Annotated in this window: 52 protein-coding genes and 6 tRNA genes (1 of these 58 cut by a window edge); 53 read left to right on the top strand and 5 right to left on the bottom strand. The window is 56.8% G+C overall.

Translation table 11 applies throughout. From position 1 onward, the window contains the following. Positions 1-1650: the 5' portion of a [protein-PII] uridylyltransferase gene (gene glnD, locus ABMA60_RS11550; RefSeq protein ID WP_392803092.1), read on the bottom strand. Its footprint begins 1032 nt before the window's first position; only the first 1650 of its 2682 coding nucleotides appear in the window; it begins with the start codon at positions 1648-1650; the stop codon falls past the left edge of the window. A gap of 68 nt (positions 1651-1718) precedes the next feature. Further along, positions 1719-2495 carry a type I methionyl aminopeptidase gene (gene map, locus ABMA60_RS11545; RefSeq protein WP_392803089.1) on the bottom strand — a complete coding sequence of 259 codons (777 nt, stop codon included), beginning with the start codon at positions 2493-2495 and terminating at the stop codon, positions 1719-1721. A 317-nt stretch (positions 2496-2812) separates the two neighbouring features. Here map and rpsB point away from each other — a divergent pair, with 317 nt between their 5' ends. The 29 genes from rpsB (at position 2813) to rpoS (ending at position 33406) form a co-directional block, all read left to right on the top strand. Further along, positions 2813-3562 carry a 30S ribosomal protein S2 gene (gene rpsB, locus ABMA60_RS11540; protein ID WP_392803087.1) on the top strand — a complete coding sequence of 250 codons (750 nt, stop codon included), beginning with the start codon at positions 2813-2815 and terminating at the stop codon, positions 3560-3562. A gap of 118 nt (positions 3563-3680) precedes the next feature. Beyond that, positions 3681-4547, top strand: coding sequence for a translation elongation factor Ts (tsf, locus tag ABMA60_RS11535; RefSeq protein WP_392803085.1), 867 nt, complete (start codon positions 3681-3683; stop codon positions 4545-4547). A gap of 155 nt (positions 4548-4702) precedes the next feature. Next, entirely contained in the window at positions 4703-5443 is a 741-nt protein-coding gene (gene pyrH / locus ABMA60_RS11530; protein ID WP_392803082.1) for a UMP kinase, read from the top strand. Beyond that, a complete protein-coding gene (gene frr, locus ABMA60_RS11525) occupies positions 5440-5997 on the top strand; it encodes a ribosome recycling factor (protein ID WP_392803080.1) in 558 nt (185 codons plus the stop codon). The genes pyrH and frr overlap by 4 nt, the downstream gene beginning before the upstream one ends. Positions 5998-6158: 161 nt before the next feature. Further along, positions 6159-6914 carry a polyprenyl diphosphate synthase gene (gene uppS, locus ABMA60_RS11520; RefSeq protein WP_392803077.1) on the top strand — a complete coding sequence of 252 codons (756 nt, stop codon included), beginning with the start codon at positions 6159-6161 and terminating at the stop codon, positions 6912-6914. A gap of 2 nt (positions 6915-6916) precedes the next feature. Then, positions 6917-7741, top strand: a complete 825-nt coding sequence (locus ABMA60_RS11515; RefSeq protein ID WP_392803074.1) for a phosphatidate cytidylyltransferase — start codon at positions 6917-6919, stop codon at positions 7739-7741. Further along, positions 7738-8916 (top strand): 1-deoxy-D-xylulose-5-phosphate reductoisomerase, encoded by a 1179-nt coding sequence (gene ispC / locus ABMA60_RS11510; RefSeq protein ID WP_392803071.1) that lies wholly within the window; start codon positions 7738-7740, stop codon positions 8914-8916. The genes ABMA60_RS11515 and ispC overlap by 4 nt, the downstream gene beginning before the upstream one ends. After that, positions 8913-10265 (top strand): RIP metalloprotease RseP, encoded by a 1353-nt coding sequence (gene rseP / locus ABMA60_RS11505; RefSeq protein ID WP_392803068.1) that lies wholly within the window; start codon positions 8913-8915, stop codon positions 10263-10265. Before ispC ends, rseP begins: the two co-directional genes overlap by 4 nt. A 37-nt stretch (positions 10266-10302) precedes the next feature. Then, on the top strand, positions 10303-12633 hold the full coding sequence (bamA, locus tag ABMA60_RS11500; protein ID WP_392803065.1) for an outer membrane protein assembly factor BamA: 2331 nt from the start codon (positions 10303-10305) through the stop codon (positions 12631-12633). A 47-nt stretch (positions 12634-12680) separates the two neighbouring features. Next, the gene (locus ABMA60_RS11495) at positions 12681-13235 is read left to right on the top strand and encodes an OmpH family outer membrane protein (protein ID WP_392803062.1); all 555 of its coding nucleotides are present in this window, start codon (positions 12681-12683) and stop codon (positions 13233-13235) included. Continuing rightward, positions 13235-14287, top strand: a complete 1053-nt coding sequence (gene lpxD, locus ABMA60_RS11490; RefSeq protein ID WP_392803060.1) for a UDP-3-O-(3-hydroxymyristoyl)glucosamine N-acyltransferase — start codon at positions 13235-13237, stop codon at positions 14285-14287. Before ABMA60_RS11495 ends, lpxD begins: the two co-directional genes overlap by 1 nt. Continuing rightward, a complete protein-coding gene (gene fabZ / locus ABMA60_RS11485; RefSeq protein ID WP_392803057.1) occupies positions 14284-14742 on the top strand; it encodes a 3-hydroxyacyl-ACP dehydratase FabZ in 459 nt (152 codons plus the stop codon). The genes lpxD and fabZ overlap by 4 nt, the downstream gene beginning before the upstream one ends. After that, positions 14739-15509 carry an acyl-ACP--UDP-N-acetylglucosamine O-acyltransferase gene (gene lpxA / locus ABMA60_RS11480; protein ID WP_392803054.1) on the top strand — a complete coding sequence of 257 codons (771 nt, stop codon included), beginning with the start codon at positions 14739-14741 and terminating at the stop codon, positions 15507-15509. Before fabZ ends, lpxA begins: the two co-directional genes overlap by 4 nt. Next, positions 15509-16681, top strand: coding sequence for a lipid-A-disaccharide synthase (gene lpxB, locus ABMA60_RS11475; protein ID WP_392803051.1), 1173 nt, complete (start codon positions 15509-15511; stop codon positions 16679-16681). Before lpxA ends, lpxB begins: the two co-directional genes overlap by 1 nt. Continuing rightward, positions 16678-17292 (top strand): ribonuclease HII, encoded by a 615-nt coding sequence (gene rnhB / locus ABMA60_RS11470; RefSeq protein ID WP_392803048.1) that lies wholly within the window; start codon positions 16678-16680, stop codon positions 17290-17292. The genes lpxB and rnhB overlap by 4 nt, the downstream gene beginning before the upstream one ends. 41 nt (positions 17293-17333) lie before the next feature. After that, positions 17334-20840, top strand: coding sequence for a DNA polymerase III subunit alpha (gene dnaE / locus ABMA60_RS11465; protein ID WP_392803045.1), 3507 nt, complete (start codon positions 17334-17336; stop codon positions 20838-20840). Positions 20841-21077: 237 nt separating this feature from the next. Then, entirely contained in the window at positions 21078-22034 is a 957-nt protein-coding gene (gene accA, locus ABMA60_RS11460; protein ID WP_392803043.1) for an acetyl-CoA carboxylase carboxyl transferase subunit alpha, read from the top strand. A gap of 89 nt (positions 22035-22123) precedes the next feature. Beyond that, entirely contained in the window at positions 22124-22600 is a 477-nt protein-coding gene (locus tag ABMA60_RS11455; RefSeq protein ID WP_392803040.1) for a GNAT family N-acetyltransferase, read from the top strand. Between the two features lie 3 nt (positions 22601-22603). Further along, positions 22604-23914: a tRNA lysidine(34) synthetase TilS gene (tilS, locus tag ABMA60_RS11450; RefSeq protein WP_392803037.1), complete on the top strand. Its 1311-nt coding sequence runs from the start codon at positions 22604-22606 to the stop codon at positions 23912-23914. 161 nt (positions 23915-24075) lie between these two features. Then, the gene (locus ABMA60_RS11445; RefSeq protein WP_392803034.1) at positions 24076-25698 is read left to right on the top strand and encodes a CTP synthase; all 1623 of its coding nucleotides are present in this window, start codon (positions 24076-24078) and stop codon (positions 25696-25698) included. A 137-nt stretch (positions 25699-25835) separates the two neighbouring features. Next, positions 25836-27131: a phosphopyruvate hydratase gene (eno, locus tag ABMA60_RS11440; protein WP_392803031.1), complete on the top strand. Its 1296-nt coding sequence runs from the start codon at positions 25836-25838 to the stop codon at positions 27129-27131. 106 nt (positions 27132-27237) lie between these two features. After that, a complete protein-coding gene (gene ftsB, locus ABMA60_RS11435) occupies positions 27238-27555 on the top strand; it encodes a cell division protein FtsB (protein ID WP_392803028.1) in 318 nt (105 codons plus the stop codon). 10 nt (positions 27556-27565) lie between these two features. Next, on the top strand, positions 27566-28249 hold the full coding sequence (ispD, locus tag ABMA60_RS11430) for a 2-C-methyl-D-erythritol 4-phosphate cytidylyltransferase (protein WP_392803025.1): 684 nt from the start codon (positions 27566-27568) through the stop codon (positions 28247-28249). After that, a complete protein-coding gene (ispF, locus tag ABMA60_RS11425) occupies positions 28246-28731 on the top strand; it encodes a 2-C-methyl-D-erythritol 2,4-cyclodiphosphate synthase (protein WP_392803022.1) in 486 nt (161 codons plus the stop codon). The genes ispD and ispF overlap by 4 nt, the downstream gene beginning before the upstream one ends. Further along, a complete protein-coding gene (gene truD, locus ABMA60_RS11420) occupies positions 28728-29756 on the top strand; it encodes a tRNA pseudouridine(13) synthase TruD (RefSeq protein ID WP_392803020.1) in 1029 nt (342 codons plus the stop codon). The genes ispF and truD overlap by 4 nt, the downstream gene beginning before the upstream one ends. Positions 29757-29786: 30 nt before the next feature. Beyond that, positions 29787-30449 (top strand): protein-L-isoaspartate(D-aspartate) O-methyltransferase, encoded by a 663-nt coding sequence (locus ABMA60_RS11415; protein ID WP_392803017.1) that lies wholly within the window; start codon positions 29787-29789, stop codon positions 30447-30449. Continuing rightward, positions 30446-31312, top strand: a complete 867-nt coding sequence (locus tag ABMA60_RS11410) for a DUF368 domain-containing protein (protein ID WP_392803014.1) — start codon at positions 30446-30448, stop codon at positions 31310-31312. Before ABMA60_RS11415 ends, ABMA60_RS11410 begins: the two co-directional genes overlap by 4 nt. A gap of 202 nt (positions 31313-31514) precedes the next feature. Beyond that, positions 31515-32303: a peptidoglycan DD-metalloendopeptidase family protein gene (locus ABMA60_RS11405; RefSeq protein WP_392803012.1), complete on the top strand. Its 789-nt coding sequence runs from the start codon at positions 31515-31517 to the stop codon at positions 32301-32303. Between the two features lie 62 nt (positions 32304-32365). After that, positions 32366-33406 (top strand): RNA polymerase sigma factor RpoS, encoded by a 1041-nt coding sequence (gene rpoS, locus ABMA60_RS11400; protein WP_392803009.1) that lies wholly within the window; start codon positions 32366-32368, stop codon positions 33404-33406. A 76-nt stretch (positions 33407-33482) separates the two neighbouring features. Here rpoS and fdxA read toward each other — a convergent pair whose 3' ends face one another. After that, the gene (fdxA, locus tag ABMA60_RS11395; RefSeq protein WP_392803007.1) at positions 33483-33806 is read right to left on the bottom strand and encodes a ferredoxin FdxA; all 324 of its coding nucleotides are present in this window, start codon (positions 33804-33806) and stop codon (positions 33483-33485) included. A gap of 149 nt (positions 33807-33955) precedes the next feature. Further along, on the bottom strand, positions 33956-36577 hold the full coding sequence (gene mutS, locus ABMA60_RS11390) for a DNA mismatch repair protein MutS (protein WP_392803004.1): 2622 nt from the start codon (positions 36575-36577) through the stop codon (positions 33956-33958). 60 nt (positions 36578-36637) lie between these two features. Between mutS and ABMA60_RS11385 the strand changes: the two genes are divergently transcribed. From ABMA60_RS11385 to ABMA60_RS11335, 11 genes are all read left to right on the top strand, one after another. Beyond that, the gene (locus ABMA60_RS11385; RefSeq protein ID WP_392803001.1) at positions 36638-37132 is read left to right on the top strand and encodes a CinA family protein; all 495 of its coding nucleotides are present in this window, start codon (positions 36638-36640) and stop codon (positions 37130-37132) included. Between the two features lie 100 nt (positions 37133-37232). Then, a complete protein-coding gene (recA, locus tag ABMA60_RS11380; protein ID WP_392802997.1) occupies positions 37233-38291 on the top strand; it encodes a recombinase RecA in 1059 nt (352 codons plus the stop codon). Between the two features lie 21 nt (positions 38292-38312). Beyond that, complete coding sequence (locus ABMA60_RS11375; RefSeq protein WP_392802994.1) at positions 38313-38819, top strand: regulatory protein RecX; 507 nt, start codon at positions 38313-38315, stop codon at positions 38817-38819. Between the two features lie 181 nt (positions 38820-39000). Next, positions 39001-41604, top strand: a complete 2604-nt coding sequence (gene alaS / locus ABMA60_RS11370; protein WP_392802991.1) for an alanine--tRNA ligase — start codon at positions 39001-39003, stop codon at positions 41602-41604. 48 nt (positions 41605-41652) lie between these two features. Continuing rightward, a complete protein-coding gene (locus ABMA60_RS11365) occupies positions 41653-42885 on the top strand; it encodes an aspartate kinase (protein WP_392802989.1) in 1233 nt (410 codons plus the stop codon). Between the two features lie 200 nt (positions 42886-43085). Beyond that, the gene (gene csrA, locus ABMA60_RS11360; RefSeq protein ID WP_108165838.1) at positions 43086-43280 is read left to right on the top strand and encodes a carbon storage regulator CsrA; all 195 of its coding nucleotides are present in this window, start codon (positions 43086-43088) and stop codon (positions 43278-43280) included. Positions 43281-43393: 113 nt separating this feature from the next. Then, positions 43394-43483 (top strand) — tRNA-Ser (locus tag ABMA60_RS11355). 82 nt (positions 43484-43565) lie between these two features. Then, positions 43566-43642 (top strand) — tRNA-Arg (locus tag ABMA60_RS11350). Positions 43643-43719: 77 nt separating this feature from the next. Further along, positions 43720-43796 (top strand) — tRNA-Arg (locus tag ABMA60_RS11345). 139 nt (positions 43797-43935) lie between these two features. After that, a complete protein-coding gene (locus ABMA60_RS11340; RefSeq protein ID WP_392802985.1) occupies positions 43936-44862 on the top strand; it encodes an AraC family transcriptional regulator in 927 nt (308 codons plus the stop codon). 165 nt (positions 44863-45027) lie between these two features. Continuing rightward, a complete protein-coding gene (locus ABMA60_RS11335) occupies positions 45028-45942 on the top strand; it encodes an SDR family oxidoreductase (protein ID WP_392802982.1) in 915 nt (304 codons plus the stop codon). 22 nt (positions 45943-45964) lie between these two features. Here the strand turns inward: ABMA60_RS11335 and ABMA60_RS11330 are convergent, their stop codons facing one another. Next, positions 45965-46915, bottom strand: a complete 951-nt coding sequence (locus tag ABMA60_RS11330; RefSeq protein WP_392802980.1) for a tRNA dihydrouridine synthase — start codon at positions 46913-46915, stop codon at positions 45965-45967. A gap of 324 nt (positions 46916-47239) precedes the next feature. On the opposite strand from ABMA60_RS11330, the gene ABMA60_RS11325 reads away from it, so the two are divergent. The 13 genes from ABMA60_RS11325 (at position 47240) to ABMA60_RS11265 (ending at position 57524) form a co-directional block, all read left to right on the top strand. Next, complete coding sequence (locus ABMA60_RS11325; protein ID WP_392802978.1) at positions 47240-47467, top strand: OadG family protein; 228 nt, start codon at positions 47240-47242, stop codon at positions 47465-47467. 42 nt (positions 47468-47509) lie between these two features. Further along, complete coding sequence (gene oadA, locus ABMA60_RS11320; RefSeq protein ID WP_392802975.1) at positions 47510-49303, top strand: sodium-extruding oxaloacetate decarboxylase subunit alpha; 1794 nt, start codon at positions 47510-47512, stop codon at positions 49301-49303. 7 nt (positions 49304-49310) lie between these two features. Then, on the top strand, positions 49311-50477 hold the full coding sequence (locus ABMA60_RS11315; RefSeq protein ID WP_392802972.1) for a sodium ion-translocating decarboxylase subunit beta: 1167 nt from the start codon (positions 49311-49313) through the stop codon (positions 50475-50477). Between the two features lie 121 nt (positions 50478-50598). Further along, on the top strand, positions 50599-51843 hold the full coding sequence (locus tag ABMA60_RS11310; RefSeq protein WP_392802970.1) for a hypothetical protein: 1245 nt from the start codon (positions 50599-50601) through the stop codon (positions 51841-51843). Next, positions 51840-52538 (top strand): flagellar motor protein MotB, encoded by a 699-nt coding sequence (locus tag ABMA60_RS11305; RefSeq protein ID WP_392802968.1) that lies wholly within the window; start codon positions 51840-51842, stop codon positions 52536-52538. The genes ABMA60_RS11310 and ABMA60_RS11305 overlap by 4 nt, the downstream gene beginning before the upstream one ends. Further along, positions 52538-53032, top strand: coding sequence for a hypothetical protein (locus ABMA60_RS11300; RefSeq protein WP_392802965.1), 495 nt, complete (start codon positions 52538-52540; stop codon positions 53030-53032). The genes ABMA60_RS11305 and ABMA60_RS11300 overlap by 1 nt, the downstream gene beginning before the upstream one ends. Positions 53033-53107: 75 nt before the next feature. Further along, positions 53108-53953 (top strand): TRAP transporter TatT component family protein, encoded by an 846-nt coding sequence (locus ABMA60_RS11295; RefSeq protein WP_392802962.1) that lies wholly within the window; start codon positions 53108-53110, stop codon positions 53951-53953. A gap of 12 nt (positions 53954-53965) precedes the next feature. Next, positions 53966-54970: a TRAP transporter substrate-binding protein DctP gene (dctP, locus tag ABMA60_RS11290; RefSeq protein WP_392802959.1), complete on the top strand. Its 1005-nt coding sequence runs from the start codon at positions 53966-53968 to the stop codon at positions 54968-54970. Next, entirely contained in the window at positions 54967-55452 is a 486-nt protein-coding gene (locus tag ABMA60_RS11285) for a TRAP transporter small permease (RefSeq protein WP_392802957.1), read from the top strand. The genes dctP and ABMA60_RS11285 overlap by 4 nt, the downstream gene beginning before the upstream one ends. After that, positions 55445-56722, top strand: coding sequence for a TRAP transporter large permease (locus ABMA60_RS11280; RefSeq protein ID WP_392802955.1), 1278 nt, complete (start codon positions 55445-55447; stop codon positions 56720-56722). The genes ABMA60_RS11285 and ABMA60_RS11280 overlap by 8 nt, the downstream gene beginning before the upstream one ends. A gap of 358 nt (positions 56723-57080) precedes the next feature. Beyond that, a tRNA-Val gene (locus tag ABMA60_RS11275) sits at positions 57081-57156 on the top strand. A 6-nt stretch (positions 57157-57162) separates the two neighbouring features. Further along, a tRNA-Asp gene (locus ABMA60_RS11270) sits at positions 57163-57239 on the top strand. Between the two features lie 208 nt (positions 57240-57447). Beyond that, a tRNA-Asp gene (locus tag ABMA60_RS11265) sits at positions 57448-57524 on the top strand.

Here is a 57524-nt window from a genome sequence, read left to right as displayed (position 1 = left end):
GCGCACCAGCCAGACGACCAGGTCGGACTCCCAGCCGGTGAGACGATGACGGCGCGCAAAACGTTGCACTTCGTCGGCGCCTTCGATGGAGTGATCGCTGCCGCGGCCTTTACCGATGTCGTGATAGAGCGCCGCCACATAGGCCAGTTCCACCTTGGGCAACTGATGAATGATCTTGGTGGCGATGGGAAACTGGACGGTGTTGTTGGCGTGGCGGAAACGGCGCAGGTTGCGGATAGTCAGCAGCGAGTGGGCATCGACGGTGTAGACGTGAAACAGATCGTATTGCATCTGCCCGACAATGCGGCCGAACTCCGGCAAATAGAGACCGAGCACGCCGTATTGGTTCATGCGCATCAGGTTGGTCGATACGCCGGCCGGGCTGCGCATCAATTCCATAAAGAAGGTGATGTTGCGCAAATCCTGGCGGAATTTGCCGTCGATGCGGTGACGGTTGGCGAAAATCTGCCGCAAGGTCGCCGCGCGAATGCCTTTGATTTCCGGGCGTTGGGCACAGAGTACAAAGACTTCCATCAGCGCTGACGGAGTGCGGATAAAAACGGTTTCGTCGATGGTTTCGATGTAGCCGCTGCTGATCTGGAAACGGCTGTTGATGGGGATGACCTGGTCGTCGTCTTCAGCGCCGAGTATGGTTTCATCGAAATGCTGCAACAACATGATGTTCAGCGCGCGCAGCCGGAAAACCTGACGGAAATAATCCTGCATCAGATGTTCGACGGCGAGCTGACCATCGCGGTCGCGGTAACCGAATTGCTCGGCGACCTTTTCCTGCAAGTCGAACAACAGGCGGTCTTCTTCGCGGCCGCTGAAACGGTGCAACGCATAACGGATGCGCCACAGATAATCCTGACCTTCGAGCAAACCCTGATATTCAGCGTCGGTCAGAAAACCGCGCTCGACCAGTTCGCTTAAATCGGTATCGCCGAAATAACGTTTGGCCACCCAGGCGACTGTCTGTATATCGCGCAGTCCGCCGGGACCGGCTTTAACGTTGGGCTCAAGGTTGTATTCGGTTTCGTGATATTTCTGGTGACGATGGGTCTGCTCGTTGATCTTGGCTTTATAGAAAGCCTCGCTCGGCCAGATATGCGCCGGACTGATCAGCGCGCTGACCTTTAACCGCAAGCCAGTGTTGCCGGCCAGGGTGCGGGTTTCCATTAAATTGGTGGTGACGGTGACATCGCCTTCGGCTTCTTCGCGGCAGGCGTCGATGGTGCGCACCGAGTGGCCGATGTCGAGTTTGAGATCCCACATCAGGGTGAGGAAGGACTGAATCGATTCGACGTTGGCGTCGATGCAGGCTTCATCACTGAACAACAATAACAAGTCGATGTCAGACTTGGGCAGCAGTTCGCCGCGGCCATAGCCACCGACGGCGATCAGTGCCAGATCATCCGGGCGTTGCCAGTCGAACTGTTGCCAGGCGGTGTGCAGAATCTGATCCAGCGCCCAGGCGCGGCCGAACACCAGGCTGCGAATGGGTTCTCCGTGATCGAAGCGTTTATCGAGGCGTTGTTGCAGATCGTCCAGCGCCTGGCGCAAAACCGGAATGGGCGGGCGCTCGGCCAGCGCCTGGCGCAAGCCGTCGATATCGACCAGATCGGTGTCAGCGTATTCGCTCAGCGTCATCATTCGTCCCACAGGAAAACCGGCCCTGGCCGGTAGACGTGGCCCGGCCGGACGGCCGGAGCCTGATCTCAGAAGGTTTCTTCAGTGCGCTTGGTGAGTACCTCAACACCGGTGGCGGTGACCAGCAGGGTATGCTCCCACTGCGCCGAGGCTTTGCGGTCTTTGGTGACCACGGTCCATTGATCACCGAGCACCTTGGACTGCGGTTTACCGGCGTTGATCATCGGTTCGATGGTGAAGGTCATGCCTTCTTTCAATTCCAGGCCGGTGCCGGGCTTGCCGTAATGCAGTACCTGCGGATCTTCATGGAATACCGCGCCAATGCCATGGCCGCAGTATTCGCGCACCACTGAGTAATAGTTGCTTTCGGCGTGCTGCTGGATGACGTGACCGATATCGCCCAGACGCGTACCGGGCTTGACCAGCTCGATACCTTTATACAGACACTCCTGAGTCACCCGCACCAGACGCTCCAGGTGCGCCGGGGCTTCACCGACGAAATACATTTTGCTGGTATCGCCGTGATAGCCATCTTTAATGACGGTGACGTCGATATTAACAATGTCGCCTTTCTTGAGGATCTTGTCGTCGCTGGGAATGCCGTGACAGATTACGTGGTTGACCGATGTACAGACTGATTTGGGAAAGGGTGGATTACCGTAGTTCAGCGGCGCTGGAATCGCCTTTTGTACATCGACAATATAGTTGTGGCAGAGGCGGTCGAGCTCACCGGTACTGACACCGGGTTTGACGTGCTCGCCGATCATCTCCAGCACCTCGGCGGCCAGGCGGCCGGCGACGCGCATCTTTTCAATTTCCTCAGCGGTCTTGATGGTTACAGCCATGGGGGTCTCAAGCAGATGGTGATTCGTAGCGCGCTAGTTTACCGATTTTGAGTGCAGGTTGCAGCCTTGTGACATAAAGCCAGACGGTTGCCAGCTGCTCATGGCGCCGCTCGGCGTTGAGTTCGCTGGCTCGCTGTGGTATAAAGCGCGCCGCTCTGGGCTGCCTGATGGACAGTCCGGGTTTACTGCCAGTGGATAACCGCTGGTGAATCCTAACTCTCACATGCGCCGGCACATGATTCCGGGTGCCTTTGTCCGAACGGACGGAGGTTGGATCATGGGGCGTGTGGAGGCCTAACCCGAACAGTGAGGACAATATGGCTACTGTTTCTATGCGTGACCTGCTTAAAGCAGGCGTACACTTCGGTCACCAGACCCGTTACTGGAACCCGAAGATGGGCAAATACATCTTTGGTGCCCGCAACAAGATCCACATCATCAACCTGGAGCACACCGTTCCGGCGTTGAACTCCGCTCTGGCCCGTATCGGCCAAATGGCTGGTGGCAAGAACAAGATTCTGTTCGTTGGCACCAAGCGTTCTGCCAGCAACATCGTGCGTGAACAAGCGTCCCGTGCCGGTATGCCTTATGTGGTACACCGTTGGCTCGGCGGTATGTTGACTAACTACAAAACCATCCGTGTTTCCATCAAGCGTCTGCGTGAACTGGAAACTCAGCGTGGTGACGGCACCTTTGAACAGCTGACCAAGAAAGAACGTCTGATGCGTGAGCGTGAGATCGAGAAGCTGGAAAAAACCATCGGCGGTATCAAGGACATGGGCGGCCTGCCGGATGCCCTGTTCGTTATTGACGTCGATCACGAGCGCATCGCTATTCAGGAAGCCAACAAGCTGGGTATTCCGGTTATCGGTGTGGTCGATACCAACTCCAACCCGGACGGTGTCGACATCGTTATCCCGGGTAACGACGACGCCATCCGCGCCATCGAGATCTACGCCAGCTCTGTTGCTGATGCCATTCTCGAAGCGCGTGCTGCCAACGCGACCGAAGCGGATGAGTTTGTTGAAGTTGCTGAAGAAGCCACTGACGAACCCGCTGCCGAGTAAGCAGCACAGGCAGCGGCCGCACGACAAAGGGGCCACGGCCCCTTTTTGTTAGCCCGGTCACCGGGTGGTCATCGGCCGCTGTCACTATCGAATTGAACCGAACCTCGAGGAAATGAACATGGCTACTATTACTGCGGCCCAGGTAAAGGAACTGCGTGAGCGCACTGGCCTGGGCATGATGGAATGTAAGAAGGCCCTGGTTGAAGCCGATGGCAACATCGAAGCGGCGATCGACAACCTGCGCAAGGCCTCTGGTCTGAAAGCGGCCAAAAAAGCCGGCCGTACTGCGGCTGAAGGCGTGATCATCACCCGTCAATCTGCCGACAACAGCGAAGCGCTGCTGCTGGAAGTCAACTGCGAAACCGATTTCGTGGCTCGCGATGACAACTTCCTGAACTTCGCCAACAAGGTCGCTGACCAGGCGATGGCTGACAAGCAGACCGACATCGCTGCGTTGATGGCGGCGGGTCTGGAATCTGAGCGTGAAGCGCTGGTGCAGAAAATCGGTGAGAAAATCGACGTGCGTCGTGCTTTCCTGATTGGTGGCGCCGGCAAAACCGTTGCCACCTACGTTCACGGCGGCCGTATCGGCGTTGCTGTTGAAATGGAAGGCGGTAACGAAGAACTGGGCCGTGATGTGGCGATGCATATTGCTGCCATCAATCCTCAGTACGTTTCTGCTGACGACGTTCCTCAGGAAGTGCTCGAGCGCGAAAAAGAAGTGGTTGCTGCCCAGGCTGAGAATTCTGGCAAGCCGGCTGAAATCATCGAGAAGATGGTTGGCGGTCGTCTGAAGAAATTCGTTGCTGAAATCTCCTTGCTGGAACAGCCGTTCGTTAAAGACCCGGATACCAAGGTCGGTAACCTGGTTAAGAACGCTGGCGCCACCTTGACCGCTTTCACTCGTCTGGAAGTGGGCGAGGGCATCGAGAAAGAGGAAGTCGACTTCGCCGCTGAAGTCGCCGCCGCTGCCAAGGGCAGCTAAGCGGAAAGAAGGGCAGGTTATCTGCCCTTTTTTTTGGCCTGTGCAAGCGCAAAACGAGTCACTTAATGATCGCGAGTGAACCGCTATACTGGCCAAAGCCCGCCGCACCGCTTTAACCGGTGCGGCTCCAATCACTGCCAAAGGAAAAGGTTGCCATGCCAACGAAAGATTCCCATCCCCGCTACAAACGCATCCTGCTCAAACTCAGTGGCGAAGCCCTGTCCGGCGAGCAGGGCTTTGGTATCGACCCGAAAGTGCTCGACCGCATGGCGCTGGAAATCGGTCAGCTGGTGGGTATCGGCGTCCAGGTGGGTCTGGTGATCGGCGGCGGTAATCTGTTCCGCGGCAAGGCGTTGCATGAAGCCGGCCTCGACCGCGTGACCGGCGACCATATGGGTATGCTGGCCACGGTGATGAACGCCCTGGCGATGCGCGATGCGCTGGAACGCTCCAATATCCGCAGCCGGGTGATGTCGGCCATTCCCATGTCGGGCATTGTCGAGCACTATGACCGGCGCAGCGCGATTCGCTATCTGACGCAGGGTGACGTGGTTATCTTCTCCGCCGGCACCGGCAACCCCTTCTTTACCACCGACTCAGCCGCCTGCTTGCGCGGCATTGAAGTCGAGGCCGATCTGGTGCTGAAAGCCACCAATGTAGATGGTGTTTACAGTGCCGATCCCCGAACCGTTCCGGATGCGGTAAAATACGATCGCCTGAGCTACGACGAAGCGCTGGAAAAACAGCTGGGTGTGATGGATTTGACGGCTGTCTGCCTGGTGCGGGATCATAATATGCCGGTTCGGGTATTCAACATGAACAAGCCAGGAGCCTTGGTGTCGCTGATGGTCGGTGGCAATGAGGGTACGCTCATGGCAGAGGACATTACTGCATGATCGAAGACATTAAGAAGGAAACGGAAGCGCATAACAAAAGAGCCCTGGTCGCTTTGGACGAAGGCTTCAATCGCATCCGTACCGGCCGGGCCAACCCGTCCATCTTCGACGCCTTAAGCGTCAGCTATTATGGTGTCGATACACCGCTGCAACAGGTCGCCAACATCACCGTCGAAGACGGTCGTACCCTGGCCATCGTGCCGTGGGAAAAAAACATGGTGCCGGAAATCGAAAAGGCCATCATGAAGGCAGACCTGGGTTTGAACCCGGCCACCTCCGGTGACAAGATTCGTGTCGTTATGCCGGCGCTGACCGAAGAGACGCGCAAAGACATGATCAAGGTGGCGCGTGCTGAGGCCGAAAAAGCCCGGGTGTCCATTCGCAATGGACGCCGCGACGCCAATGCCACCATCAAAGATCTGGTGAAGGAAAAAGAACTGTCGGAAGACGAAGGTCGCAACGCTGAAGAAGATGTTCAGAAGCTGACCGATAAAGCCATCGCCATGGTCGAAAAGCATTTAGAAGAAAAAGAGCAAGAGTTGATTACGGTCTAAAACCGTTCTCAAGCAAGAGAGGGGAGGCAGCATGGCAAAGCCATGTTGCCTTTAGTTTTTTCAGTCCCTGAGTGACGCTGGTTGTTTGACCAGTGTGCCAAATCGTCAGGAGTCTGTTGCGTCGGGAAGGCGCCGGACACGAACCGAACTATGGATCGCCTATGACCACTGCCCAAGATCAGGGAGAGCAGAGCATTCCTCGCCATCTGGCCATTATCATGGATGGCAATAATCGTTGGGCAAAAAAGCGACCGCTGGGTGGAATATCGGGTCATAAGGCGGGCGTAAAATCCGTGCGTACCGTGGTGGAAGCCTCGGCGCGGGCGGGAGTGGAAGTGCTCACTCTGTACGCTTTCAGTTCGGAAAACTGGCGACGGCCGACGGAAGAAGTCAACGCCCTGATGGATCTGTTCCTGATGGCGCTGAACCGGGAAGTGAAGAAGCTGCACAAGAATAATCTGCGTTTGCGTATTATCGGCGACACCAGCCGATTCAGCGCGGCTATCCAGAAAGCGATTGTTGCTGCTGAGCAACTGACGGCCGACAACACCGGTATGACGCTGGCGGTCGCGGCTAATTATGGCGGCCACTGGGATATCACCCAGGCCGCACGAAGCTTGGCTGAGGATGTCGCTGAAGGTCGCTTAACACCGGCAGACGTGACCGAAGCAAGCCTGCAGGCGCGAGTGGCTCTGGGTGATTTGCCGCCGCCGGATCTGTGCATTCGTACCGCCGGCGAGCAACGCATTTCCAATTTCTTGTTGTGGCAGTTTGCCTATACGGAATTCTATTTCACGCCCGAGTTTTGGCCGGATTTCAACCAAGAATCACTGCAGCGGGCTTTTGCCAGCTATGCCGGTCGGGTACGACGTTATGGTCGAACCGACGAGCAACTGGAGCAGACGCTGAGTTCCTGATTATGTTTATACAACGCCTGATTACCTCTCTGGTACTGGCCCCGCTGATGCTGGCTGGCATTTATTTGCTGCCGGCTGATTACTTTTCCCTGTTCATCGGACTCATCGTCGTCTTGGCTGCCTGGGAGTGGGCCAATCTGGCGGGTTACAGCCGTACCACCACTCGCCTGACCGTGGCCATTGCCGGCGCCGCCATTTTGCTGGCGGTTGACTGGTGGCGGCTGAGCGCTCAGATCAGTTGGCAGGCGCTGATGGTTGCCGCTGTGATCTGGTGGTTGCTGGCGCTGTTGTTGGTGCTGACTTATCCCGGCAGTCAGACCGTTATCCGTCGCCGCTGGGTTCGTCTGTTGATGGGCGTACCGGTGTTGGTGCCGTTCTGGCTGGGCCTTAATGTCTTGAAAGGCCGCCCCGACGCCGCGCTGGTACTGACCTGGCTGATGCTCTTGGTTTGGGGTGCGGACGTCGGCGCGTACTTTGCCGGTCGTGCTTTTGGTAACCGCAAACTGGCACCGAACGTCAGTCCGGGTAAAACCTGGGCCGGCGTCTATGGCGGTATGGCGACGTCAATTCTGGTATCGGTGGTGGTGGCGCTGAACTTTCTACCGCCATTGAATGCCATGCAGTGGGCGGCTTTGGTACTGGTCAGTGCCTTGCTGGTGGCCATCTCGGTGTTGGGCGATCTGCTGGAAAGTTTGCTCAAGCGTTACCGCGGTATTAAAGATTCTTCGCAATTGCTGCCCGGTCACGGCGGTGTGCTCGATCGCATCGACAGTCTGTGTGCGGCAACCCCGCTGTTCTGTCTCTTGCTGGTGGTGATTTCGGTATGAGCCCGACGCGCCCGCAACGTGTTTGTGTGTTAGGCGCCACCGGTTCGGTGGGCGTCAATACGCTGGATGTGATTGGGCGTCATCCGGATCGTTTTCAGCTGGTGGCGATCAGCGGGCATCGCAATATTGACCGCTTGGCGCAGCAAACCCGAGCGTTTAAGCCGCGCTGGGTGGTGGTGCCAGACGAAGCGGCGCGTCGTCAGTTGCTGGATTTGATCGGCTCAGTCACTACCGAAGTTCTGGTCGGCGAAGCGGCCTTGGCCGAAGTGGCTGCGTCGCCTGAAGTCGATGTGGTGATGGCGGCCATCGTCGGTTCTGCCGGTCTGATGTCTTCGTTAGCGGCGGCTCGTGCGGGTAAGCGTTTGCTGCTGGCTAACAAGGAAAGTCTGGTCGTGGCGGGCGATTTGCTGATGCGTTCCGTGGCGGAATCGGGCGCGCAACTGCTGCCGATCGACAGTGAACACAACGCGATTTTTCAATGCCTGCCGTCCGAGCATCGCCGCCAGGGCGTGTCCTCTGTCTTGTTGACGGCCTCGGGTGGTCCTTTCCTGAATACCCCGGCGAACCGGCTGGCGCAGATGTCGCCAGCGCAGGCAGTGGCGCATCCCAACTGGTCGATGGGCGCCAAGATTTCGGTCGATTCCGCTTCGCTGATGAACAAAGGTCTGGAGTTGATCGAAGCCTGTTGGCTGTTCGGTCTGACGCCTGCCGATGTCGAGGTAGTGATTCACCCGGAAAGCATTATCCATTCGATGGTGCGCTATCTGGATGGTTCGGTCATTGCGCAACTGGGTACACCGGATATGCGCACGCCAATCGCCTTTGGTCTGGGCTATCCCGAGCGCATTGCCAGTGGCAGTGAGCCGTTGGCGTTCGACCCCAGCTTGAAGCTGACCTTCGATCAGCCCGATCGCCAACGCTTTCCCTGTCTGCGTCTGGCCGAAGAAGCCATAGCGGCTGGTGGCACCTTGCCAGCCGTGTTGAATGCGGCCAACGAAATCAGCGTGGCGGCGTTTCTCGATGAGCGTTTGCGCTTTACTGACCTGGCCCGCATTAATGAGCAAACCATGGATCGGCTGGGCAGCACGGCGGTGAGCTCGGTCGAGCAATTGCTGGATGTTGATCGCCAGGCACGGCAAGTTGCCGCCATGGTGATCAAGGAGATGGGCGTATGACCTTGTTGAACTCTGTGCTGGGCATTCTGCTGGCGCTGGGCATTCTGGTGACGGTGCATGAATACGGCCACTTCTGGGTGGCGCGTCGCAACGGCATTAAGGTGCTGCGTTTTTCCATCGGTTTTGGTCGGCCGTTGCTGCGTTGGTACGATCGCCACGGCACCGAATTTGCCATCGCCTGGATACCGCTGGGCGGCTACGTGAAAATGCTCGACGAGCGTGAGGCACCGGTCGATCCGGCGCAACGTGATCAGGCGTTTAACAGCAAAACGCCGCTGCAGCGTATTGCCGTGGCGTCAGCTGGACCGGCGGCGAATTTTTTGTTCGCCATTGTCGCCTTTGCGTTGTTGTACAGCCTGGGAGTGCGCGAACTGGCCTCTTACGTCGAAGCGCCGGCGCCGAATTCGCCGGCGGCTGCGGCCGGTTTTGTTGAGGGTGATCGCATTACCGCCATCGATACTCAGAGTGTCGATTCCTGGCGTGGCATCAGCCTGGCGTTGGCGCGTCGGGTTGGCGACAGCGGCGCTCTGGATTTTCAGGTTGAGCAGGCCGATGGTGTCATGACTTCGCGTTCCATTCCGGTGGAGCGTTGGCTGGCGTCGGAATCCGAACCCAACCCTTTGGGGAATTTGGGACTCTATCCGGATCGACCTGAAACACCGGCGATTATCGGTGAGGTCTTCGCCGATGGCGCCGGTGCTGCTGCCGGTCTGCAAAGCGGCGATCGCATCGTCGCGGTGGATGGTCAAGTCATCGAAAATTGGCTGGACTGGGTGGCAGTGATCCAGCCCAATGGCGGGCTCGATCTGAGCGTGGAACTGATCCGCGACGGTCAGCCGCTGCACTTGACGCTGACGCCCAACGAGCGCGAGGTCAACGGCCAGACTCAAGGCTTTATCGGTACCGCAGCGGCGCCGGTTGAATGGCCCGAAGATCGTCTGCTGACGTTTCGGGTGGCACCCTGGACCGGCGTCTGGCTCGGCTTGCAGGACACCTGGGAAATGGTGCACCTGAGCTTTGCAATGTTGGGTAAAATGCTCAGCGGCCTGGTTTCGGTGCAGCAGATTGGTGGACCGATTTCCATGGCGCAAATGGCGGGCGATTCGGTTCAGGGTGGCCTGGAAAGTTTCGTGCGTTTTCTGGCCTTTATCAGCATCAGTTTGGGCGTGGTGAATCTGCTGCCGATCCCGGTGCTCGATGGCGGCCATATTCTTTTTTACAGCATTGAATGGTTACGCGGTCGGCCTTTGTCCGAACGCGTACAAATGATTGGTTCGCAGCTGGGTTTGTTGCTGGTGTTGGGACTGATGATGCTGGCGTTTGTTAATGATCTCGGCCGTTTGGGCTGAATGTGATGGCACTAGGGGTAATCGTTTGAGAGTTGTTATGAGATCAGTCGGGGTAGCACTGACCACCATGCTGTTGAGTGTCGGCGCTGTTGCCGCTCCTTTTGAGTTATCTGCCATCACCATCAATGGTTTGCAACGGGTCTCCCTGGGTTCGGTACTGCAGGCCTTACCCATACAGGAAGGCGACCGGGTCGACACTGATAACGCCGCCGATTGGCTGCGAGCCATCAACGATACCGGTTATTTCAACGATGCCCGGGTGTCGCGTGAAGGCGATGAACTGATCTTCGATCTGACCGAGCGTCCCGCCATTCACAGTGTTGAGTTTTCCGGCAACAAAACCATTCCGACCGACGCGCTGGAACGCGTCATGGAAAATGTCGGGCTGGATGAAGGCGAAATTTACAGCCAGTCGTTGCTCGAGGGCATCGAACTGGAACTGGAGCGCCAGTACAGCTTGCAAGGCCGCTACAACGCCAGTGTCGATCTGGTGGTAACACCGTTGTCGCTGAACCGCGTCGATATTGAGCTGGATATCAGCGAAGGGCCGGTGGCCAAGGTCGATCATATTGAAATCACCGGTAACAGCGTCTTCACCGATGCCGAATTGCTCGATGCCTTACAGATGCGCGAAACCAGTTCGACGCGCTATCCATTCCAGTTTATTGCCCGCCGTAATCGCTTTGGTCAGGCACAGCTGACCGGCGATGAATCGCGTCTGGAAAACTATTACCTCGATCGCGGTTATCTCGACTTCCGGCTGGAATCCACTCAGGTTTCCATCGCCGATAATAAATCCGCCATCACCCTGGTTTATAACGTCCACGAAGGCGAACGCTATACCTTGTCGAGCATGGAGCTGACCGGTGATCTGGTTGGCCTGGACGATGAACTGCAAGCCTTGGTGACGGCCGAGCCGGGCGATACCTATTCGCGCCTGACTGTGGCGAATATCAACAGCGCCATTACCGATACGCTGGGCGAGCGCGGCTATGCCTTTGCCGAGGTGCGACCGCAACTGGAACCGGACCGCGATGCGTTGACCGTCGCGGTTAATCTGCAGGTGAATCCAGGGCAGCCGGTGTACGTGAACCGTATCGAAATACGCGGCAATACGGCGACCAATGATGAAGTGATTCGCCGTGAATTACGTCAGTTGGAACGCGGTCTGGTGATCAATCGCAATATCCGGCAATCACGCTCACGGTTGGAACGACTGGGTTACTTCAGCTCGGTCAATATTAATACCCGGCGGGTCAGTGGCCGCGATGATCTGGTTGATTTAATCGTCGAGGTGGAAGAGACCACCAATTCGCAAATTACCGGTTCGATCGGTTTTTCCGATGCCAGCGGTATTTTTGCCGAAGCGCGCATTGACCAGAAAAACTTTCAGGGCAAAGGCTACGATTTTTCGGCGTCGGTGACGGTGAACGAAAGTCAGCAGCTGTATAACCTGTCATTTGAAGATCCGTACTTCACGGTTAATGGCGTCAGCCGTGGTATCAATTTGTTCTATCGCCGTACCGACTTCAGCAACGCCACCTTTGATACCTATGCAACCAATACCTTCGGTGGCCGTTTGACGCTGGGTTATCCGATCGCTGAAAACCAGCGCGTTAATTACGCTCTGGGCTACAGTCAGGATGAACTCTTTGTCAGCGATGCCGCGCCGCGGGAACTGACCGACTTTAAAGACAACAATCCGGGCACTTACGACATCGTCGATGCTCGACTGTCCTGGGTTTACAACAGCCTGAACGGTACGTTTAAAGCGACCCGGGGCCGACAAATGACGCTGGCCAGTGAAGTGGCCACGCCCTTGGGTGATTTGACCTACTATCGTTTGACGGCGGCTGCGGAGCAGTACTTCCCAATTAACGACCAGTACAGCTTCCGCCTGCATACCGACCTGGGTTACGGCGGTGGTTACGGTGAGTCCAGCCAGCTGCCTTTCTACAAGAATTTCTATTCAGGTGGTGTACGGTCCATTCGCGGTTATCAACCCAATTCACTGGGGCCTTTGGGAACTCCGCAAACCCTGGGTGATGATGCCGATCCGATTGGCGGTAACATCCAGGTCGAGTACGGCGCTGAGCTGTTGATCCCTATGCCTTTGGTGGAAGATCAGTCGACCTTCCGGGCGTCATTATTTATCGACGGCGGCAATGTCTTCACCGATCACTGCCGCCTCGACAATACCAGTTGTACGGAAGGCGTTGATCTGAGCGAGATGCGTTACGCGGCCGGTTTCGATTTGACCTGGATTACGCCGCTGGCGCCGTTGAGCTTTAGTTATGCCTGGCCGTTGAACGCTCAGGATGGCGATCAGGAACGGAACTTTGCCTTTACCATTGGTCTGGCATACTGAGCGGACTTTAGAGCGAAAAACATTCACCGGAAAAAACGGGAGTCGATGTGAAATTGAATCGAATCAAGGCGCTGTATCCGAGTACCCGCCGGCTCGTCCTGGCTGCATTCTGTGCGCTGTCGCTGGTTGGAGCACCGGCGCTGGCCGCTGAAATTGCCCTGCTGGATCAGGAATACGTGCTGTTCAACAGTCAGGTGGCGCAACAGGCCAGTGCTGCGTTGAAGCAGGAATTTGCCGATGAAGAACAGCAGGTGCAGACCCTGGAACAGTCGATCCGACAGTTGCAGAGTCAGGCCCGCACCGATGCCGAAGTGATGACGGATGACGAGCGTTCGCGTTTGCAGTCAGACCTGCAAAACCGGCTGCGTGAACGTGAGCAACTGGTGCGCCAGCTGCAACAGGTTCAGAACGAGCGTCGCAGTGCTTTTATTCGTCAGTATCAGCCTGTGCTGGCTCAGGCGGTCGAAAGCGTGGTTGGCGATCAATACGACCTGATCCTGGATAAAGGTGCAGTGATTTACCATCGTAATTCGCTGGACATCACCGAAGCGGTGCTGGACGAGTTTAACAGTCTGGTGGCCGAACAAGGTGGCGCAAACTGATGCACAGTGCGCGGTCACTGGCGCAACTGCTGGGTGCCCAGCTGAGCGGCGATGAGGCGCTTTGGGATCAGCCGCTGTCGGGCCCGGCGCCACTCGATAAAGCCGGCCAGGGGCATTTGACCTTCTTGTCCTCAGCCAAATATCGGCGTCAGTTGTCGACCTGTGGTGCCACGGCGATTCTGCTGTCAGCATCGGTGCAGGCTGATGCGCCGGCCAGCGCTGCGGTATTGATCGTTGACGATCCTTATCGTGCTTATGCCCGGGCGTCGCGCGAATTTTCCCAGGAACCGGCGGCGTTTGACGGCGTTCATCCCAGCGCGGTTGTGGCGGACGATGTGCAATTGGGCGCGGGCGTCAGTATTGGCGCTCAGGCTGTCGTTGAAGCCGGTTGCCGGATCGCGGACGGCGCGGTGATTGGCGCCGGCTGTTATCTCGGCGCGGGCGTGGTCATCGGTCAACGGACGCGTTTAATGCCCCGGGTGACCGTGCATTATGGCGTGACCCTGGGCGCTGATTGCCGCATCCATTCCGGCACGGTGCTCGGTGGCGATGGGTTTGGTTTTGCCCCGGCGGCACCAGGCTGGGAGCGTATTGCTCAGCTTGGCAGCGTGGTCATTGGTGATCGTGTCGACATCGGTTCCAACTGCACCGTAGACCGTGGCGCTATTGATGACACCCGCATTGATGACGATGTGATCATCGATAATCTGGTGCAGATTGGTCATAACGTCCATCTGGGTCAGGGCGTGGCCATGGTCAGTCAGTCGGGTGTGGCTGGCAGCACCGAGGTCGGCGCGGGCTGTACCATCGGTGGTCAGACCGGCGTCAATGGTCATATCAAAGTACTGCCGGGAACCCACTTTACCGGTCAGTCGATGGTGACCAAAGCACCGACCGAACCGGGCGTCTATTCTTCTGGTTGGCCGCTGCAGCCCAATACCGAATGGCGGCGGACAGTGGTGCGTTTGCAGAAGCTCGATAAACTTGAACAACGCTTGAAAAAATTGGAACAACAGGCGGCATCGGCCGCCGATGAAGAGGACTCCGAATGACGCTGTCGTTACCCCTGGATCATGAGGCCATTAAAACCTACCTGCCGCACCGCTATCCCTTCCTGCTGGTTGATCGGGTGACGGACCTGGTCGCGGGCGAGAGCGCCCAGGGCTATAAGAATGTTTCGGGTAATGAGGAAGTATTTAACGGTCACTTTCCCGGTCAGGCCATTTTCCCTGGGGTGATGATTTGCGAAGCACTGGCGCAGTTGTCGGCGATATTGGGCTTTGCGACCAGTGGTAATCGTCCGGCCGATGGCTATTTGTATTTGTTTGCCGGCCTGGATAACGTCAAGTTTAAACGTCAGGTGGTACCGGGCGATCGGCTTGAGCTGCATTCTAAACTGGTCTCCCAGCGACGCGGCATCTTCCGCTTTGAGTGTCGCGCTGAAGTCGATGGCCAGTTGGCCGCCACCGCCGACATTGTCTGTGCAGAACGGAAGCAAAGCTCGTGATTCATCCTACTGCCATCATTGATCCATCGGCGCGCCTGGGTGAGGGCGTCGAGGTCGGTCCTTATTCGGTTATTGGCGCCGATGTTGAAATCGGTGCGGACACCTGGATTGGCCCGCATGTGGTGGTCCAGGGACCGACGGTAATCGGCCGTGGCAACCGCATTTTTCAGTTCGCCAGTGTCGGTGAAGCCTGTCAGGACCTGAAATACCAAGGTGAGCCGACTAAGCTGATCGTCGGTGACAACAACACCATTCGTGAAGGCGTGACGTTGCATCGCGGCACTGTTCAGGATCAGGGTGAAACCCGGGTCGGCAGCAACTGTTTGTTAATGGCCTACAGCCATGTGGCGCACGACGTCATTATGGGCGATCACGTCATCGTCGCTAACGGCACTCAGTTGGCCGGTCATGTGCATGTGGGTGATCACGCCATCCTGGGTGGTAACTGTGGTATTCATCAGTTTTGTCATATTGGCGCGCACGCCTTCCTGGGCGCCGGCACCACTCTGGTCAAAGACGTTCCCGCCTATTTGATGGTACAGGGTAATCCTGCTGCGCCTCACGGTATGAATCTGGAGGGCCTGCGCCGCCGCGGTTTCAGTGCGTCGGCGATCAGTGCCCTGCGCCGTGCTTATAAGACGGTGTATCGCGAAGGCCGGACGGTCAAAGATGCCTTGATGGTGCTTGAACCTCAGGCGGCCGAGCATCCGGAAATCCAACCTTTTATCGACAGCATAGCGACGGCGACCCGAGGCATTTTGCGTTGATGGCCACTGCGAACAAGCCGCCCAAGCTGCGTGTTGCGTTGCTGGCCGGTGAGGCCAGCGGTGATATTCTCGGCGCAGGCCTGATGAAAGCGCTGCGCAAACAGCATCCCAATATTGAATTTGCCGGTATCGGCGGTCCCCGTATGATCGCCGAAGGGCTGGACAGCCGTGTGCCGATGGAACGTTTGTCGGTTATGGGTCTGACTGAAGTGCTGGGCCGGTTGCGCGAACTGTTTCGCATCCGCGCCCGCTATCGGGACTGGTGTCTGCACTGGAAACCGGATGTCTTCGTCGGTATCGACGCGCCCGATTTTAACCTTGGTCTGGAGCGACAACTGCGTGAAGCCGGCATTCGCGCCGTTCATTATGTGTCGCCCTCAGTCTGGGCCTGGCGCCAGGGTCGGGTGAAGAAAATCCGTGCCTCAGTCGATCACATGCTGACGCTGTTCCCCTTTGAAGCTGATTTTTACCGCGAGCATGACGTTCCAGTGACCTTTGTTGGTCATACCCTGGCGGACAGTCTGCCGCTGGAGCCTGACCAAAAAGCGGCTCGTCAGACCCTGGGCATTCCCGAAGGCGAACGTTGTCTGGCGGTGTTGCCGGGCAGTCGCGGTTCCGAAGTCAGTCGTCTGGCGCCACTGTTTTTACAGGCGGCGACCGAATTACAACATCGCACCGGTCCCGTTCGGGTGCTGATTCCCGCAGCCAACGAGCATCGCCGCGAACAGATTGAAAAGGCGGTGTTGAGTCATGGCAATGGCCTGCATATCGATTTGATTGACGGTCAGTCCGATACCGTGATGGCCGCTGCCGATGGCGTGCTGCTGGCATCCGGCACCGCGGCCTTGGAAGCCATGCTGCTGAAACGGCCGATGGTGGTGGCTTACCGGCTGAATGTGATCACCCACCGTATCGTCCAAGCCCTGGCGACCAGTCGCTGGGCGTCCCTGCCCAACGTGCTGGCGCAGGCCGATTGGGTGCCGGAGCGATTGCAATACGACGCTACTGTTGAGCGGCTCTGTGAGGATCTGATCGAGATTCTCGATAACGCCGAATACCGCGCCCAATTCGAACAGCGCGCCACCTTTTTGCATCGTCAATTGGCGCGCAATGCCGATGAACGGGCTGCCGAAGCGGTACTGGCGGTGGCTGGTGCGGCGGCTGCGCAATGACGCAGGGCGGCTTTGCTTTCGAAGCCGGCATGCTGCGCGTCGCCGGTGTCGATGAGGTCGGCCGTGGTCCGCTGGCAGGCGATGTTGTTGCCGCCGCCGTTATTCTCGACCCTGAGCAACCCATCATCGGCCTGGCCGATTCGAAAAAATTAACCGCCAGGCGACGCCAAGCCCTGGCCGAACAGATTAAGGCTCAAGCTTTGGCCTGGTGTGTCGCCCGCGCCAGTGTGGCGGAAATCGACCAGTTAAACATTCTGCAAGCCAGCCTGTTGGCAATGCGCCGTGCGGTGGCGGGTCTGGCCGTGGTACCTGAATTTTGTCAGATCGATGGCAACCGTCTGCCCACCGGGTTGCCCTGTCCGGCGGAAGCCATTGTTGGCGGCGATGGCAAGGTTGAGGCCATCGGTGCAGCCTCGATTCTGGCTAAGGTGCAGCGTGATCAGGAACTGGTTGAACTGGACCGGCGCTTTCCTCAGTATGGCTTTGCCCGTCATAAAGGCTATCCGACCGCCGAGCATCTGGCGGCACTGGCTGAACACGGCGCAATCGATCAACACCGGCGCAGCTATGCGCCGGTACAGCGGGCCCTGGCACGCAGCAGCAACACTTAACACCGCTCATCATTGACACCATCTAACCATTGGAGAGCAACGTGGCTCCGCAATTTGTCCACCTTCGAGTACACACCGACTATTCGCTGATCGATGGACTGATCCGTCCCAAAGAACTGGTCAAGGCGACCGCAAGCGCCGGTATGGGCGCGGTGGCGATGACCGACATCAGCAACTTTTTCGGCCTGGTGAAGTTTTACGGCGCGGCTTTGGGTTCCGGTGTTAAACCCATCCTCGGTGCCGATCTGTGGATAGAAAACCCGGCCGATGAGCAGGCGCCGTTTTTGATGACGGTGCTGTCGGTCAATCCTGAAGGCTACCGTAACCTGACCGAGCTGATTTCGGCGGGTTATCAACAAAACCAGCTGCACGATATGGCTCAGGTCAAGATCGACTGGTTGCTGGAAAAGAACGCCGGTCTGGTGCTGCTCAGCGGCGCCCGTCATGGCGATGTGGGCGACGCCCTCAGCCGTGGCAAAGCCGATTATGCGCGTGAGTTGGCCGGTCGCTGGCTGCAGGCCTTTGGCGATCGCTACTACATGGAATTGCAACGCACCGGCCGCGACCAGGATGAAACCCTGGTCCAGGGCAGCCTGCTGGTGGCGCGTGAGCTGGGCATTCCGGTGGTGGCGACCAACGATGTGATGTTCCTGACCGAGGACGATTTCGACGCCCACGAAGCGCGCGTCAGCATCAACGATGGCGTGGTATTGGACGATCCGAAACGGCAGCGCCGTTATTCCGATCAGCAGTATCTGAAAAGCGCTGCCGAGATGGCTGCGTTGTTTAAGGACATCCCGGAAGCCATCGACAACTCAGTGCGCATCGCCGAGCGTTGCTCGACCACGGTCAAACTGGGTGAATACTTCCTGCCGGAATACCCGATTCCCGACGGTCTGACGATGGATGAGTACTTCCGTCAGCTCAGCTTCGACGGCCTGGAAAACCGCCTGAAAACCATCCTCCCCGACGGCACCGCCGACCGCGATGCGCGTAAGAAGGAATACACCGATCGGCTGGAATTTGAACTCGACATCATCATTCAGATGGGCTTCCCCGGCTACTTCCTGATCGTGATGGACTTTATCCGCTGGGCCAAAGAACACGACATTCCCGTAGGTCCGGGTCGGGGTTCGGGCGCGGGCTCGCTGGTCGCCTATTCGCTCGATATTACCGATCTGGACCCGATTGAATACGACCTGCTGTTCGAACGTTTCCTCAACCCGGAACGGGTGTCCATGCCCGACTTCGACGTCGACTTCTGCATGGAAAAACGCGACCGGGTGATTCAGTACGTGGCCGACCGTTACGGCCGTCAGGCGGTATCGCAGATCGTCACCTTCGGCACCATGGCCGCCAAAGCGGTGGTGCGCGACGTCGCCCGGGTGCAGGGCAAGGCTTATGGCCTGGCCGACCGCATTTCCAAGATGATTCCCGCCGACCCGGGCATGACGCTGCAAAAAGCGATCGATGAAGTGGCCGAACTGAAAGAATTTATCGCCGATGACGAAGAAGCCGGCGAAATCTGGGAGATGGCGCTCAAGCTCGAAGGCATCACCCGCCAGACCGGTAAGCACGCCGGTGGTGTGGTGATCGCCCCGACCAAGCTGACCGACTTTTCACCGCTGCTGTGTGAGCCGGACGGCACGGGTTTGGTGACCCAATACGACAAGAACGACGTCGAAGAAGCCGGCCTGGTCAAGTTCGACTTTCTGGGTTTGCGTACGCTCACCATCATCGATTGGGCGCTGAAAATCATCAATCCGCGTCTTGAGGCCGAAGGCAAAGCGCCGATCGACATTAACAGCATTCCACTGGCCGATGAAGAATCCTTCGATCTGCTCAAGCAGGCCAAGACCACCGCCGTCTTCCAGCTTGAATCGCGCGGCATGAAAGACCTGATCCGCCGCCTGCAACCGGACTGTCTGGACGACATGATCGCCCTGGTGGCTTTGTTCCGCCCCGGTCCGTTGCAGTCGGGCATGGTGGATAACTTTATCAACCGTAAGCACGGCCGCGAGGAAGTTTCCTACCCGGATCCGCAGTACCAGCATCAGTGGTTGAAGGAAATCCTGGCGCCGACCTACGGCATCATTCTGTATCAGGAACAGGTGATGCAGATCGCCCAGGTGCTGGCCGGCTATACCCTCGGCGGCGCTGACTTGCTGCGTCGTGCCATGGGTAAGAAAAAACCCGAAGAGATGGCCAAACAGCGCGAAATTTTCGCCAAGGGCGCGGCTGACAAAGGCGTCGATGCCGACCTGGCGACGAAAATTTTCGATCTGGTGGAAAAGTTCGCCGGCTACGGTTTCAACAAATCGCACTCCGCCGCTTATGCCTTGGTGTCTTACCAGACGCTGTGGCTGAAGGCGCATTACCCGGCGGCCTTTATGGCGGCGACGATGTCATCGGAATTGGACAACACCGACAAGGTGGTGATCTTTATCGAAGACTGCCGCCAGCTGGGCATCGATGTGTTGCCGCCAGACGTCAACGCCGGCGCCTATATGTTCACCGTCAATGACGACGACCAGATTATCTACGGCCTGGGCGCCATCAAGGGCGTTGGCGAAGGTCCGGTTGAAGCCATTGTCGCCGCGCGCGCCGAGGGTCCTTTTACTGACTTGTTCGATTTCTGCCAGCGCGTCGACAGCCGCAAGGTCAACAAACGCTGCATCGAAGCGCTGATCAAGGCGGGTGCTCTGGACAAGCTGGCGCCGCATCGCGCCATCATGCTCGAAGCCATGGAAGACGCCGTGCGCACCGCCGAGCAAGCAGCCAGCAATGAAGCGGCGGGTATGGTCGATATGTTCGGCGAAATCCAGGCGGAAGTGCAGGGCGATCCTTACGAGCCCTATAAAGATGTGCTGCAGCATTCCATCAAGCAGCGTCTGGCGGGCGAGAAAGATACTCTAGGCTTGTACCTGACCGGTCATCCCATTGACGAATACGAAGCCGAGGTGGATCGCATCGCGTCCATGCGTCTGGGTGAGCTGAACGTCTCACCCGATGAATTACGCCGTATGCGTAAAAGCACCAAAACCCTGGCCGGGTTGGTGCTCGGGGTGCGCACCCGTCAGACGCAGCGCGGCGATACCATGGCGATTGTGACGCTGGACGATCGCACCGGCCGGGTCGAGATGACGCTTTTTGGCGAGGATTATCAGCGTTATCGCGACCTGTTGCAGGCCGATGAAGTCATAATCGTGGAGGCGGAAGTCGGCTGGGACGACTACGCTGAACGGGCGAGAGTGAGGGCGCAGAAGCTGTACAGTCTGTCCCAGGCGCGTCAGGAATTGATTCGCGGTATCGAATTTACCGTCACCGAAGCGGAAACAGCCGACTTCCTGGCGCGACTGAAAAATCTGGTGCGCGCCGACCTGGACGAGGGGCAGGGCACGCCGGTTTGGGTCAATTACCAGTCGGGTGCGGCTTCAGGCCAGGTGCGACTGGGCGAGACGCACCGCATACCGCTGGAGGACGAGACCTTGCATCAGCTGCGCCAGACCTTCCGCAACGATGCTTATCAGTTCAGGTATCAGGATTAGTGACGGGAGACGCTTTGGGCGCTTCGCGCCAGGAGACGGGAGACGCAGGACGCAAAAAAACTAACACGGCGTCTTCCGTCTTCCGTCTCCCGTTAAGCGTCCAGCGGGCACGCAAAGCGCGCCCATTATTTCCATTTGCTCAAAGCTCAATAAGTATTGATGCTATTGCTCAATGAAAGGCGGCCTTTTAGGCTGTGCCGCCATGATTAATTCGACATCGGCTCATAAGGAACCGGTATGAATCCAGATTATTTGGAATTTGAGCAACCCATAGCGGATCTCATCGCTAAAATCGAAGAGCTGCGTTTGGTGGGTAACCGCAACGATCTCAACATTTCAGCGGAAATTGACAAGCTCAATGCCCAGTCGGTCAAGCTGACCGAACAGATTTTTTCCAACCTGAGTTCCTGGCAGGTTTCGCAGCTGGCGCGCCATCCCAAGCGTCCTTATACCCTCGATTATCTGAATGCGGTCTTTACCGACTTCGAAGAGCTGCACGGTGATCGGCACTACGCCGATGACGCAGCCATCGTTGGCGGTGTGGCGCGTTTGGAGAATCGTCCGGTGATGGTGATCGGCCATCAGAAAGGCCGTGACGTCAAAGAGAAGGTGCGCCGCAACTTCGGTATGCCCAAGCCGGAAGGCTATCGTAAGGCGCTGCGTCTGATGCAGATGGCTGAACGTTTCGGCATGCCGGTGCTGACCTTTATCGATACACCGGGGGCTTATCCGGGCATCGGCGCTGAAGAGCGCGGTCAGAGTGAGGCCATCGCCTACAACCTGTTGAAGATGTCATCGCTGCGGACACCGATTATCGCCACCGTTATCGGCGAAGGTGGTTCCGGTGGCGCTCTGGCGATTGGTGTGTGTGATCACCTGAACATGCTGCAATACAGCACTTATTCGGTGATTTCACCGGAAGGTTGCGCCTCTATTCTGTGGAAGACCGCAGAGCGTGCTTCCGATGCCGCCGAAGCCATGGGTATCACCGCGCCGCGCTTGAATGAGCTGGGTTTAGTTGACACCGTGGTTAAGGAACCCCTTGGTGGTGCCCATCGCAATCCGACGACAATGGCTGAATCGCTGAAAAATCAGTTGCTGACTCAGTTGGATGATCTGACTGGCCGCCCCCTGGATCAGTTGCTCGAGTCGCGCTATGAACGCCTGATGAGTTTTGGCGCCATCGAGCAGTAAAGCGCTCGAATTCAGCGGTCTTTTGACGCTATGCTAATGCCCTGTGTCCGGCTTACTCCGGCACAGGGCATTTTTATTTCGGGAGTCCCATGACCGCTGCCCACGCCTTTCCATTTCGCCACTATGATCCCATCGTGGGTGATGAGCTGGCGCTGTTGCTGAACCGACACCTCGAAGGTGATCGGGCGCTGGAAGGTGTGCCTGCCTATTTGTTTGATATCGTTTTGCTGGATGGCACCTTAGTGGGTCAGATTGATCTGCGCATTGGCCAGAGCCCGGCCCTGGTCACCTATGCCGGCCATGTTGGTTATGGCATCGATGCGCCCTTTCGTGGTCATGGTTATGCCTTTGAGGCCTGCCGTCTGTTGGCGCCGGTGGCGCTGGATCACGATATGACCGCTCTGTGGATCACCTGCAACCCCGATAACCAGGCGTCCATCCGCACCTGCGAACGACTGGGTGCGCGATTGGTCGAGCGCGTTAAGGTGCCACGCTGGTCCGAACTCTGGCGTCGGGGTGACCGCGAAAAACTGCGTTATTACTGGCCTTTGGGCCTCGCCCGCTGAACCATGCCCGAGTTCGAACTCTATGCCGATCTCGATGCCTGCATCGCTACCGCCGCCGCTCCGCACTGGGTGGCCTACAGCGGTGGACTTGACTCGACGGCGTTGCTGCATGCGCTCTGCGCGCGTCTGGGCGCTGAAAATGTACAGGCGATACACGTTCATCACGGTTTAAGCGCCCAGGCGGATCAGTGGGTTGAGCATTGCACCGCTCAATGCCAACAGTTGGGTGTGGCCCTGACCATCGCCCGGGCCGAGGTAACCAATACCGGCCAGGGTCTGGAAGCTGCGGCGCGCAGCGAACGCTATCGTCATTTCGATAGCGCGCTGGCCGGTGGCGGCACACTGTGGCTGGCGCATCATCTGGACGATCAACTGGAAACCTTCTTGCTACGCTTGCTGCGCGGCAGTGGCTTGAACGGCCTCGGTGCTATGGCGGCGCAGCGCGACCAGGCCGATTATCAATTATTGCGACCCTGGTTGGCGCGGCCGCGCGCGCAGCTGGAGGCGTACGCTGCACAACACCAACTGCGTTGGATCGACGATCCCAGCAATGTCGAAATCAATTTCGATCGCAATTATCTGCGGCAGCGGGTGATGCCACTGCTGGCCGAGCGCTGGCCGGGTTATCGCCAGACGGTGAATCGGTCCATCACACATCTGCAACAGGCCGCCAGCCAGTTACAGCGCGATCTGGATGCCGAGTTGGAACATCGTCTGGCGGCCGATGGTGCCTTCAAAGCGGTGGCGCTCGATGATTGGTCCGATGCCGATATTCTGGCGTTGCTGCATCGCTGGCTGGTCCGGCAGTCGGCGCCGCTGCCATCGGCCAGCGTCTTGCAGCGCTTGCTCGATGAAGTGGTGCGCGCCCGCGTCGACGCCCAGCCGCAGGTTGATTTTGGTGGCGGCTCGGTGCGTCGCTTTAAAACAGCGCTGTATTGGGTGCCAGACCCGATCGAACCACAGCCAGCACCGGTGTTTTCCGAAGGCGTACAGCATTGGTCGGGGGTGGGACAGTTGACCGTCAAAATGACCCTTCAGGGTCCGAACCGCTTGCGTCTGACGGACCAGCCGTTGCACTGGACGCTGCGTGAGGGCGGCGAACTGTTCTGGCCAGCCGGTCGCCATCAACGCCGCGATCTAAAGCGCCTGTTGCAGGAATACCGACTGGCGCCTTGGCTGCGTGATCGCTTGCCCTTGCTCTATGCCGGCGACCAACTGGTGGCGCTGGCTGGTTTGGCGGTCGAACAGGGTTTTCTCGCCGCAGAGGGTGAGCCGGGGTGGCAAATAAACTGGCAGCCGTCACTTTCTAATTGAGCGCCGAGGGGCTTTTTGTTAGTCTGGCCTCCCATCTTGAGTTGCCCATTCAAACCTTCGTTGTCGCGCCTAATTGACCCGCGTTTTGGTCGTCTGGCGTTTGTTTGCGTTGGGGTACGTTTGGGCCTGGCATTGGGCTGTTTTCAGATGGGATCTCTTCTATGACGCGTTATATTTTTGTCACCGGCGGTGTGGTGTCTTCCTTAGGTAAGGGCATTGCATCGGCTTCTCTGGCCGCCATCCTGGAGGCCAGAGGGCTGAAGGTGACGCTGCTCAAGCTCGATCCCTACATCAACGTCGACCCCGGCACCATGAGCCCCTTCCAGCACGGCGAAGTCTTCGTCACTGAAGACGGCGCTGAAACCGACTTGGATCTGGGCCATTACGAGCGCTTCGTGCGCACCACCATGACCCGCCGCAATAATTTCACCACTGGCCGTATCTACCAGGATGTACTGCGCAAAGAGCGTCGCGGTGACTATCTGGGTGGCACTGTTCAGGTGATTCCGCACATTACTGACGAAATCAAACGTCGGGTGATTGAAGGTGCTGGCGACGCCGATGTCGCTTTGGTCGAAGTCGGCGGTACCGTCGGTGATATTGAATCTTTGCCGTTTCTCGAAGCCGTACGTCAGCTCAAAGTGGAACTGGGCAGCCGTCGCGCGCTGTCGATGCACCTGACATTGGTGCCTTTCATTGCCACCGCTGGCGAAGTCAAAACCAAGCCGACGCAACACTCAGTGAAAGAACTGCGCACCATCGGCCTGCAACCGGACATTCTGGTATGTCGTTCCGAGCAGCCGGTTGGCAAGGCTGAGCTGCGCAAGATCGCCTTGTTCACCAACGTTGAAGAACGCGCCGTTATTTCCTTGCCCGATGCCGATTCTATCTACCGCATTCCCGGCATGCTGCATAAGTCCGGCCTCGATAACATCGTCGTGGAAAAATTTGCGCTCGAATGCGATGAGCCGGATTTGAGCGATTGGGAAGATGTCACCGATCGCAAGCTGAACCCGGATGGTGAAGTCACCATCGCCATGGTCGGCAAATATATGGAGCTGCTCGATGCCTATAAATCGCTGATCGAAGCCATCGATCACGCCGGCATCCGTTCGCGCACTAAGGTCAAAATCCGCTATATCGACTCCGAAGACATCGAGAAAGACGGCACCGATGTGCTGGCCGATGTGCAGGGCATCCTGGTGCCCGGTGGTTTCGGTTATCGCGGTGTTGAAGGCAAGATTGCTGCGGCGCGCTACGCCCGCGAGAACAAGATTCCCTACCTGGGCATTTGTCTGGGTATGCAGGTGGCGGTGATTGAGTACGCCCGTCATGTCGCCGGTTTTGAAGGCGCGCATTCGACTGAGTTTGATCGTCAGTCGCGGCACCCGGTGGTCGGTCTGGTCACCGAATGGATTGAAGCCGACGGCAAGAAGGTCGAGCGCGGCGAAACTTCAGATCTGGGTGGCACCATGCGCCTGGGCGGCCAGGAATGTCAGTTGATGGAAGACTCCATTTCCCGTCAGTGCTATGGCAAAGACCGCATCATCGAGCGTCACCGCCATCGTTATGAAGTGAATAACCATTATGTAGAAGACTTACAAAAAGCCGGTTTGCGCATCGCCGGTCGGTCGGTCGATGGCGCTCTGGTCGAGATCGTCGAAATCCCCGATCACCCTTGGTTCGTGGCCTGCCAATTCCACCCGGAATTTACCTCAACACCGCGTGATGGCCATGGTTTGTTCAGTGGTTTCATTGGCGCGGTCAGAGCCCATCGTGGCTGATCAGGGGTAGCATTCGACGGCCAACCGCCTATAATCCGGCCGTCGCATTTTGTAACAAAATTACATTTCAGGGCGCACTGCGCCCCTTCTTGGAACCGAGCCGCATCACGGCTCTGTTACGCTCAGGAGAGTCACAGATGGCTAAGATCGTTGATATCAAAGGACGGGAAGTGCTCGATTCCCGTGGCAACCCCACCGTCGAAGCCGACGTTATTCTGGAATCCGGCCTGATCGGTCGCGCCTGTGCGCCGTCCGGCGCTTCCACCGGTTCGCGCGAAGCCTTGGAACTGCGCGATGGCGATAAAAGCCGCTATCTGGGCAAAGGCGTATTGAAAGCCGTTGCGGCGGTCAATGGTCCGATCCGCGATGCCCTGCTGGGTTTCGATGCGCTGGATCAGACGGGTCTGGATAAAACCATGATCGATCTGGACGGTACCGAGAACAAATCCAATTTCGGCGCCAACGCCATTCTGGCGGTATCACTGGCGGCCGCCAAAGCTGCAGCGATGGACAAAGGCGTTGCGCTGTACGAACACATTGCCGATCTGAACGGCACCTCCGGCCAATACAGCCTGCCGGTCCCGATGATGAACATCCTCAACGGTGGCGAGCATGCCGACAACAACGTCGACATTCAGGAATTTATGATTCAGCCGGTTGGCGCCAAGTCTTTTAAAGAAGCGCTGCGCATCGGTGCGGAAATCTTCCATGCCCTGAAAAAAGTACTGAATGCCAAAGGCCTGAACACCGCTGTCGGTGACGAAGGTGGTTTTGCACCGAATCTGGAAAGCAATGCCGCTGCCTTGGCGGTGATTGAAGAAGCCGTGGCTGCCGCTGGCTACAAGCTGGGCACTGACATCACCTTGGCGATGGACTGCGCCGCCTCTGAATTCCACGACAACGGTCAGTACAACCTCAAAGGCGAAGGCAAGATCTTCGACTCCAACGGTTTCACCGACTACCTGGCCGAGTTGACCGAACAGTACCCCATCGTCTCCATCGAAGACGGTCTGGACGAAAGCGATTGGGACGGCTTTGCCTACATGACTCAGAAGCTGGGCAACAAAATCCAGCTGGTGGGCGACGACCTGTTCGTCACCAACACCAAGATCCTCAAAGAAGGCATCGACAAAGGCATCGCCAACTCTATCCTGATCAAGTTCAACCAGATCGGTTCGCTGACCGAAACGCTGGCGGCGATCAAGATGGCGAAAGATGCCGGTTACACCGCGGTGATTTCACACCGCTCCGGTGAAACCGAAGACGCTACCATCGCCGATTTGGCGGTGGGTACCGCTGCCGGCCAGATCAAAACCGGCTCGCTGTGCCGTTCCGACCGCGTTGCCAAGTACAACCAATTGTTGCGCATCGAAGAAGCGCTGGGCGACAAGGCGGTTTACAACGGTCTGAAGGAAATCAAAGGTCAGGGCTGAACCCTCTGACTGAACAACCTTAAGCGGGGGCCTGGTGCCCCCGCTGTTGTTTCGGCCCAAGGTGGTCAGCGCTGGAGCGTGGCACCCTGGGACGTTTTCGGTCAGAATGGCCGCAGTTTTGGACAGTGGATTGATCGCCATGCGTTGGCTGCAACTGGGATTGTTGTTCTTGTTGGTGGTGTTGCAATACCGCCTTTGGCTGGGGGAAAACTCCTGGCCGGAAGTGAGTCGGCTCGATACCGAGATTGCCACGCGCCAGGCGGAAATTGATCGCCAGCAAAGCCGCAACGAAGTGCTCGAAGCCCGTGTTGACGACCTGAAATCGGGTCTCGATGCGGTGGAAGAATTAGCGCGCAACAATCTGGGTTTGCTCAAACCCGGTGAAACCTTTTATGTCATTCCTGCCGAAGAGGCCGATCGGTGACGCCTCGCCTATGACGCTCCATTTGTTGTTGCCAGCCGCTGGTATCGGTCAGCGTTTCGGCCAGCCAACTCCCAAACAGTACTGTCAGATCGCCGGAAAGACCCTGGCCGAATGGACACTGGATCTGTGGCAGTCCATTGATATTGATGGCCGGCGCCTGCTTGTGCTGCGTGAGGATGATGTCATCGGTCAGCGCTTGACCGATCAAGATGCCACGCTGGAACGCGTCGTGGGTGGCGCGGAACGTGCCGATTCTGTTTTAGCAGGATTGAATGCCTTGGATGCCGGCCCAGACGATTGGGTGATGGTGCACGATATTGCCCGACCCTGCGTCAGCGCTACGGATATCAAGCGGCTCTGGCAACATTGCCAACGCACCGGCCATGGCGCTCTTTTGGCCAAGCCGCTGACTGACACCATTAAGCGCCAGCAGGGCGATCAGGTGACCAGTCTGGATCGTCGCCAACTCTGGGCGGCAATGACGCCCCAGTGTTTTCCGGTCATTGCGCTGCGCGATGCTTTAAAAGCGGCTCTTGCTGCAGGCGCTACCATTACCGACGAAGCCTCAGCGCTGGAACGACTGGGTGCGCCGGTCGATCTGGTCGAAGGCTCGGCGGATAACATCAAACTGACCCGCGCCGAAGATCTGGCGCTGGTCGAATTCTATTTACGACAACAAGGGCGCTTGTCATGAGAGTCGGACAGGGCGTGGACGTTCATCGCTTTGATGAGCAATCCGCAGCCACCCATATTCGCCTTGGTGGCATTGATGTGCCGGCGCCGCATGCCTTGCTGGCGCATTCTGATGGCGATGTTCTGTTGCACGCCATCTGCGATGCATTACTCGGTGCCGCCGGCCTGGGCGACATCGGTGAGCATTTCCCCGATACCGATCCAACCTGGGCCGGCGCTGACAGCCGTGCGCTGCTGAAAGAAGTCGATAACGCTGTCAGGCAACGCGGCTGGCAACTGGTCAACCTCGATGTCACCTTAATTGCCCAGACGCCACGGGTCGGCGATTACAAGAGCGCCATCCGCGCCAGCATTGCTCAGGTGCTGAATGTCGATCTGGAGCGAATTAACGTCAAAGCGACCACCACCGAGAAACTCGGTTTTGTCGGTCGCAAAGAAGGCGTCGCCGCCGAGGCCATCTGTCTACTGGAGCCCGCTTCATGAGTTTGCCGTTGTGGCCGCGCGCCTGGGGTGAACCCTTGGGGCAAGGCCGGCTGAAAGCGCAGCCTGTCGATTTTCAGGTAACCGAAGTATTGCCGGAAACACCGTCTGGTGACGGTGAGCATCTGTGGCTGACCATCGAAAAGACCGGCCAGAATACCGCTTGGCTGGCGCGGCAACTGGCGCGCTGGGCTGACCTGCCTCCCAGAGCGGTCAGTTACGCTGGCCTTAAAGATCGCCACGCGGTGACTACCCAGACTTTTTCGTTGCATTTGCCCGGTCAGGCCGATCCCAATCAACCGCTGTTGATCGATGGCGTGCGCATCATCGAGAAGCAGCGTCATCATCGAAAACTCAAGACCGGTCAGTTGGTGGGTAACGAATTTCGCGTTCGCCTGCGCGATTTCAGCGGCGATGCCGAGGCCGTTGCCGAGCGCTGGCAGCTGCTGGTCGAGCAGGGCTTTCCTAACTATTTCGGCCCGCAACGTTTTGGTGAGGGTGGGGCCAACCTTGAGCGCGCACGCGACTGGTTTTCCGGTGGTAAGCCACCCAGGCGCGAACTGCGTGGCATCCATCTGTCTGCGGTGCGGTCTTATTTATTCAATGAATTACTGGCGCGCCGCGTCGCCGATGGCACTTGGAATCAGTGGCTGCCTGGGGACTATCTGCAGTTTCGCGAAGGCCAGGGCGGTTTTGTCTGTTTGCAGGCTGAAGAGCATGATCTTGAACGGGTGAAGCAGGGCCAGTTATCACCCACGGCCAGTATGCCCGGCCGGGTTAAAGAGTCCTTGGGGCCGTTGGACGAACGCGAAACTCAGGCGCTGGCTGATGAATCCTTTTGGCTCGATGGTCTGATTAAACGCGATATAGAACGCGGTTTGCGCAAGCTGCGTGTATACGCCGAGCGCGGTGTTCTGAGCTGGCAGGACGGCGATCCTATTTTTACTTTTTTCCTGCCAGCGGGCAGTTACGCCACCACCGCCTTACGCGAAGTGGCGACTTGGAATGCAGACGATGAACGCGACTAGCAACACCTTTGGCGCAGGAGTGCGCTGACCATGAACCTCAGAGGCATTGGCATGACGTCGGAGCGGACCCGACGGCGACTGATCGAACGGCTGTTCGAGAAAGGCATTCGTGACCCTAAAGTGCTGGAGTGCTTTAACCAGGTGCCGCGCCATATCTTTGTCGATGAAGCCCTCGGTCATAAGGCCTACGAAGATACCGCCGTGCCAATTGGTTACGCTCAAACCCTGTCGCAACCCTATATAGTGGCGCGCATGACCGAACTGGTGTTGTCGGCGCGTCATCATGAGCGGGTGTTGGAAATCGGAACCGGTTCGGGCTTTCAGACGGCGGTGCTGTGTCAGGTGGTCGAGGAAGTCTTCTCGGTCGAACGTATTGCGCCCTTGCAGCAAAAAGCCCGTCAGCGACTGCGGCAGCTGAAAATCTATAACGCCCGGCTGAAATTGGACGACGGCTTTCTGGGTTGGCCCGACCAGGGCCCCTTCGATGTCATCATCGGCACGGCCGCTCCGGAAACACCGCCGCAGGAGTTAATCAACCAACTGGTTCCCGATGGCGGCCGGCTGATTCTGCCACTGGGCAGTGATGTTCAATATCTGACGGTGATCGAACGCGAAGGCGACGATATTCACACCCATCAGATCGAGCCGGTGCGTTTCGTACCGATGTTAAACGGCGTACAGAGAGAGCTATGAAACAGCAATTGCAGTGGTTCGCCAAAGGTGCCGTGATGGGCATTGCCGATGCGGTACCGGGGGTGTCTGGCGGCACCATGGCATTGATTACCGGCATCTACGAGCGGTTGATCGCTGCGCTGGCGGCCTTGCGAATCGATACCGCTCGCCAGGCGCTGAGCGGTGACTGGGCCGGCGCCTGGCAGCGTCTGGATGGTAACTTTCTGCTCAGCCTGGGGCTGGGGATTCTGCTCAGTCTCTTTACCACGCTCAGCCTGATGCACACCTTGCTGGAGCAGGCGCCACAGTTGGTCTGGGCGTTTTTCGCGGGGTTGATACTGGCATCCCTGCTGGTGCTGATGCGCCGTCATCGCTGGCAACCCATCGATGCTTTGTTGATGGCGCTAGGGACTTCTATTGCCGTTGGGATTGCGCTGTCGACCTCATTAGAGTTGACGCCAACGCCCTTCTGGCTGGTGGTGGGGGGCGCCTTGGCGATATCGGCCATGCTGCTGCCGGGTATATCGGGCAGCTTTATCCTCTTGTTGCTGGGTATTTATCCGGCGGTTGTGCAGGCCGTCAGTGAAGCTGATTTGGTTACCATTGCCTGGGTGGCGCTGGGTTGCCTGATCGGATTGCTGGCATTCAGTCGTCTGTTGAACGCCTTGCTGGCGCGATGGCATGACCGGGTGCTGGGTTTTATGCTCGGCTTCGTGCTCGGAGCCCTGATCAAAGTCTGGCCCTGGCAGGCCGGTGGCGATTGGTTAACTCCCCAGGCTTATCAGTTATTGACCGGCCAATCGGCTTGGCTGGGTGGCTGCCTGGCGATGGCGTTGCTCGGTGCACTCGGGGTTGTTTTACTGACCTTTAAGAGTCGCCGCTGAATTTGTCAATTTTAAAAGCGGATTGACTGCACAAATTTCGATTGGCCCCTAAAGGTTCTTAGATTAAATTTTCCTAATAAACGTTTTGTATGCTGGCTTTGAGAATAATACGGTGTTATGAACGGTGTTGGGTGGGCCTCGACCGGAGATAGAAGCGGAGATTAACGACTTGAGTGGAAACTGTCGAAAGGCGTCAAAATTTATGACAGTTGCCTGTTTCGGACTGCTGCTAAACGCCTGTGTGAACAACTCGGCCTACCGTTCTCTTGACGGCGATTCTTTGCCGTTCACAAGCCGTAACAATACCAATTCTGCCAGCGCCAGCATCGATCGTCCCGATCGCTACCGGGTGCGTTCAGGCGATACCCTGTTTTCCATCGCATTCCGCTATGGGCTTGATTATCGCAAGCTTGCCCGCGCAAATGACATTGATTCCAGCTATACCATCTTCGCCGGTCAAATGCTGGAATTGCGGGAGTCTGGGGGCTCTGGTAGTGCCAGTACTAGTACCAATTCGAGCCGTACAGCCTCTGGAGGTAGTGGCTCATCTGCTTCGGTTACAAACGATAACAGTCAAAATTCCGGCGTCAACGCATCCACGTCCGCATCCGCTGCAGCGCCCAATATTCAATGGGTCTGGCCACATGACGGCACTATAGTGCGAACATTTAATGCTAATGTATCCGATCGAAAAGGCGTTGATATCAGGGGGCAGTTTGGAGATTCTGTCAAAGCCGCCGCCGAGGGGTCAGTTGTCTACGCAGGCAATGGACTACCCGGCTATGGCAACCTGATCATTCTCGAACACAGCAACGCCTTGTTGAGTGCTTACGCCTTCAACCAGGAACTGCTGGTCTCTGAACAAGATCAGGTGCGCAAAGGGCAGGAGATTGCCCGGATGGGCAGGCAGGGAGATCAACCTGGCCTGCACTTCGAGATAAGGCGGGAAGGCAAACCGGTGAACCCCGAGCAGTATTTACCACGGAGGTAGCTGGTTTAAGTCTGGCCTAGGTCGGTCGATAGAACCGACATACGACGCACAGGTGAATGACTATGGCAGCACTCAGGGAACACGATTCCGCTGTGGCGGATGACCAGTTCAAGCAGTACCAGGACCTGCTCGATTCTTCGAGCTTTGATGAAAACCTGGCTTCTCTAAAAGAAGACCCTGATGCCCGGCAACTCGACGAGGACGTCGACAGCGATGCTGAGGAATCGGAATTCCGTGATGCGCTAAGCAGTAATGCTGGATTGCAGCGCTCGCTGGACGCTACCCAGATGTACCTGAATGAGATCGGCTTCTCTCCGCTGTTAAGCCCGGAAGAGGAAGTCTATTTCGCACGCCTGGCTCGTAAAGGTGAGCCGGCCGGCCGCAAACGCATGATTGAAAGTAACCTGCGTTTGGTGGTCAAGATTGCGCGCCGCTATCTGAACCGCGGTCTGACGCTGCTCGATCTGATCGAAGAAGGCAACCTGGGCTTGATCCGGGCGGTCGAGAAGTTCGATCCAGAGCGCGGCTTCCGTTTTTCCACCTATGCTACCTGGTGGATTCGGCAGACTATTGAGCGCGCCATCATGAATCAGACGCGGACCATCCGTTTGCCGATTCATGTCGTTAAAGAATTGAATGTTTATCTGCGTGCGGCCCGTGAACTGACTCAGAAGCTGGATCACGAGCCGACCGCAGAAGATATCGCCGAACTGCTCGAGCGTCCGGTGGAAGATGTGAAACGCATGCTGGCGCTGAATGAACGCGTGACCTCGGTGGATACGCCGATTGGTCCGAGTTCTGAAAAAAGCCTGCTCGACACCATCGCTGATGAAAAATCAGCCGATCCGTCGGAGACGCTGCAGGAAGACAACATGCGTTCCAGCATCGATGGCTGGCTGGATGAGTTGTCTGAAAAACAGCGTGAAGTCGTGGCCCGACGCTTTGGTCTGCGTGGTTATGAAACCAGCACGCTGGAAGAAGTCGGTCGTGAGATTGGTCTGACGCGTGAACGGGTGCGCCAGATTCAGGTTGAAGCGCTGCGTCGTCTGCGCGATATCATGGAAAAGCAAGGGTTGTCGGCTACCGCCTTGTTTGGTGCCTGATTTAACCACTCGCCAATAAAAAAAGAGCGCCTCTGGCGCTCTTTTTTTATCTGCAAATTCTGGGCTGGAAAAGCTCTCAGCGTTCCAGCGCTGCTAGTTTGCCCGGCTGGCCGTCGGCTTCAGCAGCACCTGGCAATGGATCTTTGCGTTCGTTGATATTGGGCCAGACTTCCGACAGCTCGGCGTTGAGCTCGATAAACTCAATCTGATTGGCAGGCACTTCGTCTTCAGAAACGATGGCTTCAGCCGGGCATTCGGGCTCACACAGCGCGCAGTCGATGCACTCGTCCGGATGAATGACCAGGAAGTTCGGGCCTTCGTAAAAGCAATCCACCGGGCAGACTTCAACACAATCGGTGTACTTGCACTTAATGCAGTTCTCGATGACAACAAAGGCCATGCAACGACTCTCCCCAATCGAATTCGTAAGGTGTGCGTATTCTAGTGATCCCCCCGGGCCCTCTCAAGCCGCCACTAAGACGAAAAGACCAGTTTTTTATCGCCAGGGGGAATAAAAACTCAAATTTCTCTAAGTATTGAGTATCGTTCTTATTTGGAGGCTGGGCCGTTGTCCCTGAGTTTGGTCTGTTGCTCATGCAACCAGTTCAGGGCTTGCAGCGGTGTCATGCCATTCAGGTCGAGTTTTTCCAGCCGTTCCAGCAAAGGGTGCGGTGCGCTGGCAAACAAGTCGTTTTGCAAGGGAGTGTCCCGAACGGCGGCTTGGCTGGACTCTGCTTTGCGGGTGCGACTGGGTGTCGAAGTGACGATCGGCCCACCTTCAAGTTCAGATAATTTGCTGCGCGCAGCATCGATAACAGCGCCCGGCACTCCCGCCAGACGAGCTACCTGAATACCGAAACTCTGGCTGGCGGGTCCCGGTTGGACGCGGTGCAAAAACACCAGGCGATCGTCGTGTTCGGTCGCATCCAGATGCAGGTTGCGAGCGTTTTCGTAGTGATCGGGCAGGGCGGTCATCTCGAAATAATGGGTCGCAAACAGCGTTAATGCCCGCTTGGTTTCCGCCAGTTCCGACGCCGCGGCCCAGGCCAATGACAGACCGTCGAAGGTCGAGGTGCCGCGGCCGACCTCATCCATGATGACCAGACTATTGGGTGTGGCGTTGTGCAGAATATTGGCCGTTTCGGTCATCTCGACCATAAAGGTGGAACGGCCGCCGGCGATGTCATCCGACGAGCCCATACGGGTGAAGATACGATCGATATTGCCGATTTTTGCAGCCGTTGCAGGCACAAAGCTGCCAATATGGCCGAGCAGCGCTATAACCGCGGCCTGGCGCATAAAGGTACTCTTACCGCCCATGTTCGGGCCAGTAATGACCAGGGTGCTGATGTCGCTGTTCAGCGTCAGATCATTGGGCACAAAGGGCGTTTCGGTTACCGCCTCGACAACGGGATGACGGCCTTCGCTGATATGCAGCTCGGCGGCATCGGTCAGTTCCGGCGCGTTCCAGTTAAAACGATCGGCGCAATTGGCCAGACAAACCAGGGTATCCAGCTCAGCGAGCGCATTGGCCATGGTCTGCAAGTTAGCCAGATCGTCGGCCAATTCCTGCACCAGGGCTTCATAGAGAAATTTCTCCCGCGCCAACGCCCGGCTTTTGGCACTCAGGGCTTTATCTTCGTATTGCTTCAGTTCCGGGGTGATAAAGCGTTCGGCGTTTTTCAAAGTTTGGCGGCGGATGTAATCCGTCGGGGCTTCGCGCGCTTGGGCCTTGCTGATTTCAATGTAGTAGCCGTGCACCCGGTTGTAGCCGACTTTGAGTGTCGGCAGGCCGGTGCGCTCGCGTTCCTGCTTTTCCAGTTGCAGCAGAAAGTCGCTGGCGTTGTTGTCGATGCCGCGCAGTTCGTCCAGTTCTTCATCGAAGCCTGCAGCAATAACACCGCCTTCGCGAATCACCACCGGCGGGTTGTCGATCAATGCCCGGCCGAGCACATCCTGCCAATGAGGCTGTTCGTGCAAGGCATCGGCCAGTTGTTTTAAACGCGGAGAATCGAGTGGTGTCAGATCGTTTTGCAGCAGCGGCAATTGCGTCATGGCTTCGCGCAGCCGGACCAGATCGCGCGGTCTGGCTGAGCCGAGCGCGACTCGCGACAGCACCCGTTCGATGTCGCCGATGGGTTTGAGCAGGGCGGCGAGGCCTTCGAAACGGAAATCGTCGAGCAAGGTACTGATGGCGTGCTGGCGCTGGCGCAGTTCGTCGCGGTTGCGCAGCGGCCGGCCCAGCCAGCGACGCAATTGACGGCTGCCCATGGCGGTGGCGCAGTGGTCCATCAGTTGAAACAGGGTGTTGTCTTCCTCGCCGCGCACGTTGAGGTCGATTTCCAGGTTGCGGCGCGAAGCGGCATCGAGAATCACCGAATCGTCATGGCGTTCGGGCAGGATGGCACGAATGTGTGGCAGCGTGCTCTTTTGCATATCGCTGGCATAGGTCAAAAGGCAGCCGGCGGCGCGCAACGCCAGCGGCATGTCCTGCACCCCGAAACCGCTGAGATCGCGGGTACCTAACTGGGTGGTCAGACGTTCACGGGCAGAGTCGAGATCGAACAGCCAGACTGGCTGATGACGCATGGCAGTGCGCGTCGACAACTCCGGCGCCGGGTCGTCTTCGGGCAACAGCAACTCACTCGGCCGCAGACGTTCCAGCTCGGCAATCAACGCTTCCTGACTGCTCAGCAGTTGCACGGTGAAACGGCCGGAGGCCATATCCAGAGCGGCCAGACCGAAGCCATTGTCGCGTTCGATTAACGCTACCAGCAGGCTTTCCTGGCGGTCGTTCAAAAAAGCTTCATCGCTTAAAGTGCCGGGTGTCAGTACCCTTACCACCTTGCGCTCGACCGGACCTTTAGCCGCGGCGGGATCGCCAATTTGTTCAGCGATGGCAACGGTATGCCCTTGACGCACCAGTCGGCCGATATAGCCTTCGGCGGAATGGTAAGGAATACCCGCCATGGGAATGGGCTCGCCAGCGCTTTGGCCGCGTTGCGTCAGGGTGATATCGAGCAGGCGGGCGGCTTCTTTAGCGTCGCCGTAGAACAGTTCGTAGAAGTCACCCATGCGGTAAAACACCAGATCATCTGGATGCTGACCTTTGATCTTCAGGTACTGTTGCATCATGGGGGTGTGTTGATTTTTACTGGTGGTTTGCGACATGCGGTGAGGGTCTTGGTTGATCCGTGAAGAGCCGCTCATGGTATTCGAATCAGAGTCAGGATGAAACGTATGGTCAGCGACGATCAGAACATCGTTCGATTAGCTCAAAGACTGCTGGCGTCTGGTTCACGTCTGGTTACCGTGGAAAGTTGTACCGGCGGAATGATCGCCGCCGCCTTAACCGATATGGCCGGTAGCTCGGACTGGTATGAAGGCGGTTGGGTCACCTATTCCAATGAACTCAAGCAGGCGTTGGGCGTACCCGCTCGAGGCATTGAGCAACATGGCGCGGTCAGTGAACAGGTGGCGCGCGCCATGGCTGAAGCCGGCCGGCGTCAGGCCGGGGTTGATTATTCCGTCGCTGTGACCGGCGTTGCCGGGCCCGGGGGTGGCAGTGTGGAAAAACCCGTTGGCACGGTCTGGATCGGCTGGGCACTGGGTGATCAGACTCAGGCAGAACGTTTTCAATTTGGCGGTGATCGAGCCGCCGTACGCGAGCAAACCGTTCAAGCAGCCCTGTCGGGTTTGCTGGAGCGCTTAGCCAATACAATTTGAACTTGTCGGTGCAGGCTGACCTGTGCCAGAATACTGTTCATTCATACAGTAAAAGGTGTTGGCGAGTCTGACACCCGTCGACAGCCTCAGGGGGAACACCATGGACACCAATAAAGAGAAAGCCTTATCCGCAGCCTTAAGCCAGATCGAGCGTCAGTTCGGCAAGGGTTCGGTAATGCGCATGGGCGACCAAAAGCACGTATCGGTGCCGGCGATTTCCACAGGCTCCCTGGGGCTGGATATCGCCCTGGGCATTGGCGGTTTGCCAAAAGGCCGGGTCGTGGAGATCTATGGGCCAGAAGCCTCGGGTAAAACGACTTTGACATTGCAAGTTGTTGCTGAAGCTCAGAAAGCCGGCGGCACCTGCGCCTTTGTCGATGCCGAGCATGCGCTCGACCCGTCCTACGCCAACAAGCTGGGCGTTAATGTGGATGACCTGCTGGTGTCCCAGCCCGATACCGGTGAGCAGGCACTGGAAATCGCCGACATGCTGGTGCGTTCCAATGCCGTCGACGTTATCGTCATCGACTCCGTTGCCGCCCTGGTACCCAAGGCTGAAATCGAAGGTGAAATGGGCGATATGCACGTTGGCCTGCAGGCGCGCTTAATGTCTCAGGCGCTGCGTAAGATCACCGGCAATATCAAGACCGCCAACTGCCTGGTGATCTTTATTAACCAGATTCGTATGAAGATCGGCGTGATGTTTGGCAGCCCGGAAACCACCACCGGTGGTAACGCGCTGAAGTTCTATTCCTCGGTTCGTCTCGACATTCGCCGCACCGGTACCATCAAAGAAGGCGACGAAGTGGTCGGTTCCGAAACCCGGGTCAAGGTGGTTAAAAACAAGGTAGCACCGCCGTTCAAACAGGCCGAGTTCCAGATCCACTATGGTAAGGGTATCTACCATATGGGCGAGGTGATCGATCTGGGCGTTAAGCTGGGCGTGGTAGAAAAATCCGGTGCCTGGTACAGCTATCAGGGCGATAAAATCGGCCAGGGCAAGGCGAATGCCGCCAAGTATCTGGAAGATAATCCGGAAGTGGCGCAGGCCATTGAAGCTAAAATCCGTGAAGCCTATCTGGTTACCAGCAAGGCTCCGGAAGAGGCTGAAGCGGCCGATAAAACCGAAGACGCAGACAAACCCCAAATCGAAGCTTGATCTGATCCTAGCGGCGGGCGCTTGATCAAGCCGCCCGCCGCTATTACCGCTATGGCCGATACCCCCTGGAATACCGCTTTAAATATTCTGGCTCGCCGCGAACACAGCCGGGCAGAGCTCGCGCGCAAGCTGGAACAGCGTTTTCCTGATCAGACCGACAGTGTGACTGAAGCGCTGGATCGTCTCGCAGAGCAGGGGCTGCAAGATGACCAGCGCTTTGCCGAAGCTTTCTTCCGCAGTCAGTTGGAGCGTAATCGTGGCCCCATCCGCATGCGTCACGAAGCCCGCCAGAAAGGCATTGCCGAGGCGATGGAAGCGCAACTGGCCGAGGCTGAAGTTGATTGGTATGAATTGGCGTTGGATGCAGCGACTCGTAAGCTGGGCCGTGATGATCCGTCCGAGCCCAAGGTCCAGGCCCGCCTGGCGCGTTTCCTGGCTTATCGCGGGTTTGACGGCGAATGCGTCCGTGCCGTCCTGTCTCAACTGCGTGCAACGCGCTCCGATGATGATTTCGAGTTCATCGATTAACCCCTTTTATCGCCTCAAAACCCCTTGTCTACTGGTGTCCGCAGAACCTTCTGTGTAACATTAGCGCCCTTTGAAACGACTGTATTTTCGCCACACAGCCAGTTGTTTTGTCACTCTTTTCCAAGGTGCGGTCCAACATTCAGGGCGCGCGACCGGTGCGGTAAAGGACGCAAGCTAGATAATGAAGACTTCTGAAATACGCCGACGTTTCCTCGATTATTTCGTCAGTCAGGGCCATACCGAAGTTGAAAGCGGCTCTCTGGTACCGGGCAATGATCCGACCTTGTTGTTTACCAACGCCGGTATGGTGCCCTTTAAGGACGTCTTTCTGGGCCAGGACAAACGCTCCTATAACCGTGCTGTTACCTCTCAGCGCTGCGTGCGCGCCGGTGGTAAGCACAACGATTTAGAAAACGTTGGCTATACCGCTCGCCATCACACCTTCTTTGAAATGCTCGGCAACTTCAGTTTTGGTGATTATTTTAAACGCGATGCCATCCGTTTCGCCTGGACCTTTCTGACCCAGGAATTGGGCCTGCCGAAAGAGCGTCTGTGGGTCACTGTCTATCATGATGATGACGAAGCTGCGGATATCTGGATTAACGAAATCGGTGTGCCGGCGGATCGACTTTCCCGGCTGGGCGAGAAAGACAATTTCTGGTCCATGGGCGACACCGGTCCTTGTGGTCCGTCCTCAGAAATTTTCTATGACCACGGTCCGGAAGTTCCCGGTGGTCCTCCGGGCAGCCCGGATGATGATCTCGATCGCTATATCGAAATCTGGAACCTGGTGTTTATGCAATTCGATCAGGCCGCTGATGGCACTCGTACGCCATTGCCGCGTCCGTCTATTGATACCGGCATGGGACTGGAGCGTCTTGCTGCTGTGCTGCAGCAGGTGCATTCCAACTATGAAATTGATCTGTTCCAGAATCTGATTCGTGCCGTTATGGCGGCGACCGGTTGCGACGATGTCGAAAACCGTTCGCTGCGTGTTATTGCCGACCACATCCGTTCGACGGCTTTCCTGATCATCGATGGCGTTGTGCCTTCGAATGAAGGTCGTGGCTACGTACTGCGCCGTATTATGCGTCGCGCTATTCGCCACGGTTACAAGCTGGGTCAGAACGAGCCTTTCTTTTATAAGCTGATCGATGCGCTGGGACAGCAGATGGGTGAAGCCTATCCGCAATTGCTCAGTATGAAAGAGCATCTGCAGAAAGTGATTCTGCTCGAAGAAGAACAGTTTGCTCGTACCCTGGACAACGGTATGGAGGTTTTAGAGGCCGGTATTGCCGAGTTAAGTGGTAAGACACTGCCTGGCGAGTTGGTCTTCCGTCTCTACGATACCTATGGCTTCCCGGCCGATTTGACCGCCGACGTCGCTCGTGAGCGCGATCTTGAAATCGACATGGCGGGTTTCGAAGAGCAGATGGAAGCTCAGCGTCAGCGCGCGCGTTCGGCCAGCAAATTTCGCATGGACAAAGATCTCGATCTGCAATTGGCAGGTGCCACCGACTTCCTCGGTTATGACAGCCTGGTTGGCGAAGGTCGGGTTATCAAATTACTGCAAAGCGGTGAGTCGGTTGATCAACTGAACGCTGGCGATGATGGTGTGATCATTCTGGACCGCACGCCTTTTTATGCGGAGTCCGGCGGCCAGATCGGCGATCATGGTCAGCTCAGCGCTCAGGACGTTGAGGTGGTGGTCGATGATTGCACCAAGTTGCAGGGCCATCACTTGCATCAGGTACGCGTGCAATCGGGCACGGTAAAACTGGGTGACACCCTCCAGGCAACGGTTGCCCGCGCCGAACGTGAAAACACCATGCGTCACCACAGTGCGACTCACCTTTTGCATGCGGCTTTGCGTGAAGTTCTTGGCGATCACGTTCAGCAGCGTGGTTCGCTGGTTACCTATGACAAACTGCGTTTTGACTTCTCGCATCTCGAAGCGGTAACGCCCAAAGAATTGCGTCTGATCGAACAACGCGTCAACGAGCAGGTGTTCGCCAATACCGAAGTGAGCACCGAGCTGATGCCGATCGAGCAAGCCAAGGCAAAAGGCGCTATGGCGCTGTTCGGTGAAAAATACGACGACGAAGTTCGTGTTTTGACCATGGGTATCAATAACTATTCGATTGAACTTTGTGGCGGCACTCACGTTCGTCGCACTGGGGATATTGGTCTGGTGCGTCTGGTATCTGAAACCGGTATTGCCTCGGGTGTTCGCCGTATTGAAGCAGTAGCCGGACCTTATGCCTTGGCTGAGGTTCATCTGCAGGAAGATCGCTTGGACCAGGTTGCCGCTGTTTTTAAAACCGGTACTGACCAGGTTGTTGACCGGGCAACACAGGCGCAGCAGCGGGTGCGTGAACTGGAGCGCTCGGTTGAGCAACTGAAAACCAAACTTGCCTCCAATGCTGGTACCGATCTGGCCGCCAGCGCTGTGGAAATCGGTGGCATCAAGGTGTTGGCCGCGGTACTTGAAGGCGCCGATGCCAAGACTCTGCGCGCCACCCTGGATCAGTTAAAAGACAAATTGCAGACGGCGGCCATCGTGTTGGCAGCGGTTAACGACGGCAAGGTGCAGTTGGCGGCCGGGGTAACCAAAGACAGCATTGATCGTCTCAAAGCCGGTGACCTGGTTAATCAGGTCGCCAGTCAGGTGGGTGGTAAAGGCGGTGGTAAGCCGGATATGGCCATGGCCGGCGGCAGTGAGCCGGAAAAACTCGCCGATGCATTGGCATCGGTGCCAGCCTGGGTCGAACAACAACTGGGCTGAGCAACGTGCTTAGCCTCAATCAGCATCCTGCAGTCGGGAACGAAACGGATGGCGTTATACGTTCATAAGTACGGCGGCACATCAGTCGGTTCGGTTGAGCGCATCGAACATGTCGCCGATAAGGTAAAAGCCGCTCGCGATGCCGGTGACGATATTGTCGTCGTGGTGTCTGCCATGAGTGGCGAAACCAATCGCTTGGTCGATTTAGCCAAAGGCATTACTGAGCAACCCAATCCACGCGAGATGGATGTGCTGCTGTCGACCGGGGAGCAGGTCACCATCGCCTTGTTGACGATGGCTTTGCATAAGCGTGGTTGTGCGGCGCGTTCCTATACTGGCGATCAGGTCCGCATTCTCACTGACAGCGCTCACACCAAGGCGCGCATTCGTCATATCGATGTCGATGCCATGCAAAAAGACCTCAAAGCCGGCCGCGTTCTGGTGGTCGCAGGTTTTCAGGGTGTCGATGAATTGGGTAATACCACGACGCTGGGCCGAGGCGGTTCTGACACCACAGCCGTTGCGCTGGCAGCTGCGTTGAAGGCCGACGAATGCCGCATCTATACCGATGTCGATGGTGTTTACACCACCGATCCGCGCGTGGTTGATCGCGCTCGTCGCCTGGAACAAATCACCTTCGAAGAAATGCTGGAAATGGCCAGTCTGGGTTCGAAAGTGTTGCAGATTCGCTCGGTCGAATTTGCGGGCAAATACAATGTGCCGTTGCGGGTGCTGTCCAGCTTTGAGGATGGCCCCGGTACCCTGATTACGCTGGAGGAAGAGAGCAAGATGGAACAGCCCGTCATTTCAGGTATTGCCTTCAACCGGGACGAAGCCAAGCTGACGGTCCTCGGTGTGCCCGATATTCCGGGCGTTGCCAGCCGTATTCTGGGCCCGGTCAGCGCTGCCAATATCGAAGTGGACATGATCGTCCAGAACGTCGCGGCCGATAACAGTACCGACTTCACCTTTACCGTCCATCGCAACGATTACGAACGCGTCCAGCAGGTATTGAGCGAAGTTGCCAACGACCTGGGTGCGCGGGAAGTACGGGGTGATTCGGCGATTGGCAAGGTGTCTATTGTCGGTGTCGGCATGCGCTCACACGCCGGCGTGGCCTCTAAGATGTTCGATACACTGGCGGCCGAAAACATCAATATTCAGATGATTTCGACCTCGGAGATCAAGGTATCGGTGGTGATCGCGGAAAAATACCTTGAATTGGCGGTACGTGCCCTCCATTCAGCATTCGAACTGGATGAGCCCGCGGAAAGCCGCTAAGGTTTCCCAGCATATTATTAGGTAAGAAACAGCGTTGTTCGCTGCCCCGAACAACGCTGTGGCCTGACAGCAGTTGAGTCGGCCATTGTTAGGTGTAAGTGGTCTTTCTATGGGGATGCTTGAAGTCACGACTAACGGCTGATGGCGGACCTGGTAGGAGCTGGATAATAAGTAGTTCCAGATAACTTAGGAGAATTTCGATGCTTATTTTGACTCGCCGCGTGGGTGAAACCCTGATGGTGGGTGACGAAGTAACTGTCACCGTACTTGGCGTCAAAGGGAATCAGGTCCGTATTGGCGTAAACGCGCCCAAGGATGTTGCTGTACACCGCGAGGAAATTTATCAGCGCATTCAGCGGGAAATGGGTCAGCCTGAAGGTGACGAAGAGGTTTAAGCTCATTTTTAAGGCTAGCGTCACTTGCCCGATAAGATGAGCTAATCGCTTAATTTTATTGAGTTTTTTCCTTTCATTTTGGAAATAACATGGTAAGATGCGCGCCGTTGTTCGGAGAGATGGCCGAGTGGCTGAAGGCGCGCCCCTGCTAAGGGCGTATGGGAGAAATCTCATCGAGGGTTCGAATCCCTCTCTCTCCGCCATTTGCTCTTGCAGTGCTGGTTGATTGACAGCAGCCTGTCGCAGCAAAATCGATGATCGGTCGCTGACCGGTCATCGCGTTAAGCGCCCGTAGCTCAGCTGGATAGAGTACCTGGCTACGAACCAGGCGGTCGCACGTTCGAATCGTGCCGGGCGCGCCATTTTTCAGGTCAACTTAGCCGTGTTGGTGAAGTTGATAACGCTCTCGCTTCAATAGAGCCTAAAGATGAAGCAATTCGCGCCCGTAGCTCAGCTGGATAGAGTACCTGGCTACGAACCAGGCGGTCGCACGTTCGAATCGTGCCGGGCGCGCCATTTCCCTTCTTGTAATATCCCTCCTTTTGGCACTGGTTTTGCCCTCTTGTTGCGTCTTTAATCAAGCTGGTTATGGCCTGTCTATTAGGCTGCTGTACCTACTTCGCCAACGCTCTGACTCAACAAATCCAGGGGGCTTATGTCGACGTCTCTGATGATGGCTGTGAACGACATTCTTGATCAGCAGCCAGCCGATTCCGGTTGTTTCCATACCGCTGTTGCAGGATTGGACATTATTCGATCTTTTGCGCAGGTGGAGGCCAATCACAGCCTCTATCGTCCGTCACTGTGCGTGGTATTAACCGGAGAAAAACAGATCTTGCTGGCAGACCAATGTTTGTCCTACGGTCAAATGCAGGCTTTAGTTGTCAGTATGGACATGCCCGCTTGCGGGCGAATTGTTGAGGCTTCGAAAGCTGGCCCATTCGTGGGGATTACGCTGGAATTGGATTTTTCCAAGCTGAGTGAGTTGATCTCCCAGATGGACCGTCCGCCCGTTCCCAGTTCGGCTGAAGCAACGGCTGTGTATGTCCTTGATATCGATGATCAACTGGCCGACTGTCTGCTGCGACTGATACGGCTGTCGCAAGATCCCCAGGCGGTTCCAATTCTCGCGCCGGCCATGATGCGTGAAATTCACTACTGGCTGTTGCGCAGCCCTTATGGGATTGAATTGTGTAAGCTGGCCGAGCCCGAATCGCAGATGCATCGCATTGCTAAGGCGATCCAGTTGTTGCGTCAGCGCTATACCGAACCGCTGCGCGTTGACGAAATTGCCAAGTCGGTACAGATGAGCGCCTCTTCTTTTTATCAACATTTCAAAGCGATCACCTCACTGTCGCCGATCCAGTATCAAAAGAAATTGCGTTTGCTCGAAGCCAGGCGGCTGATGGTCTCTGGTGCAATCCGGGTAACGGATGCGGCTTACCAGGTCGGCTACGAAAGCCTGGCTCAATTCAGCCGCGATTACAGCCGTGAATTCGGCGCAGCCCCAAAACGCGATATCACGACACTGCGCGCTCAGTTGACAGGGGTCTATAACGGCCTGGCTATGGCTGCCAACTGAGACTGAAATGACGCCACTCAGTGCAGACCCGTATTATTTGGAGAAATGAGCAAATTTTATAAGAAATGCTGCAAGCGGATGGACATCTAAAAGCGCACTTTAGTGATGAACCCGCTGGCCACTATCAAGGCCGGCATCTGTCGTCATTCATTGCAGGAATTTCAGATGGCACACTGGACTCAAGACAACATTCCCAACCTGGCAGGCCGCCTCGCCGTTATTACTGGAACCGGCGGAATTGGCTTTGAAACAGCACTGGCGATGGCGCGGGCGGGAGCCAGTGTCGTCATTGCCGGCCGTGATCCGGCTAAAGGGGCTGCTGCCGTCAAGACCATCAAGCAAGCTGTGCCCTCGGCGCGCCTAGACTTCGGTCAGCTGGACCTGGCGAATCTGGCTTCAATCAAAGCCTTCGCGACCGAGTTGGCGCAGCACCAGCAACGGCTGGATATTCTGATCAACAATGCCGGCATCATGAATCCGCCTAAGCGGCGCGAGACTGCAGACGGCTTTGAATTGCAATTGGGTACGAATTATCTGGGCCATTTTGCGCTGACGGCCCATTTGTTACCGCTGCTCAAAGCGGGTGATAGACCTCGGGTGGTTTCACTGAGCAGCGTTGCAGCCCGTTCCGGTGCAATTGATCTGAGCGACCTGCAGGCACAGCGCCGTTATGTGCCTATGGTGAGTTACAGTCAGTCGAAACTGGCGTGTCTGATGTTTGCGCTGGAACTCAATCGCCGCAGTGAAGCTGCAGGCTGGGGGATCAGCAGCCTTGCCGCCCATCCGGGTGTTTCACGCACTGACTTGTTGCCCAATGGCTCTGGTGCGAGCAGCGTGCAAGCGCGGATACGCCGTTATTTGCCGTTTCTGTTTCAGCCTGCTTGGCAGGGTGCATTACCCAGTCTCTACGCCGCCACTGAACCGACGGCCAAAGGCGGGCACTACTATGGACCGGACCGACTCGGCGGCACCCGCGGTTACCCCAAAGAAGACACATTGCCGAAACAGGCGTTGGATCAGGCGGTATCGGCACAGTTGTGGGCCCAGTCGGAGGCGCTCACTGGGGTGCACTTTGACTAACCCGTTTGGCGTTGATTAACGATTAAGGCGTCGTCTGGGTCAGTGGTTGCAAGCGCTGATCCAGACGTTCCAAATCCCTTTCGCCTCGCACGCCCTGCCACAGCTGTTCCGCTTCCGGATGAACCTGTCGTAAATGGTTCAGCCACTGCTTCAATCGACCGGCGCAGTAACGTTCTGGCATCACTTGTCTAACCTCGCCCCAAAATTGTGTGATTAACGGTGCTAGGTGCGACCAACTGGTTTTGTCGGTTGCGGCGGTGTTGCGAATGCGTGCCGCCAGATCCGGATTGCGGATGGCGCCTCGGCCGAGCATCACATCCCCGGTGCCGACGATGCTGACACAGCGTCGATAGTCCTCGGGTGTCCAGATATCGCCATTGGCAATCAGTGGCAGTCGAATGTGTTCAGCCAGCTTCGCTAACTGATCCCAATGCGCCGGCGGTGCATAGCCCTGAGCTTTGGTGCGGGCGTGGACCGTCAGTTCGGTCGCGCCTGCGCTTTCAATGGCCTGGGCGTTTTCAACCATCAGGCTGGCATCGTCATAACCCAGGCGCATCTTGGCGGAAACCACTACCTCGGCGGGCAATGCCTGGCGGACCGCTTGAACCACTCGATGGAGCGTTTCCGGCTCACGCAGCAAGATGGCGCCACCCTGGCTGCGATTGACCGTCTTGCTGGGGCAGCCGAAATTCAAATCGATGCCGAAAGAACCCAGTTCAATCGCCTTTTGCGCGTTCGCGGCCATGGCGTCCAGATGATTGCCCAGCAATTGCACGCGCACCGGCGTGCCACTGGCGGTTTGCCCGTTATTCAGCAGTTCCGGGCAGACGCGATGAAAGACGCTGTCCGGCAAAGGCCGATCCACCACGCGCACAAATTCCGATACCACCCAGTCGAAGCCGCCTTGGGCGGTAATCAGGCGGCGTAGAAAGTGGTCGGCGAGGCCTTCCATAGGAGCGAGAATCAAGCGCATGGGAGTTTGAATCGGTGGTTTGCAATGCGCCGAAAGTCTAGTCGAACGCTGGACTGGATCAAGAGAAAAAGCGCTGTCAATTCAAGATCTTGCAATGAATTGTTGTGAAAGTTGCCGAACCGGTCTCGGTTGCTTGTGTTCTCATTCTTGGGGTAACCTTTAGCGCGCTTGGGATTGTCCGCCCACTGGTCGCGGATAACAAATAAGTACAATGAAGGGCCGTTTGAGTGCCCGTTTGAAACCCAACAGCCCGGCCGCCAGGGTCCCGGCCATCTCCAATCGGTCGGACCGAGTGCGTCTGCCGGTAGAGCAAGGACCTGTGCAATGACGAATCTGATGATGAACGGACTTGAGCTGATGCTGCTGGGCATGGGCACCGTCTTCGTCTTCCTCACCGTCCTGGTGATCGGCACCCTGGTTATGTCACGACTGATCATGCTGGCGCCTGGAACCCCCGAACCTGAACCTAAACGCGCTGGTCGTAACGGCCGCGACGACCTGTCTGAGGTCGCGGCAGTTGCTGCCGCAGTCAAGGCGGTACACGGCCGCTGATGCTAACAAAGCATTACGAATTCCACCCTAAGGGCGAGCACCATGACGACTCATAAAAATCCAATTCAACTGACTGACGTCGTATTGCGCGACGCTCATCAGTCGCTGTTCGCGACCCGCCTGCGTCTCGACGACATGCTGCCGATCTGTGAAAAGCTGGATCAAATCGGTTACTGGTCGGTCGAATCCTGGGGCGGCGCCACCTTCGACGCCTGCATCCGTTACCTGGGAGAAGATCCCTGGGAGCGCATTCGTGAATTGAAGAAGGCGATGCCCAATACCCGCCAGCAGATGTTGCTGCGTGGCCAGAATTTGTTGGGTTATCGCCACTACGCAGACGACGTGGTCGATCGCTTTGTGGAACGCGCGGTCACCAATGGCGTGGATGTTTTTCGCGTCTTCGATGCCATGAACGACCCGCGTAACCTGCAGCGCGCCATGGCGGCGGTGAAGAAAAACGGCGCTCACGCTCAGGGCACCATTTCCTACACCACGAGCCCGGTGCATAACACCGATGCCTGGGTGGAACTGGCGCAACAGGTAGCCGATATGGGCGCCGATTCGCTGGCGATTAAAGACATGGCCGGCATTCTGACACCTTACGATGCTTACGAACTGGTCAGTCGTTTGAAGGCCACCCTGGATATTCCGATTGCGCTGCATTGCCACGCTACGGCGGGTCTGTCGTCAATGACCATTATGAAAGCCATCGAAGCCGGCATTGATCGGGTCGATACCGCTATTTCGTCCATGTCGATGACCTACGGCCATTCGCCGACCGAGTCGATTGTCGCCATGTTGCAGGGCACCGACCGTGATCCGGGCTTCGATCTGCATAAACTTGAAGAAATCGCCGCCTATTTCCGCAGCGTGCGTAAAAAATACGCCGCTTTCGAAGGCCAGCTGCGTGGTGTCGATTCCCGCATTCTGGTAGCTCAGGTGCCTGGCGGCATGCTGACCAATATGGAAAGCCAACTGAAAGAGCAGGGCGCCGGCGACAAATTCGATCAGGTGCTCGAAGAAATTCCGCGCGTGCGTGAAGACCTCGGTTTTATCCCGCTGGTTACGCCGACCTCTCAGATTGTTGGTACCCAGGCGGTGCTCAATGTGCTGACCGGCGAACGTTACAAATCGATCTCCAAAGAAACCCAGGCCATTCTCAAAGGTGAGTATGGAGCGGCTCCGGCGCCGTTCAACAGTGACTTGCAAGGCAAGGTGCTCGATGGCGCCGAAGCCATTACTTGCCGCCCGGCGGATCTGATCGAGGCTGAGATGGATCGACTCAGTGATGAGCTCGCCGGTATCGCCAAAGACAAAGGCTTTCAACTGGCAGATGCGGCCGTCGACGATGTACTGACCTATGCCTTGTTCCCGCAGATCGGTTTGAAATTCCTGGAAAATCGCGGCAACCCGGATGCGTTTGAGCCGGTGCCGAGCGAAGCCAGCGCTGCGCCAGCGAAAGCCGGCGGTGACAGCGGCACCTACACCGTTGAAGTGAATGGCAAGTCCTATGTTGCCGAGGTTGATGCCAGCGGCGATGTCAGTGTCAGCATCAACGGCAAAGCCTATAAAACGCGCATCAGTGAAGGTGGTGAAGTCTCGGCATCTGCAGCGCCAGCGGCCAGCGGACTGGATATTCCGGCGCCACTGGCTGGCAACATCTTCAAGGTGTTGGTGCAGCCGGGCGACAGCGTTGAAGAAGGTGAGGTCGTGATGATCCTCGAGGCGATGAAGATGGAGACCGAAGTCAGCGCTCCGCAGGCGGGCACTGTTAGTGCTGTTTCGGTCAAGGCGGGCGACTCAGTCTCCGTCGGCGACACCCTGCTGACGCTGTGAGGATGGCATGGATAAACTGAATCTGTTGTTGAGTCAGTCGGGTTTCGCGAACCTGACCATCGGCCAGTTGTCGATGATTTTGGTCGGGCTGCTGCTGATCTTTCTGGCGATCCGCAAGGGCTTTGAACCCTTGCTGCTGTTGCCCATCGGCTTCGGCGCCATCCTGGTTAATATTCCCGAAGCCGGCATGTACGCAGCGCCGGTCTATGACGCCGAAGGACACATGTTGGCGGCGGGCGGGCTGCTGTATTACGTCTACCACGTTGGTATCGAAAGTGGGGTTTTCCCGCTGCTGATCTTTATGGGCGTCGGCGCCATGACCGATTTCGGGCCGATGCTGGCGAATCCCAAAACCTTGTTCCTGGGTGCGGCTGCGCAGTTTGGTATTTTCGGTACCATCATCGGCGCGGTCTGGATGAGCTCGATGGGCTGGATGGATTTCTCGCTCACCGACGCCGCCGCCATTGGCATCATCGGTGGTGCTGACGGACCAACGTCCATCTTTATCGCCAGTCGGTTGGCGCCGGAACTGCTCGGTGCCATTGCCGTAGCGGCTTACAGCTATATGGCGCTGGTGCCTTTGATCCAGCCGCCGATCATGCGTCTGCTCACCACCAAGAAAGAACGCGCCATCACCATGACGCAGCTGCGCGTGGTGTCTAAGCGCGAGAAGATCATCTTCCCGTTGTTGGTGTTGGTCCTGGTGGCGTTGTTTCTGCCGTCGGCGACGCCGCTGTTAGGCATGTTCTGTTTCGGTAATCTGATGCGTGAAAGTGGTGTGGTCGAACGCCTGAGCGACACGGCCCAGAATGCGTTGATGAATACCGTGACTATCTTTCTCGGTCTGGCGGTCGGCTCCAAACTCAGTGCCGAGGCGTTCTTGAACGTTGAGACACTGGGTATTCTGTTGCTCGGTCTGGCAGCTTTCTGTGTCGGCACCATGGCTGGCCTGCTGATGGCCAAGCTGATGAACGCCTTCAGCAAAACACCGATCAACCCGCTGATTGGTTCAGCCGGTGTTTCTGCCGTGCCAATGGCCGCGCGGGTGTCCAACAAGGTGGGCCTGGAAGCGAACAACCAGAATTTCCTGCTGATGCACGCCATGGGCCCGAACGTGGCCGGCGTGATTGGTTCAGCCGTGGCTGCCGGTGTGTTGCTGGCCTATTTGGGCTGAAACCGGTCGCTGTCGAATCAACGCCGCCTTCGGGCGGCGTTTTTCGTTCTGGTGAGCTATTTGGTCGCCCGCCCGGCCATGGCATACTGCCGTTTTGATTTTTCCTCTTTAAGGATGGTTCATGGAAATTCTGGCGTCGTTTTCGGCCCTGACCTGGTTCTTTATGGTGGCGATTCTGGGCTTATTGCTGTATTTCCACGGCCCGGTCTATTCAGCTCATACGGCCAACTACACTCCCAGCATCCTCACCTCCATCGGCATCTTCGGTACCTTTATCGGGGTGGCGCTGGGTCTGGCCAGCTTTGATACCAGCGATATTCAGGCCAGTGTGCCCGATCTGCTGAACGGTCTGAAAACTGCCTTCTGGACGTCGATTGCCGGTCTGGCAGGCGCTTTGACGATCAAGTTTCGTTACGCCATTTCCAGCATGAGAGTGCGCGCGCATCGTGAAGCCAAGCAGACGGCGACGATGGACGACCTGGCCTGGCATCTGGAGCGTATTTCCAACCACCTCAGTGGTGAGGAAGATGAAGCGCTGACCGTCATGCTTAAAGATCAGCATCAGGCACAATTGGCGCGTCAGCAGGAAATGGTCGATGTCATCCGTAACTATCAGGCGGATATGACCGAAGCCAACAAGACCGCGCTGCAGGAAGCCATTGGCCATGTGATGCGCGAATTCAACACCCGCATTGAAGAACAATATGGCGAAAACTTCCGCCGTCTGAACGAAGCTGTGGGTCGCATGGCGGAATGGCAGCAGCAGAATCGTGAGCAGATTAACGAGCTGGTTGAGAGCAATAAGATCAGTGCCGAAAGCGCGCGTGCCGGTGCCGAAGCGTTCGAGCGGTTGATCAAGCAGACGCAGTCTTTCACCAGTGTCGCTGAAGATATGGAAACCCTGCTGTCGGCACTGCGCACTCAGAGTGAAAACCTGCGCGATTATCTGTCGACATTCTCGTCTTTGGTGGCCGATGCTCATCAGGGCTTGCCGCAATTGGAAAACCGCATTCTGCAATTGACCGACAGCTTGAGAGATGTGGTGGAAGGCCAGGGCGCCCAGATGCGTCAACTGTTGGAAGATGCCGCCGGCGGCATTCGCGATACCAGCGAGAAGGTGAACGAAGCGCTGGTCAATGGCACCACCACGGCTCAAACCCGTCTGGGCAAGCAGTTAAATGAATTGCTGGAGCGCAATGACGTTCAGATCAAAAAGCTGGATGAAGCCATGGAAGCTGAACTGAACAAGGCACTGAAATCCTTTGGTTATCAGCTGACCGCTTTGTCGGAGAAATTCGTTAACGACTACACGCCGCTGACCGATCGTCTGCATGACCTGATCAAGGTTGCGGAAGCGTCCAAATGAACAGCGATCAGGAACACATCGAACAGGAAGAACATTGGGTCTCGGTCAGTGACTTGATGGCCGGCTTGATGATGGTCTTTCTGCTGGTCGCCATCGTCTTTATGGTCAATGCCGAAATTGAACGCAACAAGGTGCGCGATGTGGCGATTTTGTACGATCGCTTGCGCACCCAGTTGTACCAGGATCTGGTCAATGAATTCGCCCCGGATCTTGATCGTTGGGGCGCGGAAATCGATCCCGACCTGAGCATTCGTTTTAATCGCGAAGAGCTGACCTTCGCTCAGGGCGAAAGCAATTTACGGCCGGAATTTGAAGATATTTTGAGTGAATTTTTCCCGCGTTATCTGCGCATTATTACCTCGGAAAAATACCGTCACGACATTGCCGAAGTGCGCATCGAAGGACACACCTCCAGCGGTTGGGCCGGACAAAGCGAAGACGCCGCCTATATTCTGAATATGGGACTGAGTCAGGCGCGTACCCGTTCAGCGCTCGACTACGTGTTGAATCTGGATGCGGTGGAAAGCGAACGCACTTGGCTGAAACAACATATGACGGCGAACGGTTTGTCGTCCTCGAAACCGGTGCTCAATGCCGATGGCAATGAAGATTCTGACCGTTCCCGGCGCGTCGAATTTCGGGTACGGACCGATGCGGAAAGCCGTATCGCTTCCATTCTTGAGAGCCAGCTGTAATGGAATTGCAGGACTTTCTGGAGTTCGAACCGTTCAACCAATTACGAGCGGCGATGGGTACCGACCAGCTTGGTTATTTCGAGCTGTTCGATCCTAATATTCACCTGACCGGCGAAGAGCGTTCGCTGTTGGAGCGACAGGGTCTGACCTTGCCTCGTCAGCAGGTGGGACGGTTGCTCGATCATACCCTGTGCTATAAAAACAGTCGGGTGGTGCTGGTGGGGCAGGGCTGTTATCACCTGTCACACTGCGAGTCGTTGCAGGCGGATCATGAAGTGACCATTGCCACCAGTATGCAGTCTTTGAGTCCGCTATTGTCCGTTTGTCCGGCTTGTCTGCAGTTACTGGGTTACCAGGGTTACGACGCCCAGAAGGCGCGCAAGGAAGGTTACAATGCCCGGGTGTTGGCAGATTTTGCACTGCCGCAATTTTGGCAGGAGTATCCGCCTTATCCGATCAAGCGTGATCGTGAATTGGTTAAAGCCCTGGATTGAAACCCTGTTTGCTCTGTCACGGATATTCAATCGGGTTCGGTTATACTGCCGCCCCCATTTTTGATGAGGAACCGCATGTCTCGCCTTCGCCTCTTGGTTGTATCTGTTCTGGTTGTGTTGCTCACCGGCTGCGCAGCCCGACAAATACCCGACAATCTGTCCAGCGCCATCCTCGACAGCGACGATCTGCAAACCGTGCAAGACGGCTTGCCCAGCTATCTGCTGATGATTGATGCGCTGGTGGAAACCTATCCTAAAAGCGAAGAGATGAAGCGCACGGCAGCCACCTTGAATGGCGCCTACGCCGGTGTCTTTGTCGAGGTCGAAGCGGTTGAGCGCCGTCAGAACATGACCGCCAAGGCGCTGAATTACGCCTTCGATGCTTTCTGTACTTATGACAAAGATGCCTGTGGTCTGCGCGATGTACCGCCGGACGAGCTGGCCTCCATTCTGACTCAGTGGGATGACGCGGACGACCTGCCGTATCTGTATACAGTGGGTACCACCTGGGCGGGCTATATCCAGGCCCACAGTGATGACTGGCTGGCGGTTGCTGAACTCGGTCAGGCGCAGTCTGTTTTAGAGCAGGCAGTGAGTATTGAGCCGGAGTACGAGAAAGGCACGGCGCTGCTGTATCTGGGCGTTATGAATTCGATTCTGCCGCCGAGTCTGGGTGGTAAGCCGGAAGTCGCTCAGGATTATTTTGAACGTGCGCTGGCTGCAGCTGACGGCGATAACCTCATCATTCAGGTCTATTACGCGTCTCAGTACGCACGCTTGTTGTTTGACCGGGAACTGCACGACCGTTTGCTTCAGGAGGTATTAAGCAGTGATCCCTATGTTGAAGGACTGACTCTGCAGAACATTTATGCGCAGCAAGAGGCCGCTCGTTTGCTGGCCAGTGCTGACGATTATTTTTAAAGGATCTAATTGATGACAACAGCTTTATTGCGCAGTCTGATCACGCTCGCCCTGGTGTCGCTGACGGCTATGGCCAGCGCCGCCACTACCTTGAAAATTTCCACCCAATATCCCGACGGCAACGCTGTGCTCAATGAACTGCGCCGTGCTGGCCAGGCGATTGAGAGCCGAACCGAGGGTCGGGTATCGGTGCGCTTTTACCCTGGCGGTGTCATGGGTGACGACCAGGCGGTTCAGCGTAAGATCCGTATCGGTCAGCTCCACGGCGCTTTGGTGCAAAGCGGTGCTCTGGCCAACGCCTATCGCGATGCGCAAGTATTAAATGCGCCTTTGTTATTTCGCAATTATGACGAAGTGGATGCAGTACGCCGCGAAGTGGACCCCATTATCACCGAGGGTTTGGCCGATAATGGCTGGCTGACATTCGGTTTGATCGAGGCTGGTTTTGCCTATGGCATGAGCCAGAAACCGATTCTGTCGCTGGCCGATCTGGAACAGCAAAAACTCTGGCTGCCGGCGAACGATCCGCTGTCGGAACAGGTTGCGCGGGCGTTCGATATTAATCCTATCGTGCTCAATATTGGCGATGTGTTGACTGGTTTGCAGACCGGGGCGATTGACGCCATCGTGGCGCCTCCAGTTGGTGCGATTACCTTGCAATGGTACAGCCGGCTCGATTATCTGACCGATGCCCCTTTCATGTATACCTACGGCGTTCTGGCCCTGCATGAGCGCGCCTTGCGCGGTGTTTCCGAAGCTGACCTGGCCATTATTCATGATGAATTTACAACCGCCAGTCAGGTGATCGACACCCAGACGCGTGAAGATAATTACCGCGCTCTTGATGCGCTGCAGCAACTGGGGATTGAAGTGTTGCAGCCACAGCCGGAAGACCGCCAGGCATTGGAGCGCGAATCAACACGCGCGACGCAGCGCCTTATTGAAGAAGGTCAGTTTTCCCAGCAGATTTATGATCGTATTGAAGCCTTATTGATGCAGGTGCGCAGCGAATCATGAAATGGCTGTGGCGCTTGGATGCTGGCTTGGCCCGGGTTGAAACCCTGCTGTTGGCAACGACACTCTTTGTCATGATCGGCTTTGCCGTTTTGCAAATCGGCTTGCGCAACCTGTTGGGCACCTCCTGGTTCTGGATCGACCCGGCCAACCGTCTGTTGGTGCTGTGGCTGGCCTTGCTCGGCGCTCTGGTCGCCACCCGCCGTGGTGAACACATCGCTATCGATGCTTTGCGTCATTATGTCAGTGGTCTTTGGGCGGCCATTATTGAGCGCTTGGCTACCGGTTTTGCTGCGCTGCTGACCGGCATTATGGCCTGGCAGTCGACGCGCTTTGTGATCGATGAATATCGCTTCGATACCACCACCTTTGCTGAACTGCCGGCCTGGCCGTTCGAGCTGATCATGCCGATTGCCTTTGGTTTGATGGCACTGCGTTTTGCCGGCCAGGTCGTGACGGGTCGCCCGGAGGTTCGCAATGTCTAGCTTGATGTCGGCCGTTATCGCGGTCTTTGCGGTGCTGGGCGCGCCCTTGTTTGTGGTGATTCTTGCCGCGGCCGCCTGGGGTTTCTGGGCCGCTGGTATCGATCTGATGGTGTTGCCGATCGAACTCTATCGGTTGACCGAAAATACCCTTCTAATGGCGCTGCCGTTGTTTGCCTTTGCCGGTTATTTGCTGAGCGAAAGTCGCACCGCCGATCGGCTGGTACGGGTGTCCAACGCGGCTTTGGGCTGGCTGCCCGGTGGCAGCATTTTGATCGCGCTGCTGGCCTGTGCCTTTTTCACCATGCTGACCGGTGGTTCTGGCGTCACCATCGTAGCCCTCGGTGCGTTGCTGGTGCCGGCGCTGACGCAGGCCGGTTACAGTGAGCGCTTCGCTCTCGGCCTGGTCACCACCTCTGGCAGTTTGGGGTTATTGCTGCCGCCGGCCATTCCGCTGATTCTGTATGGCATCGTCGCCCAGCAGATGGACGTTAGCGGCGTCGCCATTCAGGACCTGTTTCTGGCTGGTCTTATTCCTGCTTTATTAATGATTGTGGCGCTCTGGGGCCTGGGTCTGTGGCAGCAACGCCATCAATCGGTTCCGTTGGTACCTTTTAATGCGCGTGAACTGGGTGCCGCGCTTTGGGAGGCCAAGTGGGAATTGGGCATTCCGGTGATTGTGATCGGCGGTCTGTTCAGCGGCTGGCTGGTGGTATCTGACATTGCTGCCATAACAGCGCTTTATGTGCTGGTTATTGAAGTTCTGGTGTATCGCGAAGTGCCGGTTCGCCGCCTGGGCAGTATTGCAACTGAGGCGATGAAGGTTGTTGGCGGCATTCTGTTGATTCTGGGCGTGGCCTTGGCCTTTACCAACCTGATGATCGATTTGCGGATACCGGATCATGTCTTTGCCTGGGTCAGTACTCATATCGACAGCCGCTGGGCGTTCTTATTATTCCTCAACATAGCTTTGTTGGTGCTTGGCGCCGTTCTGGATATCTTTGCCGCCTTGATCATTATCGTACCGCTGATCCTGCCGGTGGCACTGCAATATGGCATCGACCCGATCCATCTGGGGATTATCTTTGTTGCCAACATGCAGATTGGCTACTTCACGCCACCGGTCGGCATGAATCTATTTATTGCCAGTTACCGGTTTAAGCGCTCCATTACTGAGCTTTATTTAGCGACACTGCCAATGATGCTGGTGCTGATGGCTGTCGTTCTGCTGATCACCTATTGGGAAGGCATGGTGCTTTGGCTGGTGCGTTGAGCGTGACTGGGTAATCTCTAAAAAGTTACGCTAAACGTTTGACTCCATTGAGAAAATCGCTAAAATGCGCAGCACTTTCGGGGGAGCTGAGACGGTGTTAAGTCGCCTAAGTCGCTCGAAAGTGACCAGCCGGAAGGCTTAAAATTTTAGCGTTATGGGTGTGTAGCTTTTATGCCCGTAGGGTGCAGCTGGGGCACGAAGTGCTTAGGCGGCTCTGATAACGCAAAGCCGGAAGGCTATAAATTTAACAGCGTTATGGGTGTGTAGCTTTTATGCCCGTAGGGTGCAGCTGGGGCGCGAAGCGCTTAGGCGGCTCTGGCAACGCAGTCAGCCGGAAGGCTTAAAATTTTAGCGTTATGGGTGTGTAGCTCAGCTGGGAGAGCATCGCCCTTACAAGGCGAGGGTCAGCGGTTCGATCCCGTTCACACCCACCATAACGCGGAGCGGTAGTTCAGTTGGTTAGAATGCCGGCCTGTCACGCCGGAGGTCGCGAGTTCGAGTCTCGTCCGTTCCGCCATTTTTTGTAAGACCTGGAGGCATAGGCCTGGGTCGCGAGCTGGAATGCCAGCCCAGTCGACTCTCGTCCGTTCCGCCATTTCTTCACCTTTAGGTGAAGGCACCCGAGCTTTCCAGCTTAATGGTGCATCAATCTTCTCTGGACCTATGGTCAAGTCGAAGACGGGAGCTGATACCCGCCAAACAGAGTGCAGCGCTTAGCTGATAGTGGAGCGGTAGTTCAGTTGGTTAGAATGCCGGCCTGTCACGCCGGAGGTCGCGAGTTCGAGTCTCGTCCGTTCCGCCA

This window comes from Saccharospirillum sp. HFRX-2, from assembly GCF_043196805.1.
In the GTDB taxonomy this organism is placed as follows: domain Bacteria; phylum Pseudomonadota; class Gammaproteobacteria; order Pseudomonadales; family Natronospirillaceae; genus Saccharospirillum.
Note: the sequence above shows the minus strand (reverse complement) of the source record. Positions and strands in the feature narration are given on the sequence as shown.

What these genes read in the sequence shown, in the direction of transcription:
- map (WP_392803089.1), bottom strand. Translation starts at nt 2,495, where the DNA reads ATGGCTGTAACCATCAAGACCGCTGAGGAAATTGAAAAGATGCGCGTC.
- rpsB (WP_392803087.1), top strand. Translation starts at nt 2,813, where the DNA reads ATGGCTACTGTTTCTATGCGTGACCTGCTTAAAGCAGGCGTACACTTC.
- tsf (WP_392803085.1), top strand. Translation starts at nt 3,681, where the DNA reads ATGGCTACTATTACTGCGGCCCAGGTAAAGGAACTGCGTGAGCGCACT.
- pyrH (WP_392803082.1), top strand. Translation starts at nt 4,703, where the DNA reads ATGCCAACGAAAGATTCCCATCCCCGCTACAAACGCATCCTGCTCAAA.
- frr (WP_392803080.1), top strand. Translation starts at nt 5,440, where the DNA reads ATGATCGAAGACATTAAGAAGGAAACGGAAGCGCATAACAAAAGAGCC.
- uppS (WP_392803077.1), top strand. Translation starts at nt 6,159, where the DNA reads ATGACCACTGCCCAAGATCAGGGAGAGCAGAGCATTCCTCGCCATCTG.
- ABMA60_RS11515 (WP_392803074.1), top strand. Translation starts at nt 6,917, where the DNA reads ATGTTTATACAACGCCTGATTACCTCTCTGGTACTGGCCCCGCTGATG.
- ispC (WP_392803071.1), top strand. Translation starts at nt 7,738, where the DNA reads ATGAGCCCGACGCGCCCGCAACGTGTTTGTGTGTTAGGCGCCACCGGT.
- rseP (WP_392803068.1), top strand. Translation starts at nt 8,913, where the DNA reads ATGACCTTGTTGAACTCTGTGCTGGGCATTCTGCTGGCGCTGGGCATT.
- bamA (WP_392803065.1), top strand. Translation starts at nt 10,303, where the DNA reads ATGAGATCAGTCGGGGTAGCACTGACCACCATGCTGTTGAGTGTCGGC.
- lpxD (WP_392803060.1), top strand. Translation starts at nt 13,235, where the DNA reads ATGCACAGTGCGCGGTCACTGGCGCAACTGCTGGGTGCCCAGCTGAGC.
- fabZ (WP_392803057.1), top strand. Translation starts at nt 14,284, where the DNA reads ATGACGCTGTCGTTACCCCTGGATCATGAGGCCATTAAAACCTACCTG.
- lpxB (WP_392803051.1), top strand. Translation starts at nt 15,509, where the DNA reads ATGGCCACTGCGAACAAGCCGCCCAAGCTGCGTGTTGCGTTGCTGGCC.
- rnhB (WP_392803048.1), top strand. Translation starts at nt 16,678, where the DNA reads ATGACGCAGGGCGGCTTTGCTTTCGAAGCCGGCATGCTGCGCGTCGCC.
- accA (WP_392803043.1), top strand. Translation starts at nt 21,078, where the DNA reads ATGAATCCAGATTATTTGGAATTTGAGCAACCCATAGCGGATCTCATC.
- ABMA60_RS11455 (WP_392803040.1), top strand. Translation starts at nt 22,124, where the DNA reads ATGACCGCTGCCCACGCCTTTCCATTTCGCCACTATGATCCCATCGTG.
- tilS (WP_392803037.1), top strand. Translation starts at nt 22,604, where the DNA reads ATGCCCGAGTTCGAACTCTATGCCGATCTCGATGCCTGCATCGCTACC.
- ABMA60_RS11445 (WP_392803034.1), top strand. Translation starts at nt 24,076, where the DNA reads ATGACGCGTTATATTTTTGTCACCGGCGGTGTGGTGTCTTCCTTAGGT.
- eno (WP_392803031.1), top strand. Translation starts at nt 25,836, where the DNA reads ATGGCTAAGATCGTTGATATCAAAGGACGGGAAGTGCTCGATTCCCGT.
- ftsB (WP_392803028.1), top strand. Translation starts at nt 27,238, where the DNA reads ATGGCCGCAGTTTTGGACAGTGGATTGATCGCCATGCGTTGGCTGCAA.
- ispD (WP_392803025.1), top strand. Translation starts at nt 27,566, where the DNA reads ATGACGCTCCATTTGTTGTTGCCAGCCGCTGGTATCGGTCAGCGTTTC.
- ispF (WP_392803022.1), top strand. Translation starts at nt 28,246, where the DNA reads ATGAGAGTCGGACAGGGCGTGGACGTTCATCGCTTTGATGAGCAATCC.
- truD (WP_392803020.1), top strand. Translation starts at nt 28,728, where the DNA reads ATGAGTTTGCCGTTGTGGCCGCGCGCCTGGGGTGAACCCTTGGGGCAA.
- ABMA60_RS11415 (WP_392803017.1), top strand. Translation starts at nt 29,787, where the DNA reads ATGAACCTCAGAGGCATTGGCATGACGTCGGAGCGGACCCGACGGCGA.
- ABMA60_RS11410 (WP_392803014.1), top strand. Translation starts at nt 30,446, where the DNA reads ATGAAACAGCAATTGCAGTGGTTCGCCAAAGGTGCCGTGATGGGCATT.
- ABMA60_RS11405 (WP_392803012.1), top strand. Translation starts at nt 31,515, where the DNA reads ATGACAGTTGCCTGTTTCGGACTGCTGCTAAACGCCTGTGTGAACAAC.
- rpoS (WP_392803009.1), top strand. Translation starts at nt 32,366, where the DNA reads ATGGCAGCACTCAGGGAACACGATTCCGCTGTGGCGGATGACCAGTTC.
- fdxA (WP_392803007.1), bottom strand. Translation starts at nt 33,806, where the DNA reads ATGGCCTTTGTTGTCATCGAGAACTGCATTAAGTGCAAGTACACCGAT.
- mutS (WP_392803004.1), bottom strand. Translation starts at nt 36,577, where the DNA reads ATGTCGCAAACCACCAGTAAAAATCAACACACCCCCATGATGCAACAG.
- ABMA60_RS11385 (WP_392803001.1), top strand. Translation starts at nt 36,638, where the DNA reads ATGAAACGTATGGTCAGCGACGATCAGAACATCGTTCGATTAGCTCAA.
- recA (WP_392802997.1), top strand. Translation starts at nt 37,233, where the DNA reads ATGGACACCAATAAAGAGAAAGCCTTATCCGCAGCCTTAAGCCAGATC.
- alaS (WP_392802991.1), top strand. Translation starts at nt 39,001, where the DNA reads ATGAAGACTTCTGAAATACGCCGACGTTTCCTCGATTATTTCGTCAGT.
- ABMA60_RS11365 (WP_392802989.1), top strand. Translation starts at nt 41,653, where the DNA reads ATGGCGTTATACGTTCATAAGTACGGCGGCACATCAGTCGGTTCGGTT.
- csrA (WP_108165838.1), top strand. Translation starts at nt 43,086, where the DNA reads ATGCTTATTTTGACTCGCCGCGTGGGTGAAACCCTGATGGTGGGTGAC.
- ABMA60_RS11340 (WP_392802985.1), top strand. Translation starts at nt 43,936, where the DNA reads ATGTCGACGTCTCTGATGATGGCTGTGAACGACATTCTTGATCAGCAG.
- ABMA60_RS11335 (WP_392802982.1), top strand. Translation starts at nt 45,028, where the DNA reads ATGGCACACTGGACTCAAGACAACATTCCCAACCTGGCAGGCCGCCTC.
- ABMA60_RS11330 (WP_392802980.1), bottom strand. Translation starts at nt 46,915, where the DNA reads ATGCGCTTGATTCTCGCTCCTATGGAAGGCCTCGCCGACCACTTTCTA.
- ABMA60_RS11325 (WP_392802978.1), top strand. Translation starts at nt 47,240, where the DNA reads ATGACGAATCTGATGATGAACGGACTTGAGCTGATGCTGCTGGGCATG.
- oadA (WP_392802975.1), top strand. Translation starts at nt 47,510, where the DNA reads ATGACGACTCATAAAAATCCAATTCAACTGACTGACGTCGTATTGCGC.
- ABMA60_RS11315 (WP_392802972.1), top strand. Translation starts at nt 49,311, where the DNA reads ATGGATAAACTGAATCTGTTGTTGAGTCAGTCGGGTTTCGCGAACCTG.
- ABMA60_RS11310 (WP_392802970.1), top strand. Translation starts at nt 50,599, where the DNA reads ATGGAAATTCTGGCGTCGTTTTCGGCCCTGACCTGGTTCTTTATGGTG.
- ABMA60_RS11305 (WP_392802968.1), top strand. Translation starts at nt 51,840, where the DNA reads ATGAACAGCGATCAGGAACACATCGAACAGGAAGAACATTGGGTCTCG.
- ABMA60_RS11300 (WP_392802965.1), top strand. Translation starts at nt 52,538, where the DNA reads ATGGAATTGCAGGACTTTCTGGAGTTCGAACCGTTCAACCAATTACGA.
- ABMA60_RS11295 (WP_392802962.1), top strand. Translation starts at nt 53,108, where the DNA reads ATGTCTCGCCTTCGCCTCTTGGTTGTATCTGTTCTGGTTGTGTTGCTC.
- dctP (WP_392802959.1), top strand. Translation starts at nt 53,966, where the DNA reads ATGACAACAGCTTTATTGCGCAGTCTGATCACGCTCGCCCTGGTGTCG.
- ABMA60_RS11285 (WP_392802957.1), top strand. Translation starts at nt 54,967, where the DNA reads ATGAAATGGCTGTGGCGCTTGGATGCTGGCTTGGCCCGGGTTGAAACC.
- ABMA60_RS11280 (WP_392802955.1), top strand. Translation starts at nt 55,445, where the DNA reads ATGTCTAGCTTGATGTCGGCCGTTATCGCGGTCTTTGCGGTGCTGGGC.